Annotated in this window: 53 protein-coding genes and 2 tRNA genes (1 of these 55 running past the window's edge); 42 read left to right on the top strand and 13 right to left on the bottom strand. The window is 34.6% G+C overall.

What is annotated here, in order from left to right:
- From ACMHJ2_RS00275 to ACMHJ2_RS00195, 17 genes are all read left to right on the top strand, one after another.
- On the top strand, positions 1 to 927 hold the 3' portion of the coding sequence (locus ACMHJ2_RS00275) for a beta-ketoacyl-[acyl-carrier-protein] synthase family protein (protein ID WP_413510957.1). The gene continues 270 nt to the left of window position 1, outside the view; the window shows 927 of its 1,197 coding nt (coding positions 271-1,197); the start codon falls outside the window, past its left edge; its stop codon occupies positions 925 to 927.
- 3 nt (positions 928 to 930) lie between these two features.
- Complete coding sequence (locus ACMHJ2_RS00270; protein WP_413510956.1) at positions 931 to 1,917, top strand: beta-ketoacyl synthase N-terminal-like domain-containing protein; 987 nt, start codon at positions 931 to 933, stop codon at positions 1,915 to 1,917.
- On the top strand, positions 1,911 to 2,678 hold the full coding sequence (locus tag ACMHJ2_RS00265; RefSeq protein WP_413510955.1) for a polysaccharide deacetylase family protein: 768 nt from the start codon (positions 1,911 to 1,913) through the stop codon (positions 2,676 to 2,678). Before ACMHJ2_RS00270 ends, ACMHJ2_RS00265 begins: the two co-directional genes overlap by 7 nt.
- On the top strand, positions 2,675 to 3,304 hold the full coding sequence (locus ACMHJ2_RS00260; RefSeq protein WP_413510954.1) for a LolA family protein: 630 nt from the start codon (positions 2,675 to 2,677) through the stop codon (positions 3,302 to 3,304). The genes ACMHJ2_RS00265 and ACMHJ2_RS00260 overlap by 4 nt, the downstream gene beginning before the upstream one ends.
- Positions 3,282 to 3,896: a hypothetical protein gene (locus ACMHJ2_RS00255; protein ID WP_413510953.1), complete on the top strand. Its 615-nt coding sequence runs from the start codon at positions 3,282 to 3,284 to the stop codon at positions 3,894 to 3,896. The genes ACMHJ2_RS00260 and ACMHJ2_RS00255 overlap by 23 nt, the downstream gene beginning before the upstream one ends.
- Positions 3,897 to 3,898: 2 nt before the next feature.
- Positions 3,899 to 4,507 carry an outer membrane beta-barrel protein gene (locus tag ACMHJ2_RS00250; protein ID WP_413510952.1) on the top strand — a complete coding sequence of 203 codons (609 nt, stop codon included), beginning with the start codon at positions 3,899 to 3,901 and terminating at the stop codon, positions 4,505 to 4,507.
- 157 nt (positions 4,508 to 4,664) lie between these two features.
- Positions 4,665 to 5,030: a 3-hydroxyacyl-ACP dehydratase gene (locus ACMHJ2_RS00245; protein WP_413510951.1), complete on the top strand. Its 366-nt coding sequence runs from the start codon at positions 4,665 to 4,667 to the stop codon at positions 5,028 to 5,030.
- Positions 5,031 to 5,036: 6 nt separating this feature from the next.
- Entirely contained in the window at positions 5,037 to 5,519 is a 483-nt protein-coding gene (locus ACMHJ2_RS00240; RefSeq protein ID WP_413510950.1) for a hypothetical protein, read from the top strand.
- An 8-nt stretch (positions 5,520 to 5,527) separates the two neighbouring features.
- Positions 5,528 to 6,718 carry a DUF2062 domain-containing protein gene (locus ACMHJ2_RS00235; RefSeq protein ID WP_413511178.1) on the top strand — a complete coding sequence of 397 codons (1,191 nt, stop codon included), beginning with the start codon at positions 5,528 to 5,530 and terminating at the stop codon, positions 6,716 to 6,718.
- Between the two features lie 2 nt (positions 6,719 to 6,720).
- Entirely contained in the window at positions 6,721 to 10,401 is a 3,681-nt protein-coding gene (locus ACMHJ2_RS00230; protein WP_413510949.1) for a 1-acyl-sn-glycerol-3-phosphate acyltransferase, read from the top strand.
- The gene (locus tag ACMHJ2_RS00225) at positions 10,391 to 11,929 is read left to right on the top strand and encodes a phytoene desaturase family protein (RefSeq protein WP_413510948.1); all 1,539 of its coding nucleotides are present in this window, start codon (positions 10,391 to 10,393) and stop codon (positions 11,927 to 11,929) included. The genes ACMHJ2_RS00230 and ACMHJ2_RS00225 overlap by 11 nt, the downstream gene beginning before the upstream one ends.
- Positions 11,910 to 13,577 carry a C45 family autoproteolytic acyltransferase/hydolase gene (locus tag ACMHJ2_RS00220; RefSeq protein ID WP_413510947.1) on the top strand — a complete coding sequence of 556 codons (1,668 nt, stop codon included), beginning with the start codon at positions 11,910 to 11,912 and terminating at the stop codon, positions 13,575 to 13,577. The genes ACMHJ2_RS00225 and ACMHJ2_RS00220 overlap by 20 nt, the downstream gene beginning before the upstream one ends.
- Entirely contained in the window at positions 13,568 to 14,866 is a 1,299-nt protein-coding gene (locus ACMHJ2_RS00215; protein ID WP_413510946.1) for a phenylacetate--CoA ligase family protein, read from the top strand. The genes ACMHJ2_RS00220 and ACMHJ2_RS00215 overlap by 10 nt, the downstream gene beginning before the upstream one ends.
- Before the next feature lie 100 nt (positions 14,867 to 14,966).
- Positions 14,967 to 16,478, top strand: a complete 1,512-nt coding sequence (gene gltX, locus ACMHJ2_RS00210) for a glutamate--tRNA ligase (protein WP_413510945.1) — start codon at positions 14,967 to 14,969, stop codon at positions 16,476 to 16,478.
- 96 nt (positions 16,479 to 16,574) lie between these two features.
- Positions 16,575 to 17,084 (top strand): hypothetical protein, encoded by a 510-nt coding sequence (locus ACMHJ2_RS00205; RefSeq protein WP_413510944.1) that lies wholly within the window; start codon positions 16,575 to 16,577, stop codon positions 17,082 to 17,084.
- A 79-nt stretch (positions 17,085 to 17,163) separates the two neighbouring features.
- The gene (locus ACMHJ2_RS00200) at positions 17,164 to 17,904 is read left to right on the top strand and encodes a lipocalin family protein (RefSeq protein WP_413510943.1); all 741 of its coding nucleotides are present in this window, start codon (positions 17,164 to 17,166) and stop codon (positions 17,902 to 17,904) included.
- 62 nt (positions 17,905 to 17,966) lie between these two features.
- Positions 17,967 to 18,896 (top strand): SPFH domain-containing protein, encoded by a 930-nt coding sequence (locus ACMHJ2_RS00195; protein ID WP_413510942.1) that lies wholly within the window; start codon positions 17,967 to 17,969, stop codon positions 18,894 to 18,896.
- Between the two features lie 100 nt (positions 18,897 to 18,996).
- On the opposite strand, the gene ACMHJ2_RS00190 is transcribed toward ACMHJ2_RS00195, so the two are convergent.
- The 4 genes from ACMHJ2_RS00190 to ACMHJ2_RS00175 all read right to left on the bottom strand — a co-directional run bounded on the left by ACMHJ2_RS00190 (position 18,997) and on the right by ACMHJ2_RS00175 (position 21,765).
- Positions 18,997 to 19,245: a DUF6327 family protein gene (locus tag ACMHJ2_RS00190; protein ID WP_413510941.1), complete on the bottom strand. Its 249-nt coding sequence runs from the start codon at positions 19,243 to 19,245 to the stop codon at positions 18,997 to 18,999.
- 17 nt (positions 19,246 to 19,262) lie between these two features.
- Complete coding sequence (locus ACMHJ2_RS00185; protein WP_413510940.1) at positions 19,263 to 19,613, bottom strand: hypothetical protein; 351 nt, start codon at positions 19,611 to 19,613, stop codon at positions 19,263 to 19,265.
- Between the two features lie 21 nt (positions 19,614 to 19,634).
- Positions 19,635 to 19,976: a YtxH domain-containing protein gene (locus ACMHJ2_RS00180; RefSeq protein WP_413510939.1), complete on the bottom strand. Its 342-nt coding sequence runs from the start codon at positions 19,974 to 19,976 to the stop codon at positions 19,635 to 19,637.
- Positions 19,977 to 20,082: 106 nt separating this feature from the next.
- Positions 20,083 to 21,765, bottom strand: coding sequence for a glutamine--tRNA ligase/YqeY domain fusion protein (locus ACMHJ2_RS00175; RefSeq protein ID WP_413510938.1), 1,683 nt, complete (start codon positions 21,763 to 21,765; stop codon positions 20,083 to 20,085).
- A gap of 128 nt (positions 21,766 to 21,893) precedes the next feature.
- On the opposite strand from ACMHJ2_RS00175, the gene folB reads away from it, so the two are divergent.
- Both folB and ACMHJ2_RS00165 read left to right on the top strand, forming a co-directional pair.
- Positions 21,894 to 22,250, top strand: coding sequence for a dihydroneopterin aldolase (folB, locus tag ACMHJ2_RS00170; protein ID WP_413510937.1), 357 nt, complete (start codon positions 21,894 to 21,896; stop codon positions 22,248 to 22,250).
- A gap of 87 nt (positions 22,251 to 22,337) precedes the next feature.
- Positions 22,338 to 22,408 (top strand) — tRNA-Cys (locus ACMHJ2_RS00165).
- A 332-nt stretch (positions 22,409 to 22,740) separates the two neighbouring features.
- Here the strand turns inward: ACMHJ2_RS00165 and ACMHJ2_RS00160 are convergent.
- A complete protein-coding gene (locus ACMHJ2_RS00160; RefSeq protein WP_413510936.1) occupies positions 22,741 to 23,691 on the bottom strand; it encodes a hypothetical protein in 951 nt (316 codons plus the stop codon).
- Between the two features lie 1,168 nt (positions 23,692 to 24,859).
- Between ACMHJ2_RS00160 and ACMHJ2_RS00155 the strand changes: the two genes are divergently transcribed.
- Positions 24,860 to 24,934, top strand: a tRNA-Pro gene (locus tag ACMHJ2_RS00155).
- Positions 24,935 to 25,044: 110 nt separating this feature from the next.
- On the opposite strand, the gene ACMHJ2_RS00150 is transcribed toward ACMHJ2_RS00155, so the two are convergent.
- The 3 genes from ACMHJ2_RS00150 to rnr form a co-directional block, all read right to left on the bottom strand.
- Positions 25,045 to 25,731, bottom strand: coding sequence for a LysE family translocator (locus ACMHJ2_RS00150; protein WP_413510935.1), 687 nt, complete (start codon positions 25,729 to 25,731; stop codon positions 25,045 to 25,047).
- A gap of 108 nt (positions 25,732 to 25,839) precedes the next feature.
- A complete protein-coding gene (locus tag ACMHJ2_RS00145) occupies positions 25,840 to 26,508 on the bottom strand; it encodes a head GIN domain-containing protein (protein WP_413510934.1) in 669 nt (222 codons plus the stop codon).
- Between the two features lies 1 nt (position 26,509).
- On the bottom strand, positions 26,510 to 28,687 hold the full coding sequence (gene rnr, locus ACMHJ2_RS00140) for a ribonuclease R (protein WP_413510933.1): 2,178 nt from the start codon (positions 28,685 to 28,687) through the stop codon (positions 26,510 to 26,512).
- Between the two features lie 804 nt (positions 28,688 to 29,491).
- On the opposite strand from rnr, the gene ACMHJ2_RS00135 reads away from it, so the two are divergent.
- Positions 29,492 to 31,105, top strand: coding sequence for an AMP-binding protein (locus ACMHJ2_RS00135; protein WP_413510932.1), 1,614 nt, complete (start codon positions 29,492 to 29,494; stop codon positions 31,103 to 31,105).
- 46 nt (positions 31,106 to 31,151) lie between these two features.
- Entirely contained in the window at positions 31,152 to 31,583 is a 432-nt protein-coding gene (rpiB, locus tag ACMHJ2_RS00130; protein WP_413510931.1) for a ribose 5-phosphate isomerase B, read from the top strand.
- Positions 31,584 to 31,612: 29 nt separating this feature from the next.
- On the opposite strand, the gene ACMHJ2_RS00125 is transcribed toward rpiB, so the two are convergent.
- Complete coding sequence (locus tag ACMHJ2_RS00125; protein ID WP_413510930.1) at positions 31,613 to 32,428, bottom strand: DUF4846 domain-containing protein; 816 nt, start codon at positions 32,426 to 32,428, stop codon at positions 31,613 to 31,615.
- Between the two features lie 183 nt (positions 32,429 to 32,611).
- Here ACMHJ2_RS00125 and ACMHJ2_RS00120 point away from each other — a divergent pair, with 183 nt between their 5' ends.
- The gene (locus tag ACMHJ2_RS00120) at positions 32,612 to 32,995 is read left to right on the top strand and encodes an AAA family ATPase (protein ID WP_413510929.1); all 384 of its coding nucleotides are present in this window, start codon (positions 32,612 to 32,614) and stop codon (positions 32,993 to 32,995) included.
- Between the two features lie 63 nt (positions 32,996 to 33,058).
- Here the strand turns inward: ACMHJ2_RS00120 and ACMHJ2_RS00115 are convergent, their stop codons facing one another.
- The gene (locus ACMHJ2_RS00115) at positions 33,059 to 33,322 is read right to left on the bottom strand and encodes a DUF1294 domain-containing protein (protein WP_413510928.1); all 264 of its coding nucleotides are present in this window, start codon (positions 33,320 to 33,322) and stop codon (positions 33,059 to 33,061) included.
- A gap of 56 nt (positions 33,323 to 33,378) precedes the next feature.
- Between ACMHJ2_RS00115 and ACMHJ2_RS00110 the strand changes: the two genes are divergently transcribed.
- Entirely contained in the window at positions 33,379 to 35,502 is a 2,124-nt protein-coding gene (locus ACMHJ2_RS00110; RefSeq protein WP_413510927.1) for a Tex family protein, read from the top strand.
- 261 nt (positions 35,503 to 35,763) lie between these two features.
- Here ACMHJ2_RS00110 and ACMHJ2_RS00105 read toward each other — a convergent pair whose 3' ends face one another.
- A complete protein-coding gene (locus ACMHJ2_RS00105) occupies positions 35,764 to 35,982 on the bottom strand; it encodes a twin-arginine translocase TatA/TatE family subunit (protein WP_413510926.1) in 219 nt (72 codons plus the stop codon).
- A gap of 193 nt (positions 35,983 to 36,175) precedes the next feature.
- On the opposite strand from ACMHJ2_RS00105, the gene ACMHJ2_RS00100 reads away from it, so the two are divergent.
- The 16 genes from ACMHJ2_RS00100 (at position 36,176) to purD (ending at position 54,955) form a co-directional block, all read left to right on the top strand.
- A complete protein-coding gene (locus tag ACMHJ2_RS00100; protein WP_413510925.1) occupies positions 36,176 to 37,051 on the top strand; it encodes a M23 family metallopeptidase in 876 nt (291 codons plus the stop codon).
- 6 nt (positions 37,052 to 37,057) lie between these two features.
- A complete protein-coding gene (locus ACMHJ2_RS00095; protein WP_413510924.1) occupies positions 37,058 to 38,548 on the top strand; it encodes a GH3 auxin-responsive promoter family protein in 1,491 nt (496 codons plus the stop codon).
- A 22-nt stretch (positions 38,549 to 38,570) separates the two neighbouring features.
- Positions 38,571 to 40,250 carry a DUF6909 family protein gene (locus ACMHJ2_RS00090; RefSeq protein ID WP_413510923.1) on the top strand — a complete coding sequence of 560 codons (1,680 nt, stop codon included), beginning with the start codon at positions 38,571 to 38,573 and terminating at the stop codon, positions 40,248 to 40,250.
- Position 40,251: 1 nt separating this feature from the next.
- The gene (locus ACMHJ2_RS00085) at positions 40,252 to 41,214 is read left to right on the top strand and encodes a hypothetical protein (RefSeq protein ID WP_413510922.1); all 963 of its coding nucleotides are present in this window, start codon (positions 40,252 to 40,254) and stop codon (positions 41,212 to 41,214) included.
- A gap of 3 nt (positions 41,215 to 41,217) precedes the next feature.
- On the top strand, positions 41,218 to 41,766 hold the full coding sequence (gene rfbC / locus ACMHJ2_RS00080; RefSeq protein WP_413510921.1) for a dTDP-4-dehydrorhamnose 3,5-epimerase: 549 nt from the start codon (positions 41,218 to 41,220) through the stop codon (positions 41,764 to 41,766).
- The gene (rfbD, locus tag ACMHJ2_RS00075; protein WP_413510920.1) at positions 41,763 to 42,530 is read left to right on the top strand and encodes a dTDP-4-dehydrorhamnose reductase; all 768 of its coding nucleotides are present in this window, start codon (positions 41,763 to 41,765) and stop codon (positions 42,528 to 42,530) included. Before rfbC ends, rfbD begins: the two co-directional genes overlap by 4 nt.
- 112 nt (positions 42,531 to 42,642) lie before the next feature.
- A complete protein-coding gene (locus ACMHJ2_RS00070; RefSeq protein ID WP_413510919.1) occupies positions 42,643 to 43,884 on the top strand; it encodes a lipopolysaccharide biosynthesis protein in 1,242 nt (413 codons plus the stop codon).
- Positions 43,869 to 45,695 carry an asparagine synthase (glutamine-hydrolyzing) gene (gene asnB / locus ACMHJ2_RS00065; RefSeq protein ID WP_413510918.1) on the top strand — a complete coding sequence of 609 codons (1,827 nt, stop codon included), beginning with the start codon at positions 43,869 to 43,871 and terminating at the stop codon, positions 45,693 to 45,695. The genes ACMHJ2_RS00070 and asnB overlap by 16 nt, the downstream gene beginning before the upstream one ends.
- Positions 45,696 to 45,708: 13 nt before the next feature.
- Entirely contained in the window at positions 45,709 to 46,830 is a 1,122-nt protein-coding gene (locus tag ACMHJ2_RS00060; protein WP_413510917.1) for a glycosyltransferase family 4 protein, read from the top strand.
- A gap of 1 nt (position 46,831) precedes the next feature.
- Positions 46,832 to 48,076 carry an O-antigen ligase family protein gene (locus ACMHJ2_RS00055; protein ID WP_413510916.1) on the top strand — a complete coding sequence of 415 codons (1,245 nt, stop codon included), beginning with the start codon at positions 46,832 to 46,834 and terminating at the stop codon, positions 48,074 to 48,076.
- Complete coding sequence (locus tag ACMHJ2_RS00050) at positions 48,069 to 49,331, top strand: O-antigen ligase family protein (protein ID WP_413510915.1); 1,263 nt, start codon at positions 48,069 to 48,071, stop codon at positions 49,329 to 49,331. The genes ACMHJ2_RS00055 and ACMHJ2_RS00050 overlap by 8 nt, the downstream gene beginning before the upstream one ends.
- The gene (locus ACMHJ2_RS00045) at positions 49,307 to 50,509 is read left to right on the top strand and encodes a hypothetical protein (RefSeq protein ID WP_413510914.1); all 1,203 of its coding nucleotides are present in this window, start codon (positions 49,307 to 49,309) and stop codon (positions 50,507 to 50,509) included. The genes ACMHJ2_RS00050 and ACMHJ2_RS00045 overlap by 25 nt, the downstream gene beginning before the upstream one ends.
- Before the next feature lie 3 nt (positions 50,510 to 50,512).
- Positions 50,513 to 51,256, top strand: a complete 744-nt coding sequence (locus ACMHJ2_RS00040; RefSeq protein WP_413510913.1) for a WecB/TagA/CpsF family glycosyltransferase — start codon at positions 50,513 to 50,515, stop codon at positions 51,254 to 51,256.
- A complete protein-coding gene (locus ACMHJ2_RS00035) occupies positions 51,253 to 52,236 on the top strand; it encodes a UDP-glucuronic acid decarboxylase family protein (RefSeq protein ID WP_413510912.1) in 984 nt (327 codons plus the stop codon). Before ACMHJ2_RS00040 ends, ACMHJ2_RS00035 begins: the two co-directional genes overlap by 4 nt.
- Positions 52,236 to 53,585: an exopolysaccharide biosynthesis polyprenyl glycosylphosphotransferase gene (locus ACMHJ2_RS00030; protein ID WP_413510911.1), complete on the top strand. Its 1,350-nt coding sequence runs from the start codon at positions 52,236 to 52,238 to the stop codon at positions 53,583 to 53,585. Before ACMHJ2_RS00035 ends, ACMHJ2_RS00030 begins: the two co-directional genes overlap by 1 nt.
- Positions 53,586 to 53,683: 98 nt before the next feature.
- Positions 53,684 to 54,955: a phosphoribosylamine--glycine ligase gene (purD, locus tag ACMHJ2_RS00025; RefSeq protein ID WP_413510910.1), complete on the top strand. Its 1,272-nt coding sequence runs from the start codon at positions 53,684 to 53,686 to the stop codon at positions 54,953 to 54,955.
- Positions 54,956 to 54,964: 9 nt separating this feature from the next.
- Here purD and ACMHJ2_RS00020 read toward each other — a convergent pair whose 3' ends face one another.
- Positions 54,965 to 55,195 (bottom strand): DUF6341 family protein, encoded by a 231-nt coding sequence (locus tag ACMHJ2_RS00020; RefSeq protein WP_413510909.1) that lies wholly within the window; start codon positions 55,193 to 55,195, stop codon positions 54,965 to 54,967.
- A gap of 104 nt (positions 55,196 to 55,299) precedes the next feature.
- Here ACMHJ2_RS00020 and ACMHJ2_RS00015 point away from each other — a divergent pair, with 104 nt between their 5' ends.
- Positions 55,300 to 56,238 (top strand): DUF6427 family protein, encoded by a 939-nt coding sequence (locus ACMHJ2_RS00015; RefSeq protein ID WP_413510908.1) that lies wholly within the window; start codon positions 55,300 to 55,302, stop codon positions 56,236 to 56,238.
- On the opposite strand, the gene upp is transcribed toward ACMHJ2_RS00015, so the two are convergent.
- The gene (upp, locus tag ACMHJ2_RS00010) at positions 56,233 to 56,886 is read right to left on the bottom strand and encodes a uracil phosphoribosyltransferase (RefSeq protein WP_413510907.1); all 654 of its coding nucleotides are present in this window, start codon (positions 56,884 to 56,886) and stop codon (positions 56,233 to 56,235) included. The genes ACMHJ2_RS00015 and upp overlap by 6 nt on opposite strands.
- A gap of 59 nt (positions 56,887 to 56,945) precedes the next feature.
- On the opposite strand from upp, the gene ACMHJ2_RS00005 reads away from it, so the two are divergent.
- A complete protein-coding gene (locus ACMHJ2_RS00005; protein ID WP_413510906.1) occupies positions 56,946 to 57,551 on the top strand; it encodes a DUF4254 domain-containing protein in 606 nt (201 codons plus the stop codon).
- Positions 57,552 to 57,671: the final 120 nt, after the last annotated feature.

The following is a 57,671-nucleotide window of genomic DNA, read 5'->3' as shown; positions in this document are numbered from 1 at the left end:
GAAATACAAGATATTAATGCTGTTCGTACAGGATTAATATCTTCTACTTCGGTAGGTGGGATGGATTATATTGAACAATATTACAACGTCTTTCAAACGGATCCTAGTGTCAGAAAATACGTGTCGAGTCAAGAGGCTGGAGATTCAACAGAAAAAATAGCGGATTACCTCGGATTAAAAGGCTATGTTTCAACGATTAGTACCGCATGTTCTTCCGCAGCAAATGCCTTGATTATGGGCTGTCGAATGATTAAAGCAGGAAAACTAGATCGCGTTATTGTGGGGGGAACGGATGCTTTAGCTAAGTTTACAATAAATGGGTTTAATACCCTAATGATTTTATCAGACACAGATAATACTCCTTTTGATCACAATAGAAAAGGACTAAACTTAGGAGAAGCTGCTGCTTATCTTGTATTAGAACGAGAAACGATTGCGATTGCTCGAAACAAAAAGATTCTAGGTGTAGTTACAGGCTATGCCAATGCCAATGATGCCTACCATCAAACGGCTTCCTCTGAACAAGGGGAAGGCGCATTTTTAGCGATGCAAAAGGCATTAGCGATGGCTCAGATGTCCAAAGAGCAGATTGACTATATCAATGCGCATGGAACAGCGACACCCAACAATGATCTTTCTGAAGGAAGAGCGATTCAACGCATTTTTGGCGAAGAAGTTCCCGTGTTTAGTTCAACTAAACCCTTTACGGGGCATACCTTAGCCGCAGCTGGTGCTATAGAAGCCGTTTATAGCATATTGGCTTTACAACATGACGTTGTTTTTGCTAATTTAAACCATAGTACACCTATGGAAGAATTAACGATTGTGCCTCAAAGAACAACCCTGCATAAACCCATTCAAACCGTGATGTCGAATTCCTTTGGATTTGGTGGCAATTGTTCAACCCTTATTTTTGAAAAAGCTTAGGAGATGGAAAAAGTATTTATTAATGGATTAGCGTCGATTTCGATCCAAGAACAAACAAGAAATTTTGATTTCCAAACGCTTAAAAAAATTACACAGGGCGTAAATGAAGCCCATCAACCTTCTTACAAAGAATTGATTGCGCCTGCGATGGTCCGAAGAATGGCAAAAGGAGTTAAAATGGGCATTTATACGGCTCATTTTGCCCTAGAAGAAGCCAATATTAAAGTTCCACAAGCTATTATAACAGGAACAGGATTAGGTTGTTTGGTAGATTCAGAAAAATTCTTAGAATTACTGCTAGAGAATAACGAAAGTTACCTTACCCCTACTTCTTTTATTCAGTCTACACACAATACGGTGGGTGGACAGATTGCCTTGCATTTAGGATGCAAAGGGTATAACTTTACATATGTTCATCAAAATAGTTCTTTCGAATCCGCTTTATTAGACGGGATGTTACAAATTAAAGCCCAAGAAATTGACAATGCTTTAATTGGTGGAATTGATGAAATAGGTGCTACCACCATTAAAAACCTTCAAGCAGCGGAATTAGTTAATACAGCAGAAACCGTCTTCAATACGGGAATCAATACAGGTGAAGGGACTACTTTTTTTGTACTCGATTCTAAGTATTCCGCCCACAGTTATGCAGAAATAGTAGATATTCAAATTAGTAATTCAATAGAGGAAGACAGCCTTACTATCTTTTTAGCACAGCATAATATCTCGGCTAGTGAAGTTGAGGTTTTGTTTCTTGGAAGTTGTGAATTACCCGTAGATCAGCACTATTTTGAGACAATAAAAAATACCCTAACTGACGCACAAATTATAACCTACAAAGACTATGTAGGACACCATCATACTTCTTCATCCTTTGGTCTATTATTGGCCGCAGAATGGATGAGAAAGCAAGAGAAAGTCAATTATATTCTCCTTTACAATCAATTTTCTGGAAAAGATCACAGTTTTATTTTATTGAAGAAATGTTGAGAAAAACAGTTGTTGGAATAACGCTTTTATATCTGCTGATTGTGCTTTATTTTTATATAAATAATAGCCTTTCCTTGATGTGGTTACTTCCAGGAATTATTTTTTTTATAGGAATGTTTACCTGGGGCATTTTTGATATTCGCTTAGGTTTTTTTATCCCTGTTTTTACAAAAAACAAAAATAGAAAGACAAGTACAATTGCCTTGACTTTTGATGATGGACCTACCCTTTTTACCCCTCAGGTTTTGGATTTACTGAAGCAATACCAAGCTCATGCTACTTTTTTTTGCATCGGAAAACAAATAGAACAATATCCCGATATCGCTCAAAGAATACTTGCAGAAGGACATACGTTGGGGAATCACAGTTATTCTCATCCCTCTACCATGGGATTTTTATCTACAGCTCAAGTACGAGAGGAAATTCAAAAATGCGAGGATGTCATTCAACGTGTATTAGGGATTCAAACGCCTTTTTACCGCCCTCCTTTTGGTATCACCAATCCTCATATTGCCAAAGCAATTCAGCAAACCAAACACCGTGTAATTGGTTGGGATAATCGATCGCTTGATACAGTTATATCGAATACAGAGACGCTCTATACTCGCGTGTATAGACGCATCAAAAAACAACCACTTGTCTTGTTTCATGATACAAATGAGAGAACAGTACTCACTTTAGAAAGACTTTTGAAGCAAGTACAGCAAGAGAAGTATAAAATTGTTAATTTAGTTGAATATTTAAATGGAGGAAAAGAATGAAAAAAATAATCTTTACCGCTTTACTACTGGGGTCTACCTTTTTGGGGTTTAGCCAAGAAAAAGCAATGACAAAAGATGAAAAAGAAACGTTTAAAAAGGAAATTGTCACTACAACCAAAGATATAAAAACACTTTCGACTGATTTTGTTCAATACAAAAATATGAGTTTTATGTCGAAAGAGATAGAATCCAAAGGACAAATGCAGTTGGGTATTCCCAACAAATTGCTTTGGAAATACACAGCACCCTTTGCCTATAGTATTTCCTTCTCAGACAATAAAATCACCATTAATGATCAAGGGAAAAAGAATAAAATTGACATTGGAAATAATAAAAAATTTGCCAAAATAAATACACTTATTGTGGGAAGCATCAGTGGAAATATGTTTGATGAAAAAGAATTTACTATCTCTTATTTCAAAGCTAAAAATAGACGTATTGCCAAATTAGTTCCACTTAGTAAAGAAATTTCTCAATATATTAGTGAAATTGTGTTGTATTTTGATGAAGGGCAAAGTACCGTTTCTGAAGTGAAATTAGTTGAACCTTCAGCAGATTATACGCGCATTGTCTTTAGCAATAAAAAAATAAATATAAAGTTAGATGAAGCCGCTTTTACTAATTAGTCTAGTTTCGTTGCTGTTTTTTTCTTGTAAGGGTTATTATGGTCCTATTACAAGTAAAGACGACTATACAAAAGGCTCGTTCACCGTACAAAATAAGTATTTTTCCACCATTGGTGAAGAACATATTTTTCGCGCTAATATTCAAGTATTTAAAAAAGAATTGAGTGGATTGTTAGTCGTTAAGCGAATAGATGAGCAACTGCATCGCATTGTTTTGACCTCCGATTTTGGCAATACCTTATTTGATTTTTCGATTTATAAAACCGACTATAAAACAAATTATGTCATGCCCGATTTGGACAAAAAAATAATCTTAAACTTCTTGGCTAAAGATTTTGGTTACTTAGTTGAAGAAAACTATGCGATGAGTGCCAAGGCAAGGCAAAATAAAGGCACAATCTACTCAGGTACCTACAAAAAAAAGAAAGCGTTTGTCATTGTTGATCAAGACGGTGAAGTAAGAGAAGTAATAGCCGCAAATGCAAGGAAACCGAAAGTAGTGTTTACGTATCCTCAAGAAGAAACCGGAACAGTTGAAATACAACACAAAAATTTTCCTTTAGAAATTCGATTAACACCTTTAACTAAATAATTATGCTTAAAAAATTACTACTTGTTACCTCTCTGATTTTAGGAGTTACAACGGGCTCGTATGCTCAAAAGAAATTCACGCCTGGCGTTAGAGGCGGATTGAGTTTATCAACGCTTACGAATGCTGAAGCGGATTATAAAGCGGGCTTTTATATTGGAATACAATTTCCGATTCACATCGCGAAGTTTTATACTTTACAGCCTGAGATTAATTATACACGCCAAGGGGCTAATAAGGTTAATTTGGACGCGTATTACAACTATACGTGGAACACGAGTCCTGGTCAATTTTCACAAACAGAAGATATAAACTTAGGGTATATTGATATTAATGTGATTAATAAATTTCGTTTTAATAAATTTAATTTACATGCTGGACCTGGATTAGCTATTATGACAGAAGGAAGTAGCAAAACAGATTTTTATGGAGATTTAACCTTGAATCTCGGTGTTGGATATAAAATCACTGAGCAGTTAGAAGTTGAAGCAAGATGGAGACAAGGATTCGTTAGAGTGATAGATAAAGATTATTGGGGTAATAACTATTGGGGAGGCTATGGAGATGAAACCTTTAACTCCAGCTTCCAAATTGGTTTAAACTTTACCTTTTAAAGTATGCATACCTAAACTCTTTTTCAGCAATGGAAGAGAGTTTTTTTATTAGGAAGCTATACTGTTAAAACCATTTACATAGATACGAACGGTTTTTCCATAACTATACGTATTTTTTAATTAGTTTTGTGAAATTAAAAAGGCAATCGGATATTTTATGTTGATTAAGGAATTTTATCGTGTAGTTTCAATTCAAAAGATGGAAACTGATTTTCAAGCAATAATTGAATTGAATAAGGAGCATGCTATTTTTGAGGGACATTTTCCCGATAACCCAGTGATGCCAGGGGTGGGTATGATTCAAATTATAAAAGAACTCGTTGAAACCACAAGTAGCAAAAAGTTGCTCATGCAACAAGTATCGAATGTGAAATTTATGACCTTAATCAACCCACAGGTTCACACTATATTGCAAGTTAACTTTGCTATAGAAGAAAAAGAAGATAGTATAAAAGTAAAGAGTAGTATTCGTTTTCAAGATTCTATTGCTTTAAAAATGAGTAGTGTATATAAACAAAAATAAAAAAAGATGAAGATAGTTCTAGCATTAGTAGTTAGTTGGCTTAGTTTTTTTCAAGTTTCAACTACAGATTTGAGCAAGAGTTTTCAGCAGGCGAGTCAATCTGCCGAACAAGCCGAAGCCTTTTATGAAAAAGTATTGACCATTCAATCAAAAGATGAATCCGCAACGTTATATAAAGGAGCTGCCTTAGTTACGAAAGCGAAATTTGCGAGTAAAATAAGCGAAAAAAAGAGTTTAGTAAAAGAAGGCGCTTTGTTAATTGAAGCAGCGATAGAAAAAGAACCCAATAAGGTGGAGTTTCGCTTGGTTCGCTTGATCATTCAAGAAAATACACCTAAAATTGTAGGCTACTATAAAAATAAAGAAAGTGATAAAAATATGATTGTTGAACACTATAGCAAGCAGCAAACTTCTTTAAAAAACTGGATTAAGTCGTACGCAAACCAATCAAAAACATTTACAGCTGAAGACCGGAATAAACTGCTTTAACAAGCATGATGATGATAGAAAGCTCTGAAAATAATACAGATAAAATAAAGGAATGGGGAATTTGCATTCTAATTCCTACCTACAATAACCACAAAACCTTACAACGTGTTTTAGATGGCGTATTAGCATTTACTTCAGATGTAATTGTTGTAAATGATGGTTCTACAGACCAAACCGCGGCTCTCTTAGAAACGTATAAAGATAAACTAACGCTGCTGCATTTACCTCAAAATAAGGGAAAGGGAAATGCATTGAAAGCTGGATTTGCAAAAGCACATGCTTTGGGATTTTCTTACGCAATTACCATCGACTCCGACGGGCAACATTACCCTTCTGATATACCCGTATTCGTTGATTATTTAGCACAAGCTAAAAATAAAAATATTTTGTTGATTGGTTCAAGAAACATGAATCAAGAGGGCGTTCCCAAAAAAAGTAGTTTTGGCAATAAATTTTCCAATTTCTGGTTTTGGTTCGAAACGGGAATCTCCCTTTCTGATACCCAATCTGGCTATCGGTTGTATCCACTGAAAAAATTAGCTAAAAAGTATTATACCAGAAAATTTGAATTTGAGATAGAAGTAATTGTACGTGCAGCTTGGAATGAAGTTGAGGTAAAAAATGTACCTGTACACGTATTATACGATAAAAGTGAACGTGTATCTCACTTTCGTCCTTTTAAAGATTTTACGCGTATTAGTCTACTAAATACCGTATTAGTCTGTATCACTTTGTTGTATATCATCCCGCGGAATTTCTTTCGCAGTTTTAAAAAAAAAAGCTTTAAAGCCTTTATAAACGAAGATCTTCTTGGAAGTAATGATACCGCATATGTAAAGGCATTATCGATTGGATTAGGAACGTTTATTGGCTTATCTCCCCTTTGGGGATTGCATTCGTTCCTGGCTATTTTCCTAGCCATCACCTTTCGCTTAAACAAAGTATTAGCGTTTGCCTTTTCTAACGTGAGTATCCCTCCCATGATTCCCCTCATCATTTATGCCTCGCTGCAATTAGGTTATTATATTGTGCCTAATGGAAGTCAACACATCGCATTGAGTGAATATAGTTTAACGGCTATATCTGAACATTTGGTACAATATGTTTTAGGTAGTTTCGCATTGGCTATAACCGTTAGTTTTTGCTTGGGTTCAATCAGTTTTTTTTTCATTTCAATCAGTAATAAACAGAAAAAATAAAAATGGCAAATTGGTTTTATAAAATCTATCAATGGGGAGAGAAAAATAGAATTTTATTCTTTTTTTTCATTGTATTATTTATTGGCTGTACTGCTATTGGCGCATGGAAAATTAAGTTTGAAGAAGATATTACTCGCATCTTGCCAAAGAGTGAAAAATCCAACCGAACTGCAAAAGTGTTGGGACAATTGCGCTTTTCAGATAAGATAGCGGTTATCATTGAAAAACACCAAGCAGGTACAACCGATGATATGGTTGAGCTTGCCTCCACGTTTTTAGATACCCTAGCAAACAAAAAAGAATATGTGAAAAATATTCAAGGCAAAATTGAAGAGGAGAATATTAATGAAACAATTGATTTTGTATATGCGCATTTACCCCTGTTTTTAGATGAAAATGACTATAAAGACTTAGATCAGAAAATACAGTTAGATAGTGTTGCACAAACGGTTGAAGGGAATTATAAAACGCTCGTTTCACCAACGAGTTTAGTAGCCAAACAATTCATTCAAAAAGACCCTTTTGGCATCGGATTTATTGCCCTTAAAAAATTGCAGAAGCTCAATATTGGTGATGGATTTCAATTAATTGATGGCTTTTTATTCAATAAAGAGGAAGATAAACTTTTCTTATTTATTGATCCAGTATATGGCGGAAGTGATACAGCTCATAATACCGCTTTCATAGCCTATTTAAACGGAGTAAAAGAAGATTTAAATAGAGAACATACAGACAAAGTAACTCTAGATTATTTTGGAGCTTCGTTTGTTGCTGTTGCCAATGCTACCCAAATTAAAAGTGATATACAAACTACTGTAGTCTATTCTGTAGCCGTTTTAATGCTCTTGTTAATCACTTTTTACAGAAGAATAACAATTCCATTGATCTTGTTTATTCCGACCGTTATAAGCGCCTTATTAGCCTTGTGTGTGTTGTTTTTTATAAGCAATGCTATTTCGGCAATATCGTTGAGTATTGGCGCTATTTTGATTGGAATTACCATTGATTATGCCCTGCATATCATGACCCATTATAAACATTGTAATGATGTCGAGCTCCTCTATCGAGAAATAACAAATCCAATCATGATGAGTGCTTCTACAACAGCTATAGCCTTTTTGTGCTTGGTATTTGTACATTCGGAAGCCTTGAGAGATTTAGGTGTTTTTGCTTCAATTACCGTATTAGGTGCAGGGATTTTTTCTCTTTTGTTGATTCCACATCTGTATAAACCTTCCCAAAAAGAGATGCTCAATCATTCAAATTCTGTTTTGGATCGAATTGCGCGTTTTCCCTTTGATAAGAATAAAACGCTCTTAATCCTATGTGTAGTAATTATAGCCATAAGCTTCGTTACTTTTCAAAAGGTGAAGTTTAATAGCGATTTGTCGTCCTTAAATTATTTTCCAGAGGAATTAAAACAAGCAGAGAAAAAATTGGAATCAACCGTAGATAGCGGTGCTAAATCACTTTATTTAACCTGTTTTGGAGAGGATTTAGAGCAAGTTGTTGAGCAGAATGTCCACTTAGCTAAAAGACTAGAACAAGCGCAGCAAAAAGGCGATATTCTTCATTATAGCTCCTTAGGAGATTTTGTTTTATCGAAGAAACAACAACAAGAAAAAATTGCCCGTTGGGAAGCGTTTTGGCACAAAAAAAACAAAGCTAGTTTTAGTGCAAAACTACTAGAAGAAGGAGCTAAATGGGGCTTCAATGAAAAAGCCTATCAACCCTTTTTTAGTATATTAAACCAACCCTTTGAACCTATAAGCATTGAGGAATATGCAAAATTTAATCCTCAAATTATCGATGAATTTCTAATCGAAAAAGAAGGCCATTATACCCTGAGTACAATCGTAAAACTACCAGAAGAAAATAGACAAGCTTTCCTTGAACAATTTGCCCCTTCGGATCATTTTATTGTCATCGATAGAAAGGAGATGAATGAAACATTCTTGGGTAATATAGTAAGCGATTTCAATGATCTGGTCAATTATTCCTTTTTAGCCGTTTTTCTAATTCTTTGGTTGTGCTTTAAGCGAATAGAATTGACAATCGTTAGTATGATTCCCATTACGATTACGGGGTTTATTACAGCTGGACTTATGGGTTTATTTAATATTGAATTTAATATTTTTAGTACGATTGTCTGTACCATTATCTTTGGACAAGGCGTTGATTTTACTATTTTTATAACCAATGGTTTACAAAAAGAATATACAACCGGTCGAGAAAGTACATCAACCTATAGAGCATCGATTATTTTAGCTGTACTGACCACATTATTAGCCGTAGGAACTTTGGTATTTGCAAAGCATCCAGCATTGAAATCCATTTCCTTAGTATCTATTATTGGAATGAGTGTAGCTGCTCTTAATGCTTTCGTAATCTATCCAAGGATATTTAAAATATGTTTTGTAAACAGACAACAAAAAGGAAACTCACCAATTACTTTGCGCCTTTTATTGCATAGCATGGTGTCTTTTATCTACTTTGGGCTATTTGGTTTTTTGTATTCTTTGTTTTCAAAAGTTTTTTTACTCCTAGCACCAGGCAAAGAAAGAACTAAATTGCGCATCTTCAGTAAAGGAATGCATTGGTATATGACATCTGTATTATATCTAAACCCTTTTGTGCGCAAAAAAGTTAGGAACCCATACGGAGAAACCTTCGAAAAACCCGCCGTTATCATTGCCAATCATACCTCATTCTTAGATTCTTTAGTCATGGGGATGGTCTATCCGAATGTCTCTTACTTAGTTAATGACTGGGTTTATAAATCCCCTGTTTTTGGTAAAGCAATTCAATCCGCAGGTTTTTATCGCGTTTCTGAAGGAGTAGATAATAGTATTGATCACCTCCAGAAAAAAGTAGATTTAGGCTTTTCTTTGATGGTTTTTCCAGAAGGAACTCGATCCCATTCAAATAGCGTCCAACGTTTTCACAAAGGCGCTTTTTTCTTGGCGGAAGCACTGAATTTAGACGTGATTCCCGTTTATATTCACGGTAATTCAGAAACAATCCCTAAAGGGGATTATATCATCTATGATGGACATATAATTGCTACTATTGGCCAGCGAATTAAAAAAGAAGACTTAACTTTTGGACATTCATACTCTGAACGAGCAAAAGCAACGAGTAAGTATTTTAAAGCGGAATTTGAAAAAATTAGAACAGAGTTAGAAGATGTAGACTACTTTAAAAAGAAATTATTTTTAGCGTATTTATATAAATTCCCCTATGTAGTAAAAGAAGTAAAAACAGATTATAAACACAATAGAATCCTATATTTTGAAGTCAATAAGCATTTGGGAATTGATGAAACCATCTTCCATATCGCAGATGATTATGGGCAATTAAATACCTTACTAACTTTAAGACAAAGTAAGCGAAAAATATACGGATATGTAGAAGACATAGAGCGTAGAGATATTGCGAATAACCTGTATATTGTAAAAAGGCGAAAAATTAAGTATGTAGAGGCATTGGAGCCACAAAAAAAGGGAGATACACTCTTAGTCAGTCGCGCTAATTTTAGTTTGACTGAAGCTTGTAAAATGGCATACAATAAAATTGTAGTGGTGAAGAAATTGGAAGTTCTACTTGAAGAGTATGAAGGATTTAGCAAAACGTATGAAGATAACTATGTAGTAGTTTGGAATAAAAATGAGAATGGAAAATAAATATGATGTAGTTATTATTGGAAGTGGAATCGGAGGACTTGCTTCTGCGGTAATTCTTGCCAAAGAAGGGAAGAAAGTCTGCGTATTGGAAAAAAACAACCAATACGGAGGAAATTTACAAACTTTTTCAAGAGACAAATCTATTTTTGATACCGGCGTACACTATATCGGAGGATTAGCAAAAGATCAAAATTTATACAAGTATTTTTCGTTCTTGGGTATCATGGATAAGCTAAAGTTGAAACAATTGGATTTGGAGGGCTATGATTGTATTTCATTTGGAGATGAAATGATTCAATATCCGCATGGCCAAGGCTATGATAACTTTGTTCAGCAATTATTAGTTTATTTTCCAACAGAAGAAGATGCCTTGCGCCAATACGTGAGTAAGATTCAAGCAATATGTGATAGTTTTCCCATGTATAATCTGGAACAAGGTAAAGGATACGATGATCAAATCGTATCCTATAAATTGAGTGACTTTTTGGATGAGATTACAACCAATGAGCGCTTAAAAGCCGTGTTGATGGGCTCTAATTTCTTATACGTAGCTAGTAAAGAAAAAACACCCTTATATGTACATGCTTTAACGGTTAATTCTTACATTCAAAGTGCTTGGCGTTGTATAAATGGCGGAAGCCAGATTAGCAAATTATTGATTGCTGAATTGAAAAAATACAACGGAGAAATTTATAAAAACACAGAAGTTGTCAGTTTCGAATTTGATGGCGAAAAAATTAGTTCTTGTAAAACCAAAGAAGGCAAAGAAATTAGAGGAGAACAATTCATCTCCAATATCAACCTGAAACAAACCATTCGAATGGTGGGAACGCAACATTTTTCTAAGCCATTTGTTAAGCGAATTATGAGTTTAGAAGAAGTTACCTCTGTATTTTCACTCTATATTGTGTTTAAAAAAGACCAATTTCCTTACTATAATAACAATATTTACCATTACAATAGCTTAGAGGATGTTTGGGATACCAATGGAAAATGTAGCGCGAGTTGGCCGAATTTAGTTGTTGCTTCAATGAATGCTAATAGCACAGAACAGCATTATGCCGATAGTATGACGGCAATGACATATATGGATTTTTCTGAAGTTGAACCCTGGGAAGAAACTTACAATGTGTCAACCATAAAAAACATAAAACAACGCAATCAAACCTATGAACAATTTAAGCTTGAGAAAGCAGAATTGCTAATTGAGAAACTAGAAAAAATATACCCAGGAATCCGAAATGCAATTCAAAGCATCTATACCTCAACCCCCCTAACCTACCGCGATTTTATCGGTTCTGAAAAGGGAAATATGTACGGGTTTATTAAAGATGCTAATAGTCCGATGAAAACGTTTATTTCACCCCGATCTAAAATAGGCAATTTGTTTTTTAGTGGTCAAAATGTGAGAATGCACGGTATTATGGGCGTTACTATTGGTGCTTTTGTCACCTGTATGGAAATGATAGACAAAGAAAGTTTAACCCAAAAATTGAATCAGTTTAAAAATGATACAGCGTATACATAGAATTACCTTATTAATTCTACTCGCTGTAGTATTGGCAAATTGTGGAATTAAAAAAGGACTCAAGGATTTCCCACCCCTAGATCAATACGATACAATCGTACCCCAATTAACCTATGATACGGATTCATTAAAAGTAACCACGCAAGCCTATTTATATCAAAATAAGCAAAAACTTTGGGAACTATATGTACAAGGTGATCCCTATCAAATTGGTTTGCAAACAGGCGCTTTAACCCAAAAACTGTATCAACAACAAGAAACTGTTTTTTTTGCTAAAATAGAAGAATTCGTTCCTTCAGCGTTCAAGCAAAGGCTATTAATTAAGATGCTCAAGTTTTACAACAGGCACTTATACCGTTATATTCCAGAAGAATTTAAAACCGAAATTTACGGGCTATCCCAATACGCGACCAATCGCTTTGAATATTTAGGAGATGGCTATCATCGAAACCTTTATTTACATGGAGCACATGATATTGGACATGCTTTTCAAGACTTGGCCTTGGTAGGTTGTTCTTCCCTTGCGGTATGGGGTGAACATACAGAAGATGGCGGTTTACTGATTGGGCGTAATTTTGATTTTTATGCAGGGGATGAATTTGCCGAAAACAAAATTATTGCCTTTGTTAAACCCGATAAGGGGCATGCTTTTATGTCGGTTACTTGGGGTGGAATGACAGGTGTTGTTTCGGGGATGAATCAAGAAGGACTTACCGTAACCTTAAATGCTGGAAAATCGGCCATTCCCTTAAAAGCAAAAACCCCTATTTCTATTGTGGCGCGTGAAATTTTACAATATGCTTCCACCTTGGATGAAGCCATTGCTATTGCAAAAAAGAAAGAAGTTTTTGTTTCAGAATCAATTTTAGTAGGAAGTGCAAAAGATAAAAAAGCAATCCTTATCGAAATAGCACCCAAGAATTTTGGCGTCTATGCTATGCCCAATGTATCTAGTGTTATTTGTTCGAATCACTTTCAAAGTGAAGCCTTTTCAAAGGACAAACGCAATACACGGCAAATTCAAGAAAGTCATTCCCAGTATCGCTGGGATAAAATACAGGAAATCGTAGAGGAAGAACAACAATTGTCTCCACTGAAAATGGCCCAGTTACTCCGAAATACAGAAGGAATACAACACAAAGCCTTGGGCTATGGCAATGAGAAAGCCTTGAATCAACTTTTGGCGCACCACGCTATTATTTTTCAACCCGAAAAGCGCTTAGTTTGGGTATCTTCTAATCCCTATCAACTGGGTGAATTTGTGGCCTATGATCTGAATGCCGTTTTTTCGAATACCTTTGAACAAGTACAAACCTATGCCATAGATAGCCTAACCATTGCCAAAGACCCTTTTATTGATACAAAAGAATATGCCGATTACGAGCAATTTAGAATTGAAAATCGCAGCATTGAACACAAAATAAAAGCAAAAGAAACGATAGAGGCAGATGAAATAAACGCCTATCAACAATTAAATGCAGACTATTGGTTGGTGTATTATCGCACAGGAGAATACTATTACAATCGCAAAGAATATCAAAAAGCCAAACAAGCATTTGAACAGGCTTTGACAAAAGAAGTTACAACTGCAAATGCACGAAAAGAAATAAAGAAATACCTCAAAAAAATAGATAGAAAATGGAACTAAATTCGTCAGTAACGAATCAATCAGTTGATGAGATAAAACATTTTCAGGAGCAGAAACTCCAAGAAGTTTTACGGTATGTAGAACAGTATTCTCCTTTTTACAAGGACGTATTTAAAAAAAATAAGATAGACCTTTCAACGATTCGGAGCTTGGAAGATTTAGCCTTATTGCCTTTAATTACAAAAGATGATTTACAACAGTATAATGAAGATTTCTTTTGCGTAGATAAAACGGAAATCATTGATTATGCAACCACATCGGGCACTTTAGGAGATCCTGTTACCTTTGGATTAACAGATAAAGATTTAGATCGATTAGCGTTTAATGAAGCAACTTCATTTGCTACGGTAGGGGTTCAAAAAGGGGATGTCGTTCAACTGATGACTACGATTGACCGTCGTTTCATGGCGGGATTAGCTTATTTCTTAGGATTGAGAAAGCTGGGAGCAGGTGTAATTCGCGTAGGCGCAGGAATACCTCAACTGCAATGGGATTCTATTCTCAAGTATCAACCCAAATACTTAATTGGTGTTCCTTCTTTTGTATTAAAATTAATCGATTACGCTGAAAAAGTGGGAATTGATTATAAAAATTCTAGCGTTCAAGGCGTAATCTGTATTGGAGAAGCGTTGCGCACGGCCGATTTACAACCTAGTATCTTAGCGAATCGAATTAGAGAGAAATGGCCATTGGAGTTATTTTCAACCTATGCCTCAACCGAAATGGGAGCCGCTTTTACAGAATGCCAATATCATCAAGGCGGACATGTGATTCCGGAATTGATTATTACCGAGCTTGTAGATGATGCAAATCAACCCGTTAAAGATGGGGAATTGGGAGAATTAGTCATCACCACTTTGGAAGTTGAAGGAGTACCCTTGATTCGATTCAAAACGGGCGATATGGTCAGAAAGCATACGACACCTTGTGCTTGTGGAAGAAACACCTATCGATTAGGTCCTGTAGAAGGACGAAAAAAACACATGATTAAATACAAAGGGACGACGTTTTATCCCCCGGCAATTCACGATATTTTAAACGCCTTTAAAGCGATTCAGATGCACGTAGTGGAAGTGCAAACCAATGATATCGGAACAGATGAAATTGTCATTCGAATCGTTAGTGCAGATACATCTACAGACTTCATGAAACACATTAAAGATACTTTTCGCGCTAAATTGAGAGTAACACCTCAGGTTGTGTTCGAGAAAGCAGAAGTATTGCAACCGATTGTGTTCAATGCATTAAGCAGAAAACCGATCACTTTTATTGATAAACGAGTATCATAAAATAAAAAAGAACAGTTTAAATTTTAAAGATCATTTAAAGAATTTACAACTTTATAAAAAGTATAGTTGTAGTATCTTTGTAAAAATATAACGAATCAAAATGGCTAATCAAGTTCGCGTGCGTTTCGCACCTAGTCCAACAGGACCTTTACACATTGGTGGTGTTAGAACAGCATTGTTTAATTATTTATTTGCTAAACAAAATAAAGGTGTTTTTTACCTAAGAATTGAAGACACAGATCAAAATCGATTTGTTCCAGGAGCAGAAGCTTATATTTTGGAAGCCTTGGAATGGTTGGGTATTTCTCCAGACGAAACGATAGGGAAAAATGAAAAGTTTGGCCCTTATAGACAAAGTGAGCGCAAAGAATTATATAAACAATATGCAGACCAGTTAATCGAAACAGGTTGGGCCTATTATGCCTTTGATACGGCAGAAGAATTAGATGAATTGCGCAAACAAACAGAAGAAGCGGGACAAACTTTTATTTATAATCACAGCATTAGAGAGCAACTTAAAACCTCTTTGAAGCTTGATAAGCAAGAAGTACAACAGTTGTTGGATGCGAATGTACCTTATGTTATACGCTTTAAAACTCCAGTAGATGAAACCCTATTTTTAACGGATATGATTCGCGGGGATATTAAGTTTGAAACGAATTTATTAGACGATAAAGTATTGTTTAAAAGTGATGGAATGCCAACGTATCACTTAGCTAATATTGTCGATGACCATTTAATGGAAACCTCCCATGTTATTCGTGGAGAAGAATGGTTGCCTTCTCTCCCCTTGCATGAATTATTATACAAAGCATTTGGCTGGGAAGCCCCAAAATTTGCGCATTTACCTCTAATCCTAAAACCAGTTGGAAATGGTAAATTGTCTAAACGCGATGGAGATAAATTGGGATTCCCTGTATTTCCTTTGGATTGGCAAGACCCAATTTCGGGCGAAAAATCATCCGGATACCGCGAAAAAGGCTTCTATCCAGAAACAGTACTTAACTTTTTGGCCTTATTAGGATGGAATGACGGTACGGATCAAGAAATATTTTCTTTGGAAGAATTGGTTGCAAAATTTGATTTAGGACGCGTTCATAAGGCTGGAGCGAAGTTTGATCCAGAAAAGAACAAATGGTTCAATCAGCACTATTTAAAACAGCAAAAAAATGCTGATTTAGCACAAGCTTTTCAAGCAATCTTACTAGAAAAGGGAATTCAGGCAGAAGATGTCTATGTAGAACAAGTAGTTGCTTTAATTAAAGAGCGTGCAACCTTTGTTTCGGATTTCTTTGAATTGAGTGATTTCTTTTTTCAAGCTCCAAGCGAATATGATCCAAAAGCCTTGAAAAACTGGAAGGATGATACGGCCGAAGTGATGCAACAAGTAGTACAAGTAATTGACAGAATCAATTCTTTTGAGGCTACTACTCTTGAAAAGGAGGTAAAAGATTGGATCAATGAACAAGAAATAGGAATGGGAAAAGTAATGCAACCCTTACGCGTCTGTATCGTAGGTGCACTCAAAGGACCTGATTTATTTCAAATTATTGAGTTAATTGGCAAGGAAGAAACGATAAAGAGAATCAAACAAGCGATTGCAACACTATAAAACAGAAGAGAGCTATTTTGGCTCTCTTTTTTTGTCTTAATAAATTAGCTTATTTTCCTAAAATAAGCTGTAATTTTAAGAATAAATAAAAATAGAATGAAAAGCGTACTACTTATTTTAGGGATGGTTGTTTTTCTATTCGTTTCCTGTGCTAATGACCAAGACAATACAGGAGAACGAGCAGAAAAAGAATGGAATAATTTTATCCAAAAGCATTTGATTGGCGAGTGGAAACCTGAATCGATAACCATTAAACCAGTACTAGGAGCGCCAGTCATTGAAAAATCTTATGCGAGTATGAACGCAACAGAGGATAAGGTTGTGCTGAATATCGATTATACAGGATATTTTAAGACTAGCCTAGATGCGGAGCAACCGAAGACCATCCACTTCAAATGGTATCCTAAACTAGATGAACTTGGCATTATCGGGAATGATGAGGTAGAATTCAAGGGGATTATACTGCATAAATCAGCACAAGAATTAGTAGTAGCCTTACCCTTACAAGACGTTTTACCGTATTTAAAACCGTATATACAAGAATTAAATCATCTGAATGCAGTTGAAATAGAAGCTTTAGTTGTAAATTTTAGATTTGTTAAATAAACACTTTTTTTAGTTAATTTATTTTTAAATAAAGGAGATATTAAGTTGTATCTTTGATTGTTAACTAAAAAAGGAGATTATGAAAAAAATACTTTTAGCTTTTGGGCTAATGACACTTGTACTTACTGGAACTGTTGCTTGTAGTAGTGATGATAATAACAGTGAGCAACACCAACAAACACTTGTATTGGCGTCTACTATTGGAACAACCGTTCCGCTAAACGAAGAAGTTGCCTTTGTCGTTTCTGTAGGTACAGAAGTAATAGAGGGTACTCAAATTTATGTAAACGGAAAACAAGGAAAGAATCCGTTTAAGTTTACGGAAAAAGGAGAGTATAAAGTTATCGCTAAAAAAGGCGGGTACAAGGACAGTAATGAGCTTACAATCACCGTACTTGAATCTATGGTAGCTGATAACCCAATACAAGGTACATGGATTCCAGCTCATGTGAATGTTAGTTTACCTGTAGGCGAGCCGATCAACATGCCTTATCCGAATAAAGAAAACTGCGAGACTGATACCTTAGTATTTGATGATGGATATTCGGTTAAGTTCAATTTCCACGATGCTAGTTGTGCCGTTTCAACAACAGGATCAACTTGGGCATTCGATGCAACAGCAAACGTATTAAATTTTACTTTATTTGATCAAGAAATGAAGGTAAACGTTACCTCACTGACTGCTGATAAATTAGTAATTAAAGCAAAAGGAGATCAATTTGCTGCTTTAATTCCGATTTTAGTTCCAGATTTAGCCAGTAGTTTGCCTCCAGCAATGCTTGCACTAATAGAAGTAGAATTACAATTTAATAGACAATAAAAAAAAACTCCATAAAATGGAGTTTTTTTTGTATTTTAATATATTAATAAATAAATGATATTATGTATTTAATTTTCCTCGTTCCCTTATTAATTATCTTATTTTTAAGCTTCTTTACGGTTAAACAACAATCCTCAGCAATTGTTGAGCGCTTTGGTAAATTCAAGAGTATTAGGCATTCCGGATTACAACTAAAAATACCTATTGTAGATCGAATTTCTGGTATTGTAAATTTAAAAATTCAACAGCTAGATGTGATGATTGAAACCAAAACGAAAGATAACGTTTTCGTTAAGTTGAAAGTTTCGGTTCAATTTAAAGTAATTGCCGATCGGGTGTACGATGCTTTTTATAAGTTAGAATACCCGCATGATCAAATTACCTCCTATGTATTTGACGTTGTACGTGCCGAAGTGCCTAAATTAATTGTGGATGATGTTTTTGAAAGAAAAGACAATATTGCGGTAGCCGTTAAACGCGAATTAAATGAAGCAATGACTACCTATGGATACGATATCATCAATACCCTGATTACCGATATTGATCCAGATATTCAAGTGAAAAATGCAATGAACCGTATTAATGCTGCCGACCGTGAGAAAGTAGCCGCAGAGTATGAAGCCGAAGCAAGTAAAATTCGAATTGTTGCGAAAGCGAGAGCGGAAGCTGAATCCAAGCGTTTACAAGGACAAGGTATTGCCAATCAACGTCGCGAAATCGCACAAGGACTTGTAGAAAGTGTTGATGTGTTAAACAAAGTGGGAATTAATTCACAAGAAGCTTCTGCTTTAATTGTGGTTACTCAACATTATGATACGCTTCAAGCTATCGGAGCAGATTCAAGATCCAACTTAATCTTATTGCCTAATTCTCCTACTGCAGCTAGCGAGATGCTGACCAATATGATCACTTCTTTTGCTGCAAGTAGCAAAGTAACAGAAATGAACGCTACAGCTCATTCTAAGTCTTCTAAAAAAGAAAACAACGATTAAGTAGTTTGGTTACACAATCAAAAAAATAAAGGCTTAAAAGGTCTATAATGCAAAAAAGCGTTGCTAAATAAATAGCAACGCTTTTTTTATGAGTAAATTTTTATTTTGTAAACTTTTTACGAATAAAATATTTAAGGATTGACGTAATGAATAGCGCTTTAATACCTCCAGAGTTTGTCATCAATGAACCAGCAGAGCCCAAGGCATTCCGAATTAAATTTCCAGGAGCCACCTCTTCTTTCAACTGGTCTACAGCTAGATTAATTTTTTGGTAATGGATTTCCTTCTCTATACGCAAGATTTGTAAATCGTGATTAATCTGCTCAAAGGATGAATAACTCTTTCTCATAGTACTAATATTTAAATCTAATCATTGAAAATAGCTTCTGAAAGCTTTTTAATTAAAGGCCTATCAACAAGATATTTTCGACAAGTAAAGACAATAATGCTGATTAATAAATAAAACAATCCAACATAAAGAAAACCAAGAGATTTACTTTCTACTTGTTCACCTATAGCAATGGCTGCAAATAAAGATAGAAATAAAAGGGACAGGAGTAGAAAAACACCGACTGCAAAAACGGTCATAAATATAATCGCTGTTTTTGCGGTAATCTTTAGCCCCCATAAGCGCACGTAGTCAATACTCGTATTGATATACTGCTCGGAATGCTCTTTTATTTCGTTAATATTGTTTTTTAATTCTTGGAATGCCATGCCTAACTTTTTATAAAAGGATTATTTTTTAGTGCTTTCTGCTAATTCTTTTCCTTGTTTTTTTAATTCCGCTAACTTACTTTCTAAAGCGGAGATTACTTCATCTCTTTTTTTACCAGCAGAATTAATAAAATCTTCAATCCCTTCTTCTAAGTTATTCGATTTTCTTTCCACAACATTTCTAACTTGCTTTTTTAAGTCATCAATCTTGTGTGATAGTTCATCTTTTGACTCATCAAACGATCTTCTGATTTTTTTTCTTGTTTTTCTTCCTTCATCAGGAGCAAATAAAATACCAATCCCTACTCCTATTGCTGCTCCAGCTACTAAAGCTGCTAATGTACTTCCTAAACGATCTGACATAATAATTGTTTTTTATGGTTATCTCATAAAGTTAATAAAAAAAGGCGCTTTTACCCGTTAAAATAACGTTAAAAACACCTTTTTTATATTTTATTGCCAATAAATATTAGTTCTGATCTACCTTAGCCCACGTATCTCGTAGCCCTACAGTCTTATTAAAAACTAAATGTTTAGCTGTACTTTCTTTATCTACACAGAAATATCCCATGCGTTGGAATTGAAATTTATCTCCTTCTTTAGCGTCTTGTAAACTTGGTTCTAAATACCCTTTGACAAGCGTTAAAGAATTGGGATTGATAAATTCTAAAAAGTCTACCTCCTTATTTCCATCGGGATTCTCATTGACAAACAAACGGTCATATACGCGAATCTCTGCTTCGATTGCATGTGGAATAGAAACCCAGTGAATGGTTCCTTTTACCTTGCGTTTGCTAGCCTCTGATCCACTTCCACTTTTGCTATCTGGATCATAGCTTACGTGAATTTCTGTAATATGGCCTGCTTCGTCTTTCACGACATGCTCTCCTTTAATGATATAGGCATTTTTAAGACGCACTTCTTTTCCTAAGGTTAAACGGAAAAATTTGCTGTTCGCTTCTTCTTTAAAGTCCTCTCTTTCGATGTATAACTCTTTTGAAAATGGTACCTTGCGGAAAGTCATCACCTCTTCTTCGGGATTATTCTCTGCTTCTAGCCACTCCTCTTGTCCTTCAGGGTAATTGGTAATAACTAGTTTTACAGGATCTAAGACAGCCATAACACGGGGTGTTATTTTATTTAAATCCTCACGGACGCAGAATTCCAATAAAGAAACATCAATTAAATTATCGCGTTTAGCAATTCCTATCGTATCCGCATAATTGATAATCGATGTAGGGGTATATCCTCTTCTTCTCAAACCAGAAATAGTAGACATCCTCGGATCATCCCATCCCGTTACATGACCTTCAGCAACTAATTTGGCTAATTTTCGCTTACTTACTACCGTATGAGATAGGTTTCTACGAGCAAACTCCCGTTGTTTAGGACGGATGTTTCCTTCTTCTACAACCTGATCTAAAAACCAATCATACAACTCTCTATGAGGTAAAAACTCAAGCGTACAGAAAGAATGAGAAATACTTTCTAAATAGTCACTTTCACCATGTGCCCAGTCATACATCGGGTAAATACACCAATCCTTTTGCGTGCGGTGGTGTGCCTTATTAATAATTCGATACATAATCGGATCGCGCATCAACATATTGGTATGAGCCATGTCAATTTTAGCACGTAAAATATGCGTTCCTTCTGCAAATTCACCCTTTTTCATTCGCTCGAATAAATCGAGGTTTTCCGCTACATTTCTATCTCTATAAATACTATTAACTCCTGCGGTAGTTGGTGTACCTTTTTGTTGAGCCATCTCTTCAGACGTTTGACTATCTATATAAGCCTTTCCGTCTTTGATCATTTGAACAGCCCAATCGTACAATTGTTGGAAATAATCAGAAGCGTAAACTTCATTAGTCCATGTATAACCGAGCCACTCTACATCGTATTTGATTGCGTCAACAAATTCCTGCTCTTCTTTTGAGGGATTCGTATCATCAAAACGCAAGTTTACTGGCGCATTGTACTTTAATCCCAATCCAAAGTTTAAACAAATAGAACTCGCATGACCTACGTGTAAATAACCATTAGGTTCAGGCGGAAAACGGAAATGAAGTTTTTCTGTTGGCAAACCATTTTTTAGATCTTCTTCAATGATTTGTTCAATAAAATTTAATGATTTCTCTTTTGTTGACATGGATATAAATATTATAACTACAAAGGTATCAAAAAACTAAACAAGATGTATGTATTTTACCCCTACAAAAAGGATAATCTAACTAAAAATAGTCGTATTTTTAGCTTTTAAACTAAAAGAACGAGTATATGGGTATTATTAGGTTAAACAATATTAGAACCTTTTCTTTTCATGGCTGCATGCCAGAAGAAGCAAAAATAGGATCAGAGTATCGCGTAGATGTTTCAGCTTCTGGAAATTTTAGAGATGCTGCAGCTTCTGATGACTTGGTATATGCCATTGATTATGTGCAATTAAACCAAATTGTCAAAGAAGAAATGGACAAGCGTTCGAAACTATTAGAAACGGTTGTACATCGTATTATTGATCGAATTTTATTAGAAATACACCTAGTTGAAAAAGTAACCGTGGCAGTTTCAAAAATTAACCCTCCAATTGGCGGAGATGTAGAATACGTAACAGTTGAAATGCAAGGAGTTAGGTAGAATTAGGTACTTGAACAATAAAAAACTCACTAAATTGATTTTTAAATTTAAAAAATAGTAGTAAGTTTGCATCCAATTAAAGGATACGGCATCGTGTCCGAGTGGCTAGGAAGCGGTCTGCAAAACCGTCTACAGCGGTTCGAATCCGCTCGATGCCTCAGAAAAAAGGATAGCGAAAGCTATCCTTTTTTTGTTAACCGTAAACTGGTTACAGTTAACAAAGTACCTATTAGATGAAAAAAAAGTGGCCAGAATTTCTTCCGACCACTACTGGTTTTAAACATTCCTTTTTATTTGTAATTAAATAGATTTGATAGGAAAAGCCTACAATTTTTTATTATGTTTTTTTTGAATAATAATAATAAAAATGATAACTATTATGCATGTTATTAGATATTGAAATATACTAGTATTTGATGATAACAAAGAGTTAGTTAAATAGAGAGTCAAACATGCTAACATTATTGCTACAATTATTATACTATATTTCTTAATTATATTTGTATTCATATAAAACTATTTTTTGAGTATCTATTGTAACTGGGAACATAGGTGAAATTTTGTCATTTACAGGTACGGAATACCATGGCCATAATTCTTCTATTAATGCCATAGCAGAATTACCAGCGCTCATTGATCCAATAACTGTTCCGTATGCGACTTGTCCAGCCGCAGGAGCAGCGTTTAACCACCATGCTGTTACCGCTCCGGCTATTGCTCCAGAAACATCTTTTTTTACAACTTCTCCACCCCATCCTCTATTTGGTGGCCAAGCTTTTATTGTTTTATCGTAAGATGATAATGTTTTTTTATTTTCTTTGGTTCTAAATTTGTCTTTGTTGATGTCAATTACTAAATCAATCCATTTTTTATTATTATCATACCAATACACAATTGAGTGTTTAGCTACTGAACTAGCATGATAAAAGTAATATAAATCTTGATTGTTAAACTGCGAGTCGTAGTATAAGTCATTTTCTAACTTATTGATATCTTTAATAGAAGAATTAGATACAGCTTTTTCTAGTAAAGAAAAATACTTGTCTAACTTTAATAAACTTTTTTCAGAATTCTCAGTTATTTCTTTGTTAGTAAATTCGAAATGGTTTAGATCAATAATTTTTACAAAACTAGGGTTGTTAACCAAGTTTAGTAAAAATTTATCGTACTTGTTTTGATTGAAATATGAAGTATAGAAAACATTTTTTTGATTACTAAGGTCTTCTAGGCTCTTAGTTTCTGTTTTGTTGTCAAACCAATAATCATAAATATTGTCTAAGACTTTATTATGTGATTCTCCAACTGTTTTAAAATCAATCGGTGTAAGTCGAATTTCTTTAGAACTCATTGATTTTGATGATTGATCTGATGTGTTTAAATTGTCAGATGAGCATCCAGCAAAAGCAAAAATAGCAAAAGTGCAAGTGATAATTTTTTTCATTTTTTAGGTAAAAATTAAATTAGTAATAACTACTAATTTATAATTTATTATAAATTTTCACAAATTAACTATTAATTAATACTTAATAAATCACAAATTAACTATATAGTATAATTTGTGATTTATTTAAACAAGGAAGTTTAGCGGACGCTTTAATTTATAACAGTTTTTTTACGATTATCATTTTTTATTTGTGATAAAAAAAATGATATACAAAATCCAAGGGTATAATAAATGTTTTTAGCATACAAAAAGAATACAATTTAGAATATTTAAATACTTTAAAATAGTGATTTTAAATTACTTATAAGGATTTAAATAGACCTCATTTCAGTCACTTTTTAAAAACGCAAATAGCTTATTAGTAGTTATTTACGTTTTTTTATTTATTTGAATTGCACTGCGATTGCACTAGTAGAGGTAGTGGATCAAACGCAAAAGTAGAGGATTGTCTAAAATAGCCTCTTTTTTGGATTCACTTTTCCAGTTCGTATATCACCTTGACAAAGGAGAGGTTATATACTATAAATTCATACTACGAATAACAAAGTTGAATAACCGATGCGATGTTGCACTGCAAACTGGACATACGGAGTGTTGGTGTAAAGTTGGTTCTGATAAAGGGGTAAAAAAGAAACAAAACCTACTTGGATTGACCCAAATAAGGGTCAATTTAATTCTCAAGACTGAGAACAAAAGAGCTCGCTGCGCTCAAACACCTTTTGTTCTTGCAGTCTTTTCGACTAATTGGCACTCCTTGATTGGCTAACGTCCGTTTGACACACGCTGTTACAAGAAGAACTTCTTTTTTGTAAACTGCACATCATCAATTTTGAGGAACAAATACGATGCTTCCTGCATCAGCATACAGGACGGCCGCATATGGCTGAAGTAGGAAATAAGTACATCAAGTCTTCATACTTAGCGTGTCACCCATCAGATGTCCTTGGGGGCAAAAAGGCTCACATCCAAGACTTCACGTTTTATCAATTCCTCCCCAACTTTTGGACTTGATCCGCTAACCGTCCATCGTCCATTGTCAACCTCTTCTCTTTTCTGCTTAATTATTAGCCACTTATAGGTAAAGATAAATTTTATGTAAAAAAAGAGTATTGAATCGTTTGTAAATTGATTTTTTACCGTATATTTGCACTCACGATACCGAAATCGGGGTGTAGCGTAGCCCGGTCATCGCGCCTGGTTTGGGACCAGGAGGTCGCAGGTTCGAATCCTGCCACCCCGACTTAACAGAAAGCTCTAACGAAAGTTAGGGCTTTTTTTATGGAAATTAGTCTTAGAAAAACAGGGTATACAAAAAAAGGAATCACAGCGTGATTCCTTTTTTGAATATTTTTAAGTTGTTGTTTTTCTTTCTAATTTAGGCAGAGGGAATTTTAATTCCTTATCCGACGTTGGGATAAAAGCTTTGGCCATAATCACCAAGCCAAAAATCACCAATAAAACACTGCTTATTTTTTTTACTTTTAAAATGTTTTCGGCCGTTAGTTTTTTTCGCAATTGTTTGGCTAATAGTATTTTAAAAACATCAGTTGCAAAATAAGCTGAAATGGCAAATAAAAAGAAAATAAACATTCTTTCCGTATCCATCTCCATTTTAGGACCTAAAGTGATGATGATAGCCAACCAAAACCCCAAGACACCCACATTGATAAAGTTTAAAAGAAAACCTTTGACAAATAGGTTGAGGTATTCTCTCTTTAAATTAGGGGGTTTGATCTGTAGCGTATGAACTTGTACTTTTTTGAGTTTGACAAAGGAAATAATTCCATACGTAAGCATTAATAGGCCCCCAAATATAAATAAAGCAGGTTCATCTTTAATTGAATTAATCAAGCGAAAACTGCTAAAAAAAGCAATAGTAAAGAACAAGGCATCTGCGAGAATTACACCCATATCAAAAGCAAGAGCCGCTCGAATTCCCCTTGTAATACTCGTTTCAATAAGAATAAAAAATACAGGACCAATCATAAAACTTAGGAAGAACCCTAACGTAACACCTGTAATTAAATCATCTATCATTTATCACAATTAAAAATGCCAATATAGGTTGTATATTGGCACTTATGTTAATTACCTAGGGCAAGGTACATTTTTTTATTGCAAAAGAATAAGAAAAATTAAATTCTTTTACTTCTCTTTCTTAATACTTCCACCCATTACAATTTTTTCATTTACTGTTTTTGGGCTTCCGTAGATAATAATTTCTCCACCAGCACGGGTTTTGGCATCCACTAAGTCAGTAGCATTTACTTTGGCACTACCCCCAGCATTTACCGTTACATCCGTTTGCTTACTGATTAATTTTTGATTGTGAACCGTTCCACCAGCATTGGCTAAAATATCTTGCGTTGCCGTTTTTCCCGTTAAACTTACAGTTCCTCCCGTATAGGCTCTTACCGTTAATTTATCGGCGTCTACTTTCAAGTTAATTTCTCCACCTGTTTTGCCACTAACGAATAAAGAGGTCGCCTTTACTAACTCGCTGCTCTCAATCAATGCCCCTTCTTCTGCAATGATTTCTTCTAAAGCCGTATAGTATAGTTTTACCTTGGTATTACTTCCTTGCAAACTATTCGCCGTATTCATTTTAATTTTCAATTTCCCATTTTTGTTCACGAAGTTTACATCTGCTATATTACTTCCAGAAACTTCCATTTTCGTTTCTGTAGCTGGAATTAAGGTAACGGATATTTTATCAAAGACATTGACCTTCTTAAACTCCCCGATTTCTTTGGTTTCTTGTGCAAATCCTATAGCACTGTAAAAAGCGATAAATAATAAAGCGATTTTTTTCATCTTAGCTTAGTTTTTGTATGTAATTAAAGTCTAAATGTTTTTTAACTAAATCGGCATTTTTAACCGAAACAACAACCGTATCTCCTAATTGAAGTGTATTGTTTGTAGCTTGTCCAATCAAAGCATATTGCTTCTCATCATAAACGTAATAGTCCTCTTTGATTTCACGTATGCGAACCATGCCTTCACATTTATTTTCAATGATCTCAACATAAATACCCCATTCTGTAACCCCAGAAATAACTCCAACAAATCCCTTGTCTTTTTGGTCTTGCATGTATTTAACTTGCATGTATTTGATGCTGTCTCGCTCGGCATTAGCTGCTAAGCTCTCCATAGAAGAGCAGTGTTTACACTTCACTTCATACTCTTCTGCATTCACTGAATTGCCGCCGTGTAAGTAGAACTCCAATAAGCGATGTGCCATTACATCAGGGTAACGACGAATCGGTGAAGTAAAGTGCGAATAGTAATCAAAAGCCAACCCATAATGTCCAATATTTTGGGTTGAATAGCTCGCTTTACTCATGCTTCGGATTGCAAGGGTATCTACTAAGTTCTGCTCTTTTTTTCCTTGTACATTCTTCAATAATTCATTTAGTGATTTTGAAATCGTATCTCTTGATTTAAAATTTAAAGAATGACCAAATCTCGAAATTACCGCCTGTAAACTAAATAGTTTATCTTGATCCGGTTCATCGTGAACACGGTATACAAAGGTTTTCTTTTGTTTACCAATAAATTCAGAGACTTTTTGATTGGCTAAAAGCATAAATTCTTCAATCAAGTGATTGGCATCTTTCGATTCTTTAAAGAAAACACCTACAGGTTCACTTTCACTGTTTAAGTTGAATTTTACCTCAACCTTATCAAACGAAATAGCTCCTGCTTGCATTCTTTTTTGACGTAAAATATGGGCCAGTTGATTTAAGGTCAATACCGCATGTGCTACTTCCTCGCTAATTTCTTGAGCCTCTCCCGTAATAGAAATAGATTCAGGAACCCTACGATATTGTGTTTCAATGATATACTGAGCCTCTTCATACGCCATACGTTGATCAGAATGCGTAACCGTTCGGCCAAACCAAGCGTTTACAATCTCTGCTTTAGGATTCAGTTCAAATACAGCAGAAAAGGTGTATTTATCCTCGTGAGGACGCAGTGAACAAGCAAAATTAGACAATACCTCAGGTAACATTGGAACCGTTCGATCCACTAAATATACCGAAGTTGCTCGATGAAAGGCTTCATCATCTAAAATTGTACCTTCTTGCACATAATGAGAAACGTCAGCAATGTGGATACCAATCTCATAATTGCCATTCTCTAAAGTTTGAAAAGACAACGCATCATCGAAGTCTTTCGCATCTTTAGGGTCAATAGTGAAAGTCAGTATTTCACGCATGTCACGGCGTTTCGCTACTTCCTCCTCTTGGATGGAAGTGTCTATTTTATTTGCAAATTCTTCTACTTCTTTCGGAAATTCACTAGGCAATCCATATTCCGCCAAAATAGCGTGGATCTCTGTATTGTGTTCCCCTTGTTTCCCCAGTACTTTAACGACTTTACCAAAAGGGCTATCTGCGCGCTCTGGCCAATCTTCTAAATCCACTAAAACAACATCTCCGGGTTGAGCACCAAAGAATTTGTCTTTGGGAATAAAAATATCCGTGTACATCTTTGCATCTGCAGTTGTAACAAAAGCAAAGTTTTTCTGAATATCAATAACCCCAACAAACTGGGTACGGTGGCGTTCTAAAATCTCAACCACTTCTGCTTCCGGCTTCTTGCCGCTTCGCTTGTTGTAGATGTATGCTTTTACTAAATCGCCATCTAAGGCCTTGTTAAGGTTGTTGGTAGGAATGAAAACATCCTCCTCCAGTTCCTCACTAACCAAATAAGCGGTTTTTTTACTGGTCATATCAATATGGCCTTCTACGTAATTTGCTTTAGGGACAAAGCGATATTTACCCAATTCCACTTCTTCAATCAGTGTTTTGGAAAGTAAAAATTTTAGTTCTTTAATAATTTCATTTCTGCCTTGTGTATCAATTACTTCTAAATGGGCAGCAAGTTGTTTATAGTTGTAAGATTTTGAAGGACTCTGTCCTAAAAATTTTAAAATCTTATTTGAAAAATCAAATTGTTTTTTCTTTTTATGTCTAATTTTTTTTGCCATTTTTTTTGATTTTTTCCTCGTCTTGAGACGATAGAAACTTGTTTAAATGTACGAAATACTCTTTATTCTACTGAACAAAAGTTTATTTTTTGTGTTATTATTGTGAATTACTTGCGCTAAAAAAGTGTGCTAATCTCCACTATATCAAAGTATAGTTTTTCATTTTTTGAGAAAAAGGCAGCAAGAAGAAGAACTCGAAGTCTAAGTATTTTCAATGATTTTCTCTTTGTCTATTGCCTTTGAATGCGCAATTCACGTTCGGAATTAAAGGCAAAAATATTCCTTTTTTTTCATTTTTACCTTGTTTATTTCTTTTTTTATGCTAAAATACCCTAGGGTGCTGTTGAATGAATGAAAAAAAAGCGACTGTTTTTTTAAGCTTTTTGCTGTCTTTTGTAGCCTTTTTACTAGGAATACTCTCCCTCTACCCTCCGTATATACTAGTTGTAGCTAGAGGTTCTTCGACAGTTCTTCGACAGTTCTTCGACAGTTCTTCAACAATACTAGCCTAATGAGCAATTTGTTGAAGCTCTGTTGTGGTAATCTTGAAGGATTCACAAACAGGGTTCAAAGTACAAGTATATAAATAGCGCAAAGGGGCTTGTTGAAATATTTTCTTTAGAAGGCTTGACTCAGGAAGGTCTATTTGAGAGGGATAAAGACTAATTGTAGACCGTTTTTATCTTAGTATACGGCGAATACCAGAAAGTGATAGAAAAGCAAGGTTGTAAATAGTATAAAAGACAAGAAATAGCCGTATTTTTTGTATTTTAGAAAAACCAATCCTAAAAACAAAAACAAACGATGAAAGCAATATCCTACGTGCATGGCGCATCCAGTATTCCCTTATTGGGAGAGACAATTGGTGAAAATTTGAAAAAGATCACCAATTTATACCCTGATAATGAAGCTTTAATTAGTGTGCATCAAAAGTATCGAGCAACCTACCGAGAATTTTATCAGCAAACGCAACAAGTAGCTAAAGCGCTTTTAGGACTAGGTATTGAAAAGGGTGATCGTGTCGGAATTTGGGCACCAAACTGTTACGAATGGGTATTGTTACAATATGCAACCGCGCGAATTGGCATTATTTTGGTGAATTTAAATCCGGCTTATCGCGCTCATGAATTAGAATTTGCAGTGAATCAATCCGAAATAAAAGCGATTGTTTCTGCGGAATCCTATCGAACAAGTGATTATAGGAAAATGATTTCGTTGATACGCGAAGATTGTCCTTCTTTAAAAGAGGTTGTTTTTTTAGGGGAAGAATGGCAGGTATTTTTGGACAAAGCTGTTGAAATAGATACACAGATCGTAGAAGAAATAGAAGCCTCCGTCCAATTTGGTGAAGCAGTTAATATTCAATATACCTCTGGAACAACAGGATTTCCGAAAGGCGTAACCTTAACGCATCACAATATTCTAAACAATGGCTATTTTATTGGAATTCGCCTCAAGTATACACCCCAAGATCGCGTGTGTATACCCGTGCCTTTTTACCATTGTTTTGGTATGGTAATTGGCAATTTGTGCTGTACTTCACATGGAGCGACGATTGTAATTCCAAATGATAGTTTTGATCCTGCAAAAACACTCGAGGTAGTAGAGCGTGAAAAATGTACGTCTTTGTATGGTGTGCCAACGATGTTTATTGCAGAGTTGCAGTTGCCGGATTTTAAAAAGTACAATTTATCTTCTTTGCGCACAGGTGTAATGGCTGGATCTCTATGTCCGGAACACATCATGAAACGAGTGAAAAGTGAAATGAATATGGATGAAGTGAGTATTTGTTATGGTATGACCGAAACCTCTCCGGTATCTACGCAAACTCACATCGGTATTGATATCAAAAAACAAGTGAGTACGGTGGGTACCGTCCAAGATCACTTAGAAATTAAGATTATTGATCCTGAAACAGGCGGTATTGTTCCTCGGGGTGAGGCGGGTGAACTGTGTACAAGAGGGTATTCCGTCATGCTTAAATATTGGAATAACCGCACCTTAACGGCCGAAGTACTCGATGAAAACCGATGGATGCATACGGGCGATTTGGCAACGATGGACGAGGAAGGTTTTATTGCTATTACGGGAAGAATTAAAGATTTAATTATTCGCGGAGGAGAGAATATCTCACCCAAATGGATTGAAGACTTTTTGTATACCCATCCAGAGGTTGCAGATGTACAAGTTATTGGTGTACCCAGTGAAAAATACGGCGAAGAGGTAATGGCTTGGGTGATTCTAAAAGAAGAGAGTACCGCTACAGCAGAAAGCCTGTTTGAATTCTGCGATCAGAAGATTGCCTATTATCGAATTCCCAAATATTGGAAGTTTGTCACTTCTTTCCCCATGACCATTTCTGGCAAAATTAGAAAGGTGGAAATGCGCCAAATTGCTGTAGAAGAATTAGGATTATAAAACCCAAAAGTTTTACCTTTGTCCCCTAACTAAACACAACGAAAAAATGAAAATAGCAATCGGAAATGATCATGCAGGTCCAGCTTATAAAAAGGCAATTGTCGATTTTTTACAAGCCAAAGGATATGAAGTAACCAACTATGGAACAGATAGTTTTGATTCGGTAGATTACCCCGATTTTGGACATCAAGTCGCTACAGCTGTAGAAAATGGAACGGTAGATTTCGGCATTGTTATTTGTGGCAGTGGCAATGGCATTGCCATGAGTGCAAATAAGCACCAAGGCGTGCGTTGTGCGTTGTGTTGGACCAAAGAAATTGCTGAATTGGCGCGTTTACACAACGATGCGAATGTAATGAGTATTCCAGCTAGATTCACCTCGATTGAACAAGCCGTGGCAATGGTAGAAACGTTTTTAAATACCGCTTTTGAAGGTGGAAGACACGCAACAAGAGTGAATAAAATCGCTTGCTCTTAAGCAAAAAATAGTTATACCTATACTGGAGTTTACCAGGTTTTCCAATCTTCTGAAGTAAACCTCCATTCGGGGGTATTAATAGTATGGCTAGTAACGTCATACCAAGGATTATCCCCTTGGGCGTATGGATTTTTTAGTATTTGTAATTCTTGTGCAGGCATATAGCTTTGAGCAAGTAGCACAACTGTATTGCCCGCTTCATTTTGAGCCATATCGACGACAATTACGGCATGTCCATACGGTTTGCCAGATTGCAAGAGAATATCGCCAATTTGTACCTTATCTCTTGATACAGCCTGGAGCTGTTGTTTTAAAGAAGCGGTATTGGCATACATAAAAATATGTTCGAGATAAGCCCAATATTTAGTTTTAGAAAAATCACCTTGAACATAGTCTGTATAAAAACGAGGTTTGCCATCATTAAAAAGAAAGGCAATCTCATCGTATCTTTTTTGTTGGTATAAAAAATCAGCGCGCAAGCGCATGGTTGCATCCGCACATTGATGTAAATCCTTGGTACCAATAGGCAAATCGATTACCGATGAATATACCTGAGGTTTGTTTTTTTCTTTGCCATTATGGTATTTAACTTTTTCACCGTACGCTTTTAAAGGCAAATTCTGCAAGTGATAACCGAATTCTTTGGTCGTATACGTTTTTCTTTTGTATCCTGAGGGGAGATTGTATCGGGTTTGTAGGGTCATTCCAGAAGAATTAATATACGAGTCCGTTAAGGCTTCTTGAGTTGTATTTGTTTCTAAAAAAGAATCAATGAGGGTGAAATTTATTTTTTTATCGCAAGAAAGACTAAGGAAACTGAGGAATAGAAAAACACAATACTTCATTGCAATTTTAGTTGAATTAAAAGACTTGGTTAATGTTTAAAGATATTGAAAAACAAGGAGATGTAATTCTTTATTGCGGGTTAAAATAAAAATTGAGAAAGTGTATTGTATTAGCATGGTCTATGGTGAATACTAAATTTGTGTTTTTATAAGGTCTTTCTAAAAAAGAGTGTACGGGAAATTATGGAAAAACTATCAATTAGAAATTTTGCAGGTATAGAAAAATTAGACTTGGAAATTAAATCTATTACTATACTAATAGGTCTACAAGGTGTTGGAAAAAGTGTAGTTGTAAAGTTGATCTATTTCTTTAAAAATATAGTAGAAAATAGTAAAGAAGGAAGAATCGAGGAATATAATGAGGGTAAAATAAAGGAGGAAATATTTCTTGAGTTTCAACGAATCTTCGATGAGAGTATATGGAAGGAAGAGGTCTCTTTTGTGCTAGAATATTTTAATGAAGAAGTATTAAATTTTTATTTAGAAGGAAAGGGTAATCAGAATTTAGAAATTGAATTTTCTGAAAGATTTAAAAAAATGTTGAAAAAGAGTATGCTTGTGAGTTAGAAGTTGCATCCAAGCAAAGAGAATACCCCTATTAAGATTAAGCGCAAGTTTAGTTTCCTGATTTTATCTTCGAAACAAAGCAAAAAACAAAAGTACCTGTACAAGAAAAACGGCATAAAACATCAGTTTAAAACTCTGTTTTTTGTTTTTGTGATGTAAGTTTCTCATGGCGAACCACCCCCCTACACTACCGCCTAAAAAACAAAGGGTAAGTAGATTTTTTTCTGCTATTCTATTCTTGTTTTTCTGTGCTCTTTCTTTATCAATCTTAAACATAGTAAAAGTGATATAGTTAATGGCAAAGAGGTAAAAGAATAAAAACTTCATGGGATTTATTTATTGACGCAAAGGTAGTATTTTAGCTATTCTTAAAATAATATATTATGACGTTGATTCATTTTATTCAACAAGCGTTAGATGCATCTGTAAAAAGTATTGAAAATACACTAGCCTTGTTAGATGAAGCTTGTACGATTCCGTTTATTGCTCGTTATAGAAAAGATAGAACTGGAAATTTAGATGAAGTTGCTATTGAAAAAATTGCCAAGTACCGCGAGTTATATGTAGGTATTGTCAAACGCAAGGAATCTATTCTAGCTTCTATTGAAGAACAAGGTAAATTAACCGATGAATTGCGTGCTAAAATTGAACAGAGTTTCGATTTGGTTGAAATAGAGGATTTGTATTTACCTTATAAAAAAACGCGAAAAACAAAAGCAGATACCGCTAGAGCTTTAGGATTAGAGCCTTTGGCAAAGATTATCATGGCTCAAAATGCAACTGATATAGAATCCATTGCCAGCAAATATCTAACCGATGAGGTAGCAGATGAAGAAAAGGCCATTCAAGGCGCTTGTGATATTATTGCGGAATGGATCAATGAAAATCTGTATATCCGCAAAGCGTTGAGACGAAAATTTCAACGAGAGGCTGTTGTTACAACCAAAGTTGTAAAAGCAAAAATAGAAGAAGAAGGTGCACAAAAGTTCGAACAATATTTCGAATGGTCTGAACCGTTATATAAAGCGCCAGCCCATCGTGTATTGGCTATTTTACGCGCTGAAAAAGAAGGGTATATTCGAATGAATATCGCCGTTGATAAAGAAGATGCCCTTCAATTTATTGAACAGACGATTGTAAAAAGCAAAGGCGATGCTGCTGCTTACTTGAAAAAAGCCACTGCGGATAGCTATAAGCGCTTATTAGAACCTGCTTTGTCCAATGAAGTTTTAAGCGAAGCGAAGCAAAAAGCAGATGCAAATTCAATTGCCGTTTTTTCCGATAACTTAGCTCAATTACTATTGGGATCTCCTTTGGGAGAAAAACGCATTTTAGCCATTGACCCTGGCTATAAATCTGGCTGTAAGATTGTTTGTTTGGATGAAAATGGCAATCTGTTGTACAACGAAACGATTTATCCGCATCCCCCACAAAAAGATAGCGGTATCGCAATGAAAAAAATACGTTCTATGGTTAATTCCTACCGCATTGAAGCCATTGCGATTGGCAATGGTACCGCATCGCGAGAAACGGAATTTTTCATTAAGAAAATTGCCTTTGATAAACCTTTGCAAGTCTTTGTGGTGAATGAAGCGGGTGCATCGGTTTATTCAGCCTCTAAAATTGCAAGAGAGGAATTCCCCAATTACGATGTTACCGTTAGAGGAGCCGTTTCTATTGGACGAAGATTAGCAGATCCTTTAGCAGAATTAGTAAAGATTGATCCCAAGGCTATTGGCGTAGGGCAATACCAACACGATGTAGATCAAACCCTGTTGAAAAGTGAATTGGATACGGTGGTGATGAAATGCGTGAATAAAGTGGGGATTAATTTAAATACAGCCAGTAAATCTCTGTTGAGTTATGTTTCAGGAATAGGAGAAAAGATGGCTGAAAATATCGTACAATATCGCGCAGAACACGGGGCTTTTACTTCTCGTGCTACGTTAAAGAAAGTACCGCGTTTAGGAGAAAAAGCCTATCAACAAGCCGCTGCGTTTATTCGAATTAAAAATGCAGTAAACCCCCTCGATGATTCTGCAGTACATCCGGAAGCCTATGCAATTGTTGAAAAAATGGCCAAAGATTTAAAATTAACGGTGCATCAGTTAATGGCGAATTCAGAAACGATTCGCAAAATCGACGTAAAGAAATACGAAACAGCCGATATCGGTGCGCTTGCGTTAACGGATATAATCAAAGAGTTAGAAAAACCGGGCTTAGATCCGCGTAGAGCGGCTAAAGTATTTGAATTTGATCCTTCCGTTAAGCAAATAACAGACTTGAAAATAGGTCAGATATTACCAGGAATCGTAAATAATATTACGAATTTTGGTTGCTTTGTAGATGTGGGAATTAAAGAAAGTGGGTTGGTTCACATTTCGCAACTCAAAGAAGGATTCGTTTCAGATGTCAATGAGGTGGTGAAATTACACCAACACGTTCAAGTGAAAGTAGTGGATGTGGATGTAGCCAAAAAACGCATTCAATTATCGATGATTCTGTAATTATATATCAAAACACTTAACTTGGCACACTATTTGATTTCTTTTAAATAAGAAAAAGAAATCTGCTTCGTTGTAAGAAGCTAGTAAATTATGTAGTGTTTTTATTATGTTTTATAAGTGAAGTGCCTGTTAAGCGTTGTTTTAACAGGTACTTTTTTTGTAGTTAACACAGAAGGATAGACTAGAGTTAGCTTGACTTTAAGCCATAAAAAATGCGCTATAATTTCTTATAGCGCATGTTGATATCGAGATTCAAATGAATTATTCCGTTTTAGAGGTGTCTTCTTTCGTTGTTTCTTTCTTAGATGCTTGTTGAGCAGAATCGTCTTTCGTAGCATCCTTGAATTCTTTAATCCCTGTTCCTAGTCCTTTCATCAATTCAGGAATTTTCTTACCACCAAATAACAATAGGATTAAGGCAACGATAATTACAATTTGCCAGGGTCCAGGCATTCCTAAAAAAATATGTAATGAGTTCATATTAATTTGTTTGAAGATTTTAATAAAAACAAATATAGGAAGAAAAACCGATTCCGTTTATTGGTTGCTTGTGTTATTTAACTTTTAGGTCAATAATATTAACATTAGGACGAATTTAATATGTGAATAAAACCAAAAAAGAGCAGAAGTCAATTTTTTTAATGTATATATTTGTGTAGAAAACAAGTAACTTATGTCTAAGAAAGGACTTCAATGGAGGAAGTGGAAAAAAAGACTTCTAGATAAATATAGAATAGTAGTAGTGAATGACCGCACATTTGAAGATGTAAGTTCGTTCAAATTGAACCTCTTAAATGTAGTAGGTGCTACGACTACCATTGTCTTTTTATTGCTTGTTTCCAATGTTCTTTTGTTAGTGTCAACCCCTTTGAAAGAGTATATTCCAGGTTATTCTTCTTCAGAATTGAAGCAAAAATCGATTGATTTGGCTTTGAGAGTCGATTCCTTAGAATCGGAAATTAGAAAAAATGAGCATTATGTGGCCGCGGTCAAACGCGTCTTACTTGGCGATATCGAAGTAACCGCTGCTAGTGTTGATTCTTTAATAAAAACAGGAACCCCCCTAAACGCGATTGAACATACCAAATCAAGTGAAAAAGATTTGGAGCTTCGAGAGTATGTAAGACAAGAGGACAAGTACAACTTGTTGACCAATGCGGAAGCAAGAGTGCGTACGGTGCTTTTTTCACCTATAGAAGGTTCTATTATTCGCAAGTACGATCCTCGATCGATGCACTTTGGCATTGATTTTACAGGACCTAAAAATTCATTAGTAAAATCCGTAGCCAAGGGAACTGTTATTTTTGTTGATTGGACAATTAACGATGGTTATACTGTCATTGTATTACATGAAGAGGGAATTAGTTCTATTTATAAGCATTTATCGTCTCTTACAAAAAATAAATACGAAACGGTTCAAGCGGGGGATGTCTTAGGTTTTTATAACCAAGATGAAACAACAGGAAAGGTGAGTCAACCGTATTTGCATTTTGAGTTGTGGAAGGACAATTACCCATTAGATGCTACGTTATTTATTGATTTAGAATAAACCATTATGTCTATAAAATCCATTGGAGCAAAGCTATTTGCTTCTATTATCCATAAGAAAACCCAAAAATGGGTAAATAATCCAGTTGAAACTCAAGCTAAAGTTTTAGCGCATTTAATTGAACAGGCCAAACATACCGCCTTTGGTAAAGATCATAACTTTGATTCGATTACCAATCACCAAACTTTTGTACAAAGGGTTCCGGTGCGAGATTATGAAGGATTAAAACCGTATGTAGATCGCGTTGTCAAAGGGGAGGAAGATGTACTATGGCTGGGTAAGCCCTTGTATTTTGCTAAAACATCGGGAACAACTTCGGGGGCAAAGTATATTCCCCTAACGAAAGAATCGATGCCGTATCACATTGAAGCGGCTCGAAATGCTATTCTTGCCTATGTTCATGAAACAGGAATTGCTGATTTTGTTGATGGCAAGATGATTTTTCTTCAAGGAAGTCCTATTTTAGAACAAATCAATGGGATAAAATTGGGGCGATTATCAGGCATTGTGGCCCATTATGTTCCTGCCTATTTGCAAAAAAATAGATTGCCAAGTTGGGAAACCAATTGCATTGAAGATTGGGAAACGAAAATTGAGGCCATTGTAGAAGAAACGGTTCACGAAAACATGACCGTTATATCAGGTATTCCAAGTTGGGTACAGATGTATTTTGAGCGATTAAAAGCCAGAGAAGGAAAAGGAGTAGGTGAACTATTTAAGCAGTTTAATTTGTTTATTTATGGAGGCGTTAATTTTGAACCCTATCGCGCTAAATTTGAACAGTTAATCGGTAGAAAAGTACCTTCTATTGAATTATTTCCCGCTTCGGAAGGTTTTTTTGCGTATCAAGATTCACAAACTGAAAAAGGCTTATTATTGCTGTTGAATGCAGGAATCTTTTATGAGTTTATTAAAGCAGAAGAATTTTTTGCGGATAATCCCAAACGATATACCATAGGTGAAGTTGAATTAAACCAAAACTATGTATTAATTATTTCAACCAATGCAGGATTATGGGGTTATAATATTGGAGATACGATTCAATTCGTCAATTTAAAACCGTATCGCATTGTAGTATCGGGACGAATTAAGCATTTTATTTCGGCATTTGGTGAACATGTGATTGGCAAAGAGGTTGAAACAGCATTGCAACAAGCGATGGAAGGCACAGAAGTGCAGGTCAATGAATTTACAGTGGCTCCGCAAATTACACCTGCTGAAGGATTGCCGTTCCATGAATGGTTTATTGAATTTGGACAAGCACCAGCGGATATGGATGCTTTTGCCTTGAAAATTGATAAGGCCCTGCGCAAACAAAATGCGTATTACGAAGATCTGATTGTAGGCAAAGTATTGCGTACACTGGTGATTCAATCTGTACAAAAAGAAGGCTTCCATGCCTACATGAAAAGTATTGGAAAGTTAGGAGGTCAAAATAAATTACCGCGATTGAGCAATGACCGCTCGATTGTGGATCAATTAAAAATAAATGAATAGTAAAGAAATAAAAATGAGGACTATGGGAGAGATAAAAAATATTTCAAGAACAAGAGCACAAGTCTCTTCAGCAGCAATTGAGCGCATTTATATTACAATGCGTCATTTGTTTAATAGAGGATTCTATAAACCCATGGGCGTATCTGGAGATACCTTACGTGAAGCTCTATTAGAACTGCGACCAGAGATTTATGGTACGATTGCAGAAGAGAAAGTAGAATTAGATGGATTACTATATGTTATTGAGCGTTTACCTATCGGTATTGAGGAGTGTAGATATATAAATCTAACCTCTGATGAAGGGTATTCTTTCTCACATTTTCAAGCAATTGTCCCGCCAAAACGCAGAAGAAATTGCTATCGCATTGACGAGGAGCAAATGAATATTGAAATTACAAGAGGAAGGTCAGATATCTATGATGTATTAACGCATTTGACTTTTATTTTCATCGAATCACACAAAATCAAAAATAGAGTTTTGATTGATGAAGATGGAAGAGTAACCCGTGATTGGAAAAAAATTGAAAGTGCAGCACAGCAAACAGAAGCTTTAGAATTACAAGAAAAAGAGGTAATTATGTCTCATTTGGCTAATGTTTTAGGACGATCATTTGCTGAAGTTTTGGCGGTCTATGAGAAATTTGCAATTGCAGAAAATCCAGATCGCTTTTTAGATGTTATCTATTGGCTTGGTAAACTAGCCATAGAAGAAGACGTAGACAATAATAAGCGAACAATCACATTTAGTCCTTTATTACGCGAGCGTTTAGGACACCATATTTACGGAGAGGTTTGGTCCGATCGCATCAAAGAAGCTTTGGTTGAAAAAGGACTTTTAGAGCGCCCTATTCACGTTATCAGTGCAAATATGCACAGTGTGATGAATTCTATCTTTGCCCCAGCGGTAAGTAAAGGTGAAATAGAAGCGACGGAAGAGATAGAGGTTTATGAAGAGTTGAGTAAACCTGAAAATAAACCTTTGCGAAATCTAGTGAGAGAACGCGCGGAGAAAGAGGGGATGATCTTCTTGCCAGGTGATTCAGGAACGAATATTGACGTGCAAATTTTTGATACCGCTCTAATCAATTTTGAACAAACGAATTTTAAAGACGTGCATTTCGAAAGCGAACCTCCCGTTATTATTGTGATGGATTATGCTTTTGGAGAACAAGCCTATGAAACGATAGATGAGTTGTTGAAACCCTTTAAAAAACAGATTCGATTAAATGTTGAATCCGTTTCTATCATGGGGAAAGCGGGGATTTTAGAAGGCGGAAAAGGAGACATTATGATTCCATTTGCCCATATTAATGAAGGAACAGGAGATAATTATCCTTTTGATAATGAATTGACGGTGGAGATGTTTGATAATCAGGGTATTCCTGTAGTTGGAGGAACAATGGTTACCGTATTGGGAACGTCTCTGCAAAATAAGGACTTATTGAAGTTCTTCCACGATTCAACTTGGGGCGTAATTGGATTGGAAATGGAAGGAGCCCATTACCAAAAAGCGATTCAATCTGCTTCAAAAATTCGAAAAAGCATTAATCCTGAGGTAAAAGTGAGATATGCGTATTATGCCTCTGATAATCCTTTAGAAACAGGAAGTACATTAGCTTCTGGAGGATTAGGCACAACGGGGGTAAAACCAACATATTTGATTACAATTAAAATATTGGAGCAAATTTTTAATAGTAAATAGCATGGAAAAACCAGAGAAGCAACAAAATAGCGAATTTGATGAAGCAAATTTATTGGATATAAGAAAGGCTACCGTATCACTTTTGGATGCTATGGGCTTTTTTGCTTTTAAAACGATGCAGTATTTCGCAAAAAAATGGGTGTATATCGTATTGGGCTTGGTTGTAGGACTAGGCATGGGCTACATGAAATACAGTGCACATCAAAAGAGGTCACAAGTGCCTGAATTTGATGCAAGTAATGAAGTGGAATACAGTATTTTAGTTGCTCCCCAATACAATAGTATTGATTATTTGGATCAATTAGTTCAAACTAAATTCAGAGATAAGCTGAACTATACCCAAATTAAAACGGCGAAACTAGTAGGGATTGACGATGTTTTTGCTTTTGTAAGTCAAGATAGCTTATATGCGAAAGTTTTTGAAGTTTTGGCTTCTAAGGCAACGACTATGGATGAAGCGATAAACTTTTATACGCTGAGTAAAAACTATCCGTATCAGTTACTGACAATACAAGCGACTAGTCCTTTCGAAATTGAAAAATTTGTAAGCGATTTACAAAATCACTTCAATCAACAGACGTATTTTGCTGCGCGAAAACAACTAAATATAAAAAATCTAATCGCAGAGAAAGATAGGTTAGAAGAAGAACTAAATGCAATTACCGTTTACGCTTCTCTGTTACAAAATAAGGCTCAAAAAGGAGCTGCGGAGCAAGCACAATATTTGGAGGTATTGAATAAAAAGAAAATGACGATTGCACAATTAGCGCAGATCGAACGCGTACAATTAGAAGAAAAACAAGTTTTGTTTGTTCTAGATTATATAGAGAAAACAGAACAATTGATGGATGATGGTAGCTCTATAGGAAAGCAAATAGCGAAGGATGGGGTGAAATTTGTACTTTTGTTCTTAGCGATAGGAATGTTAATCGATTTTGTAAGATATTATAAAAAGAGGGCATAAGGGATGAAGGTTGAGTCGACTAAATTTAAAGATTGTTTTATTTTACGGCCTCAAGTATTTACGGATCAAAGAGGGTATTTTTTTGAGAGTTTTAACCAAATAGATTTTGAAGAAAAAACAGGATTAAAAGTCAATTTTGTACAAGATAATCAGTCTTATTCTCAAAGGGGAACTTTAAGAGGCTTGCACTTTCAAAAAGGAGCCGCTCAGCAAGCAAAATTAGTGCGTGTAATTCAAGGAGAGATACTCGATGTAATTGTTGATTTAAGAAGAGATTCACCCACGTATGGGCAGCATTTGACCTTGTTGTTAGATGATGTAGAACACAAGCAGTTGTTTATTCCTAAAGGATTTGCGCATGGTTTTTTAGTGCTTAGTAAAACGGCAGTTTTTGCTTATAAATGCGATAATTATTACGCAAAAGAAACGGAGAGTGGGATTAGATATAACGATCCTGCCTTAGCAATTCAATGGCCAAGCTTAGAACAGGATTATATTATTGCTGAAAAAGATTTAGTATTGCCTCAATTTAATGCCTTAGACCCCTTATGATTCAAGTTCTTATAACCGGTGCACATGGGCAAATGGGCCAAGCAATGCAGTCCATTGCTGCTCAGTATATTGCTGTTGATTTTGTTTTTTTAACAAGAAAGATGTTAGATGTGTCAAATATTGAGAATTGCAGGTCTATTTTTAAGAAATTAAATCCGGATTTTTGTGTTAATTTTGCGGCGTATACGAATGTAGAAAGGGCAGAAGATGAAAAAGAGTTGGCGTATCACATAAATGCAGAGGGATGTAAAAACTTAGCGGAAGTATGTCTGGAATTTAATACTACCTTCGTTCATTTATCTACGGATTTTGTCTTTGATGGAGAAAAAACAGAACCCTATGTGCCAACGGATTTACCTAATCCTATTAATGTGTATGGGGCGTCGAAACTAAAGGGAGAACAATATATTCAAGAATTATTAGTTAAGTATTACATTGTGCGAACTTCCTGGATATATTCAGCATTTGGTCACAATTTTGAAAATACAATGTTGAATTTAGCAAAATCAAAATCGGAGATTAATGTGGTAAACGATCAGATAGGATGCCCGACCGATGCAGTAGACATTTGTCATTTTATACTGGCTTTGATTCAAACCCATAAATTTGGATTGTATCACTATAGAGGTGATTTAATTTGCAGTTGGTATGATTTTGCCGTATCCATTTTTAATAAAAATAAGATAGAAATAAAGGTAAACCCAATCTCAACAGCGGAATATCCAACAAAAGCAAGGAGACCAAAGTATAGTGTTTTAGGATAGAGCAATACCGATAGTAGAGAAAGCATTAAATAAATTAAAGTAGTCTTTATACAAGATATTAGGGTAGGATACCATTTCATTTAAATATAAGTAAGAAAAATAGGGTTGATTAATGAATAAAGAGTTTATAAAAAATATAATTATAAACAACCTGTCATTAGGGTTACAGTTTGGTTCGCGTTGGTTATTAAATATTGTCTTGTTATCTACATTGGGAATAATTCCTTTCGGAACCTTTTCCTTTATTTATTCTTTTGCCAATATTTTAGTTTCAATTTTACCTTTTGGAAGTCAATTTTACTTGATTAAGGAGGCGAGTGTAAATAAAGATAACAGCAGAGAACTCCAATCCTCAATGCTTCTACTATTGCTTTTATCTTTGGGAGTATTACTGCTAATTTTCCTTGCCGATTTGTTGCAAGTCAATAGTTATGGTTATCTAATGTATTTAGGTTGTACGCTAGGGATTGTATTTAGTATTAATAACATCCTTTTTTCTTATTTAAAAGGCATTGGAAAATTTGGTTTTGAACTGAAAATTAATATTGTTTTCTCTGTTTTGATTTTTGGATTGATTGGTTATTTAATCTATGGAGATGGACTGGAAATCGACACTATTTTTTATCTAATCATAACTTTTAATCTTATAACCACCGCTATTATACTGTCTTTGACAAAGGGAATTTCTTTATTGGCCGGAATAACTAGTTTATTTACAACAAAAGAATTGAATTCCGTTTGGAAAGAGAGACAATATTTCGGACTACAAGACATTGTTACAGCCTCTTTTGTGCAAGGTGGAATGCTGCTGTTGCCCTTGTTTGTTAGTGATGAAATATATGGGATATACAGAGGGTTATTGTTAATTGTAGCTCCTTTTGCCTTACTGAATTTAGCCTTTTCTCAAGTATTGTTAAACCAAATAAAGAATGTTTCCTTGCGTGAAAAAGAAAAGTTATTTCATTCCTTGCAAAAGATAGCTATTCCTGGTTTAGTTGTAATTTTACTAGGGATGTATTGGTTTAGAGAAGTTATTTTATTTAAAATAGCTAAATTAGAGCTAACAGACACGTTGAATAAGGCTTATATAGGGGTATTAGCGATCATTTTATTTAGCTTTGTTTACTCAGGCTATGAGATGTTGTTTGTGGCTTTAAACAAACAAAAAAAGCGTTTTATTATTATGGTTATAGGGGCAATAGTAAATCTAACAGCAATATTGACATTATTGCCAAAATATGGTATAATGGGTGCTATTGGAACAAATGTAATCTCAACGTTTGTTGTATTTATTTTAGTCTTGTTTATTGGAGAAAAGCAGTTAAAAAAGAATAAGTTATGTGTGGAATCTTAGGAAGTGTTAATTTGTCATTTGATGAAAAAATTTTAAATACGATATATCATAGAGGTCCTGATAGTGGGGCTATAGAAGATTTCACACTAGGAGAGCACAAGGTTTATTTGGGACATAGACGTCTTGCTATTGTTGAGTTAACGGAAGCGGGATATCAACCAATGACGACAGATGAACAGGATTTTGTTCTTGTATTCAATGGTGAAATTTATAATCATTTAGAACTAAGACAGAAACTTGTGGAAGTTGATTTTAAAGGAAATTCTGATACAGAAACCATCCTTTACTATTTAGCTAAATTTGGTATTGAGGCAGTAAAGGACTTTAATGGTATTTTTAGTTTATGTCTGTTAGATAAGAAAAATCAAAAGATATACTTGGTTCGTGATCCATTTGGAGTAAAACCCCTTTATTATTTTTTAAATGAATCAAATCAATTGTTTTTTGCTTCAGAGATTCGACCTTTGCGAGAATACAAGAAGGGGCTTGAAATCAATAAAGAACATGTCGCAGAATTGCTTAAGCTTAGATACAATCCTGCACCAGATACCATTTATAAAGATATTCTAAAATTGCGTCCTGGGCATATCTTAGCCTACGATTTGAACAAAAAAGAAAATAACGTAGGTATTACTTCCTATATAAGTAAAGTTGAAATAACGACTAATTACAGTTTCAATAAGGCCGTTGATAAATATGGTCAATTGTTTGAAGAGGCTGTAAAAAGACAGCTGATGTCTGATGTCGAAATTGGTTCATTGTTAAGTGGTGGAATTGATTCTGCTTTAGTGACGTATTTCGCTCAGCAGCATTCTAAAAAGAAGATTAAGACTTACACCGTTGGTTTTGAGGAAAATGAGTTTTCAAATGAACTGGAAGATGCTCAGCAGTCAGCAGATTTTCTGAAAACAGAGCATCAAAGTATTGTTATCTCCTCCTCAAATTTCAAGAAAATATTTGAAGAAACTTGTAAAATTGTCGAAGAGCCTTTGGGAACGACGTCTATTTTACCTATGTATTACTTGAATGAAGCCGTAAGTAAAGATTTGAAAGTAGTTTTAACTGGGCAAGGAGCAGATGAACCTCTTGGAGGATATGCACGTTACAAGGGAGAAATTATGGCCAATAAATACCCGTCTTTCCTTTTCGATTTAATGCGACCAATTGCTAAACTTTCAAAAAAAGAAAAATGGATTCGAGCCACACAATCGTTGTCTATAGCAGATCCAATAAAACGTTGGGAAAATATCTATTCTTTATTTACGGATAAAGAAATTAAGAATTTAATAAACTGTGCGGATACAAAGAGCTATGAAAGGATAGCTTACTATTATAATTTACTTAATTGTAAGGAGAAAAGAGGTGTAGAAGGAATGATGGCTGTTGATTTGAGAATGAATTTAGCCGATGACCTACTGATGTATACCGATAAAGTTTCCATGAATTTCACCATAGAGACAAGAGTTCCCATGCTCGATATGGAGTTGGTTCGATTTTTAGAGTCTTTGCCTTATGAGTATAAAATAGGCAAGGGTGAAACTAAAAGAATACACAAAACATTCGCCAAGGACATCTTGCCTCAAGAAATCATAAATAGACCCAAAAAAGGATTTCTATCTCCTACAGAAAAATGGTTTAGAGAAGATTTAGGCGATTATTATATAAATCTCTTAAGTAATAGTGATAAAAATGTTTATTTTGAACTATTCGATAGAAAAGCAGTTTTACAAGTTTTTAAAGAACATAAAGCAGGCTATAATAGAGAGAAGCAAATTTTTACTCTTTTATCTCTTTATTATTTGATTAAATAAAGGATTAGTACATATGAAGTTAGCAATTATTACATCGAGATACCCAAAAGAAAATCAACCATATAACCATATGTTTGTACATGTTCGAGCCCTGTACTTTCAATCTCAAGGAGTAGATGTAACAATTTTAGTTCCCGCAAAAAATAAAAACCAATATACCTATCAAGGTATACAAGTGATTGAAAATTTAGCAAAGGAAATTAAAATTGACTTGGCGCACTATGATCTTTTATATCTGCATTTGCTAAATCAATACCCTACGAAAGATGGTGGGTTTTCGATTTATAATGAAATTGGAAAAAGAAAGTATAAAACAGCCCTTTATTTACATGGATCGGATGTTTTGGTTTATCCAGATTATCTATATGATTTTAAATGGTCATTAAAAGGAATTGCTAAATATTTATATATTAATAGTTGGAATCATTACCTGATGAGTCGTTTTTTAAACAAGATTAGTTTATTTAATACGTATGTGATGCTGACACCTTCTCAATGGATGAAAAATCATACGGAGAAAATTTTTAAGCGGACCTTCCAAAATTTTTATGCCATTCCAAATGGAATTGATACCCAGTTATTTGATGTGCCTTTTACGTATGAAAATAGATTTAAATTAATTACGATTCGACCACTGAATGACCCAAAGTATGGTGTAGATATGTCTATTGAGTTAATGCGTTTCTTACCTGATACTTTTACATTAGATATCTATGGCAAAGGTTTTCTAAAGACAGAATATGAAAACTTGATTAAGCATTATAAACTTGAAAAGAGAGTTAAACTAATTGATGATTTTATAGAAAGAAATGAATTGCCAATGCTGTTTGCTAACTATGGGATGTTTTTAGCTTTTTCTCGCTTTGATTCTCAAGGTGTTATTATGTGTGAAGCGATGGCTTCTCGATTGCTGACAATCAGTAATTTTAATTCGGCAATCCCTGAGTTTATTCGAGCTAATCAAACAGGACTAGTAAACGATAACATGGAAGAGCTAGCGAAGGATATTGGTCGTATTTCTCAAGATAAACAATTGCTAGAAAAACTTGTAGAGAATGGCAGAATCAGTATGGAACAAATTAATTGGTACAAGCAAGGTGAAAAAGAATTAGAAGTATTACGTAAGTTAGTATAAATTGGATAAATTTAAAATTAGAATACAAGATGTAGATTTGGTAATTTGGGTTTTATTGATCCCCTTGCTAATCGTGGATTCAATTAACGGAATCTTTTATGAGAACAATATATCTATCCCATTTTCAATAAGTCAAATTTATAAGCTGGGAATCGTTGCTCTTTTTTTTATTCGCTTATTAAAAACACCAGAATATATTCTATTTATCTTGTTGCTTTTAGGCTTGATGATTGTCCCTTCTATCCTGCAATGGGCTAAGGAGACAATTACTTTTAATATTGTCATACAAGATTTGATTTTTTCCTTTAAGTACCTGACTGTTTTAATTTCTTTTTTTTATTTTAAAGAGGTTTTAGCAACTGTAAATAAATCGCAGATACCAAAATATTTCGTTTGGATTAAACTGTCTTATTTTATACTAGCAATTAGTTTGAGTTTGAAATTAATAGGTATAGGTTATCCTATGTATACCACAGGTAATATTGGTTCAAGGGGGTTCTTTATTGCAGGAAATGAAATATCTGCCTTGTTACTCATTCTTTCGGGGCTAATAGCCTATTACTATTGGGTAGTCAATAGAAATATACGGCTGTTTATAGGTTATGGATTAACCAGTTTTCTTTTGGGCCTTTTGATTAGTTCAAAAACGGGAATTTTGGGAATTGTATTGGTATATATGCTAATTGTATTAGGAACAACTAAATTTAATTTTAAAGATAAAAGAGTTTTTAAAAGCTTGGTATATACCCTTGTAGTAGTTATGGTTTTTGCCATTGGAATTAGTTTATTCATCCAAAATTCTGCAATCATGACGCGTTATGCCCATTTTTGGGATAAAATGGATTTTATCACTTTCATTCTTTCTAGTAGAAATATCTATTTAGCAGAAATGATTCCTATCTTCGAAAATAGTTATTCAAGCCTTGAAAGGCTGGTAGGTATTGGTAATTTTAGGTTTGAAGAATTGGCCAACCAAAAAATAGAAATTGATATCCTAGATATTTTATTTACCTACGGTTATTTAGGAATACTCCTATTTGGTGGTTTGCTGGCGTTGTATTTTTTCAGTATTCTGAAAGTAATAAAACAGCGTTCTGTGTTTGTTTATGCAAAGTTGAGTTTCATCCTCTTTACCGTTCTTTTTTTATTATCTTGCCTTTCAGGTCATATCTTTAATTCTGGAATTGCAGGAGTTTTTATAGGTTTTGTTTTGTCTTTAGCATATTATAAGAAAATAGATGGATAGAAAACTTGTTTTATATGCTGCAGCTCTTTTTGGAGCTGTAACACCAATTTATACAAAGTTTGGAAATGTTGCCTTAGCACTTTTTAGTGTCACGTTGGTACTATATGCTATTAAAAATGGGAAAAGACCTTCGGTAAACTTAAAAACGAGTTCTAAATTTATTTTTGGAACAACGACGATTATTATTGTGTGGTTGGGTTTAGGGTTGCTATATACAGACTATGTGAGTAAAGGTATTCGATTGTTTGGGAATTATTTTTCCTATCTGTTAGTTCCACTCTTATTTTTATTTGCTTCCTATGACATCCTTTTGGCAATTAAAGAAAAAGCTACTAAGTTTTTTGTTTATGGTAGTGCAGTTAGTAGCACTGTTTTATTAAGCTATAACTTTTATAAATATTTTCTTGAAAATGGAGCTTTTATCATAGAAGAAGACTTGTTCGGTTATTATTACACATATCATGAATTTACAGCTCTTTTAAAGTTTCACCCTACGCTACTAGGAGTGTATTATTTATTTGCGTTGGTCATTCTTAATGAGTCTAAGGGGTGGTTTAATACCTATAGTAAGCTTGGAATCAATTTGGTAGTGATGATAGGTATTTTGTTCCTCAATTCTCGAGTAGTTTACCTACTTATAGCCATATATGGAATCTATTATTTTATTCAAAGGGGAAAAATACTTTATGATGCAAAAAAAGGTATATTACTAGGTTTGGTAGTGCTATTGATATCGCTGTTAACTACGGGTATTATTTTAATTAAGGATACCTATATTTATGAACGTATGACGAATCAATTGATTTGGGATTTAAAAGATAATAAGGGAACACTTTACGATGATCAACACAAAAATGATAGTAGAATGTCGCGTTGGGAAGCTATATACCAATATGCAATGAAAAAACCACTGATAGGGTATGGTTCAGGAAGTGACGATGCGGTAGTATTACAAGCCTATAGAGAAGATAATTTAATGCATGCGTTAGAATATGAATATGGCCCTCATAATCAGTATTTATCTTTCTTACTTGCTTATGGTTTGTTGGGATTGGGGTGTTTTATTTTCTATCTATTTTATCAATTTCGATTGGCGCTATTGGATAGAAATGTAATTTATTTTTATCTGATTTTATCTATTGCAATCTCTTGCGTATTTGATTCTGTTCTCTATCTCAATACTACCATTATCTTTTTTGCGTTTTTTGGAAATCTATTTACTTTTTTAAGTTGGAAAAACAAAACGAAAGACTAGTTGTTATAGGCAGTGTTTTTTTGGTGGTGCAATTAATTTTGGATTTCACCGGAGCTAGAATAATAGAAGAGCATTGGGCGCCTACTTATTACCTCGTAGCCAAAGGTATTAAAATTGCATTTTTGTTGTTTATGATTTTTATTTTAGCCCAAAGGAAGAAATATTTACCTCTTTATGGTGTTTTTGGTTTAGGAATTATGGTTCTTATGGGCCAATGGAGTTTATATGGATCTTGGCGTGCTATTTCTTGGATTGCTTGTATTCGGGAATGGATGTTGTATAGCGCAGGAATAGTGATGGCTTTCTTTTTTCAATCTTTGTACGCACAGTCTAGTCAACGGCAGTTACAGTATAGCTTAAGGTTTTTAATCTATGTAATTTTAGTTATCTGCTTTTTTGTTTATCTTGGTTTTTTCTTTGATATTCCTCTTTTCAAAACCTATTTTGAAGGGGACAGATTCGGTTATATAGGGATTTTGCACAAATCAATCACAGCTACCTATTTTTTTATTGGAAGTATTGCCTTAAGTTATTATTATACATATAGACTACCGTTTTTCCCCAAATGGATTTTCTATATTTTATTGGTTTGTTCCTTTTTAGTTGGAACAAAGGGGATTTACTTGTTTAATGGATTGTTTTTTATGTATTTATTTTTGTACCACCAATTATATAAAAAAAAGGCCTTTTACGGAGGTGTGTTTTTTCTTTTTTTCTTGATTTTAGTATTAAAAAATCGAATTATTGAAACCTTACGCACCACCTATGAATTATTTCATACCATTTATTCGGAATATGGATTAATCACGAGTTTGTTGAGCTTTAGAGATCAAATGCTGATTGAAAAAACGCTTAGGTATAAAGAAAGATGGGGGATTACAAATTATTTTTTTGGTGGAAAAATACAAGAACTAGGGTTGTTTGAAATGAGTATAGTTGATTTATATTCTTTTGTTGGCTGTCTTGGTACGATTTATGTATTTTATTTATACTATAAAGGAGTGGGTGTAAAACCAAGGAATAGTAGGACAAAACAATATATCTTTTTTTGTTATTTGAATATTTTAATAATTAGTATTTTTGCAGGGCAGTTATTTGTTAATTTTTCATCCATATTTTTCATTCTTTGGGTTTTATTTTTAATAAATAATGATGAAATAGTAAAAAAAACAGACTAATCAGTGAAAGAAACACAACACCTTTTTGATATAGATATTGCTAATTTAACGATGTCTGAGACGATTGCAATTATCAATGAATCCATTGATAATAAACAACCTATATTGCATATTGTTGTCAATGCAGCGAAGTTGGTTAATATGCAAAAAGATGCGGAATTGAAAGAAAGTATTTTGAATGCGGATCTGGTAAATGTGGATGGGATGGCAGTTGTATGGGCATCTAAAATAATTGGAAAACCATTGAAAGAAAGAGTTGCCGGGATTGATCTTTTTGATAATTTGGTCAAAAATGCGAGTGAAAGAAAGGAGAAAATATACCTCTTAGGTGCCAAAGAAGAGGTCGTAACTGAAGTGGCAAGAATTTATTCCACTAAATATGGAGCTGAAATCATCGGAGGTTACCGAAATGGATATTTCGAAACAACGGAAGAAAATGAAATCGTAAAAGAAATTGTACAGAGTCAATCCACGTATCTTTTTGTTGCCATGAGTTCTCCTAAAAAAGAGATTTTTTTATCTACATATAAAGAGTCCTTGCGTGATTTGGGCTTTATTATGGGTGTAGGAGGTAGTTTTGATGTACTATCTGGTAAAGTTAAAAGAGCACCTATGTGGGTTCAAAAAATGGGAATGGAATGGTTCTATCGTTTTTTACAAGAGCCTAAGCGCATGTGGAAAAGAAGTTTTGTCGATAATGGCAAGTTCCTAGGTTTAATCGCAAAAGAAGTAATACAAAAAAAATGAAACGTATTTTAATAACTGGAGCAGCAGGTTTTTTAGGTTCTCACCTGTGTGATCGTTTCCTCGCAGAAGGATTTCATGTAATAGGCATGGATAATTTGATTACAGGCGATCTGAAAAATATTGAACATCTGTTTTCAATGGCTCATTTTGAGTTTTATCATCACGATGTTACCAAGTTTGTACATGTTCCGGGATCCTTGGATTATATTCTTCATTTTGCTTCGCCAGCAAGCCCTATCGATTATTTAAAAATACCCATTCAAACCTTAAAAGTAGGGTCTTTAGGGACCCATAATCTCTTGGGATTAGCGCGAGAAAAAAAAGCGCGTATTTTGATTGCATCCACTTCAGAAGTATACGGGGATCCATTAGTTCACCCCCAAACAGAAGAGTATTATGGCAATGTGAATAGTATTGGGCCAAGAGGCGTTTACGATGAGGCAAAGCGCTTTCAGGAGTCAATTACGATGGCTTATCATACTTTTCATGGCTTAGAAACGAGAATCGTTCGTATTTTTAATACCTATGGGCCTCGCATGCGATTAAATGACGGAAGAGTGATTCCCGCCTTTATTGGGCAGGCTTTGCGTGGGGAAGATTTGACCGTTTTTGGCGATGGAAACCAAACGCGATCTTTTTGTTATGTCGAGGATCAGGTGGAGGGAATCTATCGTTTATTGCTTTCAGATTATCACTTACCTGTTAATATTGGAAATCCAGATGAAATCACAATTTTGGATTTTGCTAAAGAAATTATTTGCTTGACGAATAGTAATCAAAAAATAATTTACGAAGATTTGCCAATAAATGATCCTTTACAGCGTTGTCCTGATATAACAAAGGCTAAAAATATTTTAGGATGGAGCCCTAAGATTGACAGAGCGGAAGGGATGAAACGGACATTGGACTATTTCAAAGCTTTTACAGCCGCTGATTTAGCCAAAGAAGAACATAAAGATTTTTCAAACTACATTTATTAATGAGTAAAAAAGCAGGAAGGTATTCTTATTTACTACGTCCATTAACTACGTGTGTTGATTTAATTGCAATTAACGTATTAGCTCAGGTGTGGTTTTCCACATTTACTGAGAAGCATTTCTTGTTTCATGTAGTCTTGTCTATCGGCTGGTTAGTTGCCGCTGGATTAAGTGATTATTATGAGGTGTATAGACATACAAAAACAGTTAAAGTCGCTGAGAAGGTATTCAAACAGTTTGTTTTTCAGTTTATATTGGTTGCTTCCTATAACGGACTTTTTGATCGATTTGCAGAGGTAGAAGATTTGGTCGGCTACGGCATTTCTATTTTTACCATTATCTGTACGATTAAGTTTTCTATTTTCTTTTTACTTAAGTATATTCGAAAGTTTCTAGGAGGGAATTTTAGAAATATCGTCTTGCTAGGTAGTGGCAAAGAAATTAGTGATTTAAAAAAGGTACTTATAAAAAGAACAGATTTAGGATACCGAATCAACAACCATTTTCTGAATTTAGAAGATGAAAGTTTAGAAGGTTTAAAACAATATTTGTCTCAATATGAGGTAGATGAGATTTTTATTCAGTTTTCTCTCACACAAGAAAAGAATTTTTCAGCCATATTGGAATTTGCAGATAATAGTATGATTACGGTGCATTACATTCCTACGCAAAAAGATATATTAAACAATAACCTGACGATTGATTATTACGATTTAATCCCTGTTGTACCAAGACGAGTGATTCCTTTAGATAAACCGTACAACAAATTATTAAAAAGACTCTTTGATTTGATTGTTTCCTTTTTTGTTATTGTATTAATTTTATCTTGGTTAGTCCCTTTAATTGCATTTCTCATCAAAAGAGAATCCAAGGGACCGGTGTTTTTTAAGCAGAAACGAACCGGATTGAATGATGAAGAGTTTTGGTGCTATAAATTTAGATCCATGCGTATTAATGACGACTGCGATGCTCAACAAGCTACTCGAAATGATCAGCGTATAACGAAGATTGGGGCATTTTTGCGTAAATCTAGTTTGGATGAATTTCCACAGTTTCTCAATGTGTTTTTAGGAAATATGTCGATTGTTGGACCCCGTCCCCATATGGTCGTGCATACTAAAATGTACTCCAAACGCGTGAGTCGATTTATGTTGAGACATCTAGTGAAACCTGGAATTACTGGAATGGCACAAACACATGGATATAGAGGAGAAATCGAAAATGATAGAGATATAATTAACCGCTTTAAATATGATCTCTTTTATCTTGAAAATTGGTCTATCCTCTTGGATTTAAAGATCGTTTATCTTACGGTATACAATGTTTTTAAAGGAGAAGAAAAGGCCTATTAAGTTCTTTTTATGAAGTTATCCTTCTTATTCTTAGGAACTTTTTCTTTATTCATTTTTTTATAATTATTTTTGAGCCTTAATAACAAACAACACACATAATGAAAATTTTATTATTAGGTTCAGGCGGGCGTGAACATGCTTTAACTTGGAAAATGCTACAAAGCCCACAATGTGAAGCTGTGTTTGTTGCTCCTGGAAATGCAGGGACAGCTCATATTGCCCAAAATATAGCAATCAATCCCAATGATTTTGAGGCTGTAAAACAAACAGTTTTAACGCATCAAATTGATATGGTTGTGGTTGGACCAGAAGATCCTTTAGTAAAAGGAATTGTTGATTTTTTTAAACAAGATGAAACAATCCAACATATTCCTGTGATTGGGCCGTCAAAAAAAGCAGCTCAATTGGAAGGCAGCAAGGATTTTGCGAAAGAGTTTTTAATTAAACATGGGATTCCTACAGCAGCGTATCAAAGTTTTACCAAAGATACAGTTTCAGAAGGTAAGAAGTTCCTAGAAACTTTACAAGCTCCTTATGTTTTGAAAGCAGACGGATTAGCTGCGGGTAAAGGCGTAGTGATTTTAGAGGATTTAGAGCAAGCAAAAACCGAACTAGAAGATATGTTGGTTGATGCTAAATTTGGTGATGCCAGTTCAAAAGTAGTTATTGAAGAGTTTTTATTAGGAATTGAATTAAGCTGTTTTGTATTAACAGACGGCAAATCATATAAATTATTACCTACAGCAAAAGATTACAAACGAATTGGTGAAGGAGATAAAGGACTTAATACAGGTGGTATGGGAGCTGTTTCTCCAGTGCCTTTCGCTACAGAAGAATTCTTGAAAAAAATAGAAGATCGTATTGTAATTCCAACCGTAGAAGGAATTAAAAAGGATCAATTGGATTATAAGGGATTTATTTTTATCGGAATCATTAAAGTTGGAGATGATCCTTTTGTAATTGAATACAATGTTCGTATGGGCGATCCTGAAACGGAAGTGGTTATGCCAAGAGTAAAATCAGATTTAGTCGAATTGTTTCAAGCGATAGCGAAAGAAGAATTGGATACAAAATCGATAGTGCTTGATCCGAGAAGTGCAACAACGGTTATGCTTGTATCGGGTGGATATCCAGAGGAATATGAAAAAGGAAAAGTAATTACAGGAATAGAAAAAGTTGAGGATTCAATCGTTTTCCATGCTGGAACTACCATACAAAATAATGAAGTTGTTACTAATGGCGGGCGTGTACTAGCCGTTACTTCTTACGGGAATTCGTACAATGAGGCACTAAAAAAATCTTATCAAAATATAGATAAACTAAATTTCGATAAGATTTATTACCGTAAAGATATAGGTTTCGATCTTTAAGATAGTGAATTACTTTAGAAATGAGTGGGCTGTTGTATCTTGCTCATCTTCACTGCTTGACTTAAATAATTGTAATTTTTTTAACCAAAATACAAAAAAGAAGCAAGTAGTTAGGATGAAAAACCAAGTAATGATGTTTGCAGTCCACCAGTTCGTAAGTTCTAGTTTTGCAAATAAATCCATAGGAATGAAAAGTACCTTTTCAAACAAGAATCCTAAACCATTAAAAAATGAAGTCATTTTCCTTTATTTTTAAATTAGATAATAGTATTTGAATCCTATATATTTAGTATACCTAATATACCTAAGAAACAAATCGTACTACAAAAATATAAAATATATACATGTTAGCAAGTATTTTTAGTAAAACTAGACCTATTAACTATATCATGCTTACGCTTTTAATCGTAATAGGCTATAGTTTATTCATTGGATTAGCATCTAGCATTGAATGGACCCTATTTGAAATAGTGAAACGCGTAAGCGTTTTACTACTGCTATTGCTCATGATGTATTTATCACAATTTATTGTTTCGAGAAATAGATTAGTAGATGATACGGCTTATGTACCACTAATTTTTACGAGTTTTTTATTCTTATTTCCTACTTCTTTTGAAAATGTAAGGGTGATTATCGCCAGTTATTTCATCTTATTGGCGCTTCGTCGAATTTTTTCTTTACACTCTTTGAAACAATCGAAAGAAAAACTATTAGATGCTTCTCTTTGGATATGTATTGCTAGTTTATTTCACTTTTGGAGTATTCTATATTTTGCTCTCTTATTTTATGCGATTGCTTTTTTTGGCGCTAAAGACTATAGAAATTGGATTATTCCGATTATTGCCTTCTTAGGAGCCTCTATTTTTTTGAGTCTTTATCTATTAATTCAAGAAGAATCTTTTCTGGTATGGTGGGCGGATAGAGTTCAGACTAGTTTTGATTTTATGTATTTTGATAACGTATTTCAAAATATTGCCTTAGCCGTTTTTGTATCTATTGCTCTTCTATATTCAGTTTCTCAGGCATTAGCCATAAAAACCAAACCTTATAATATGCAAAACACCTACAAGAAAATTATACTTTCATTTCTTATAGGCGCTTGTATTTATGTTATCTCTTCTGAGAAATCAAATGGACTATTGCTATTTACTTTCTTTCCATTAGCTATTTTAGGAGCTAATTATATTGAAAGTATTCCCCAAAAATGGAGAAAAGAAGCCAATGCGTATAGCATTTTTTTTATTGGTTTATTCTTCTATCTCGTACAATTAATCATCTTATAGTTTTTGTCCATAAGCTAAATCACCAGCATCTCCTAAACCTGGAACGATATAATTGTGATCATCCAGTTTTTCATCGAGTGTAGCAACCCATAGATGAACAGAATCTGGTAGATTTTCTTCCAAAAATTGAATGCCTTCTGGAGCAGCAATCACCACAGCGATATGCAGTTCTTTGGGTTGTTCTTCATTCATTAATTTATGAATCACAGCTACTAAAGATTGGCCTGTAGCTAACATTGGGTCAATGAGTATTAAGATTTTATCTTGGAAGGAGGGTGCAGCTTGGTATTCAACCAAAATTTGACTTGCCTCTCCGTGTTTACCATGACGACGATAGGCAGAAACAAAACCATTTTCTGCATCATCAAAAAAATTCATAAAACCAGTGTGTAAGGCTAAGCCCGCACGTAAAATAGAACAAAGTACAACATTGTCTTCAATACAAGTTGTGTGTTTGATTCCCAAAGGAGTTTGAACAGTTACAGCTTTGTAAGGTAATTTTTTACTCAGCTCATAAGCCATTATCTCTCCAATGCGTTCAATGTTTTTTCTAAAACGCATGCTGTCTTTTTGAATGTTAACCTCGCGAAGCTGAGCTAAAAAATGATTTAAAATGCTGTTTTCCTCAGAAATATAGTGAATTTTCATAACGGTATAATTAGTACCATAAAAGTATTAAAACTATATTTGTAAATAAAATTATTCATATGTTTTCAGCAGTAGCATTTCCAATATTCGAAGAGAGTATTCGTGATTATCATAAATATGACAATGTAGATCAGCCTATAAACAACCCGTATCCAAAAGAGGATATCAAACATTTATTGTATCTGAAAAATTGGATTGATACGGTTCAATGGCATTTTGAAGATATTATTCGCGATCCACAAATTGATCCTGTAGCAGCTTTAACTTTGAAAAGAAGAATCGATGCATCGAATCAAGAGAGAACAGATATGGTAGAATATATCGATAGTTATTTTTTGACGCAATATAAAGATGTACAAGTAAAACCAGGAGCTAAAATCAATTCAGAAAGTCCTGCTTGGGCAATTGATCGCTATTCGATCTTAGCCTTGAAGATTTATCACATGCGCGAAGAAGCAACAAGACCTGAGGCAACACAAGACCACAGAGATAAATGTCAAGTAAAATTGGATGTTTTGTTGGAACAAAAACAAGACTTGTCTACAGCTATTGACGATTTATTAAACGACATTGCACAGGGAGATAAATACATGAAAGTGTATAAACAAATGAAAATGTATAATGATGAAGAGTTAAACCCCGTGTTATACCAAAACAAAAAATAAACTTCAACTAGAAGGAAAACCCTTATAAAAAGCCCCAAAAGTATTTGACTTTTGGGGCTTTTTTTGTACTAAAATTGCCGTGTAATTTACACGAAGTACTAGTTAAAAGGACTTCATAAT

It is taken from the genome of Myroides odoratus (genome assembly GCF_965118575.1).
Taxonomy (GTDB): Bacteria; Bacteroidota; Bacteroidia; order Flavobacteriales; family Flavobacteriaceae; genus Flavobacterium; species Flavobacterium odoratum_B.
This window is presented reverse-complemented; position numbering and strand designations above follow the sequence as displayed.

What these genes read in the sequence shown, in the direction of transcription:
- ACMHJ2_RS00270 (WP_413510956.1), top strand. Translation starts at nt 931, where the DNA reads ATGGAAAAAGTATTTATTAATGGATTAGCGTCGATTTCGATCCAAGAA.
- ACMHJ2_RS00265 (WP_413510955.1), top strand. Translation starts at nt 1,911, where the DNA reads ATGTTGAGAAAAACAGTTGTTGGAATAACGCTTTTATATCTGCTGATT.
- ACMHJ2_RS00260 (WP_413510954.1), top strand. Translation starts at nt 2,675, where the DNA reads ATGAAAAAAATAATCTTTACCGCTTTACTACTGGGGTCTACCTTTTTG.
- ACMHJ2_RS00255 (WP_413510953.1), top strand. Translation starts at nt 3,282, where the DNA reads ATGAAGCCGCTTTTACTAATTAGTCTAGTTTCGTTGCTGTTTTTTTCT.
- ACMHJ2_RS00250 (WP_413510952.1), top strand. Translation starts at nt 3,899, where the DNA reads ATGCTTAAAAAATTACTACTTGTTACCTCTCTGATTTTAGGAGTTACA.
- ACMHJ2_RS00245 (WP_413510951.1), top strand. Translation starts at nt 4,665, where the DNA reads ATGTTGATTAAGGAATTTTATCGTGTAGTTTCAATTCAAAAGATGGAA.
- ACMHJ2_RS00240 (WP_413510950.1), top strand. Translation starts at nt 5,037, where the DNA reads ATGAAGATAGTTCTAGCATTAGTAGTTAGTTGGCTTAGTTTTTTTCAA.
- ACMHJ2_RS00235 (WP_413511178.1), top strand. Translation starts at nt 5,528, where the DNA reads ATGATGATAGAAAGCTCTGAAAATAATACAGATAAAATAAAGGAATGG.
- ACMHJ2_RS00230 (WP_413510949.1), top strand. Translation starts at nt 6,721, where the DNA reads ATGGCAAATTGGTTTTATAAAATCTATCAATGGGGAGAGAAAAATAGA.
- ACMHJ2_RS00225 (WP_413510948.1), top strand. Translation starts at nt 10,391, where the DNA reads ATGGAAAATAAATATGATGTAGTTATTATTGGAAGTGGAATCGGAGGA.
- ACMHJ2_RS00220 (WP_413510947.1), top strand. Translation starts at nt 11,910, where the DNA reads ATGATACAGCGTATACATAGAATTACCTTATTAATTCTACTCGCTGTA.
- ACMHJ2_RS00215 (WP_413510946.1), top strand. Translation starts at nt 13,568, where the DNA reads ATGGAACTAAATTCGTCAGTAACGAATCAATCAGTTGATGAGATAAAA.
- gltX (WP_413510945.1), top strand. Translation starts at nt 14,967, where the DNA reads ATGGCTAATCAAGTTCGCGTGCGTTTCGCACCTAGTCCAACAGGACCT.
- ACMHJ2_RS00205 (WP_413510944.1), top strand. Translation starts at nt 16,575, where the DNA reads ATGAAAAGCGTACTACTTATTTTAGGGATGGTTGTTTTTCTATTCGTT.
- ACMHJ2_RS00200 (WP_413510943.1), top strand. Translation starts at nt 17,164, where the DNA reads ATGAAAAAAATACTTTTAGCTTTTGGGCTAATGACACTTGTACTTACT.
- ACMHJ2_RS00195 (WP_413510942.1), top strand. Translation starts at nt 17,967, where the DNA reads ATGTATTTAATTTTCCTCGTTCCCTTATTAATTATCTTATTTTTAAGC.
- ACMHJ2_RS00190 (WP_413510941.1), bottom strand. Translation starts at nt 19,245, where the DNA reads ATGAGAAAGAGTTATTCATCCTTTGAGCAGATTAATCACGATTTACAA.
- ACMHJ2_RS00185 (WP_413510940.1), bottom strand. Translation starts at nt 19,613, where the DNA reads ATGGCATTCCAAGAATTAAAAAACAATATTAACGAAATAAAAGAGCAT.
- ACMHJ2_RS00180 (WP_413510939.1), bottom strand. Translation starts at nt 19,976, where the DNA reads ATGTCAGATCGTTTAGGAAGTACATTAGCAGCTTTAGTAGCTGGAGCA.
- ACMHJ2_RS00175 (WP_413510938.1), bottom strand. Translation starts at nt 21,765, where the DNA reads ATGTCAACAAAAGAGAAATCATTAAATTTTATTGAACAAATCATTGAA.
- folB (WP_413510937.1), top strand. Translation starts at nt 21,894, where the DNA reads ATGGGTATTATTAGGTTAAACAATATTAGAACCTTTTCTTTTCATGGC.
- ACMHJ2_RS00160 (WP_413510936.1), bottom strand. Translation starts at nt 23,691, where the DNA reads ATGAAAAAAATTATCACTTGCACTTTTGCTATTTTTGCTTTTGCTGGA.
- ACMHJ2_RS00150 (WP_413510935.1), bottom strand. Translation starts at nt 25,731, where the DNA reads ATGATAGATGATTTAATTACAGGTGTTACGTTAGGGTTCTTCCTAAGT.
- ACMHJ2_RS00145 (WP_413510934.1), bottom strand. Translation starts at nt 26,508, where the DNA reads ATGAAAAAAATCGCTTTATTATTTATCGCTTTTTACAGTGCTATAGGA.
- rnr (WP_413510933.1), bottom strand. Translation starts at nt 28,687, where the DNA reads ATGGCAAAAAAAATTAGACATAAAAAGAAAAAACAATTTGATTTTTCA.
- ACMHJ2_RS00135 (WP_413510932.1), top strand. Translation starts at nt 29,492, where the DNA reads ATGAAAGCAATATCCTACGTGCATGGCGCATCCAGTATTCCCTTATTG.
- rpiB (WP_413510931.1), top strand. Translation starts at nt 31,152, where the DNA reads ATGAAAATAGCAATCGGAAATGATCATGCAGGTCCAGCTTATAAAAAG.
- ACMHJ2_RS00125 (WP_413510930.1), bottom strand. Translation starts at nt 32,428, where the DNA reads ATGAAGTATTGTGTTTTTCTATTCCTCAGTTTCCTTAGTCTTTCTTGC.
- ACMHJ2_RS00120 (WP_413510929.1), top strand. Translation starts at nt 32,612, where the DNA reads ATGGAAAAACTATCAATTAGAAATTTTGCAGGTATAGAAAAATTAGAC.
- ACMHJ2_RS00115 (WP_413510928.1), bottom strand. Translation starts at nt 33,322, where the DNA reads ATGAAGTTTTTATTCTTTTACCTCTTTGCCATTAACTATATCACTTTT.
- ACMHJ2_RS00110 (WP_413510927.1), top strand. Translation starts at nt 33,379, where the DNA reads ATGACGTTGATTCATTTTATTCAACAAGCGTTAGATGCATCTGTAAAA.
- ACMHJ2_RS00105 (WP_413510926.1), bottom strand. Translation starts at nt 35,982, where the DNA reads ATGAACTCATTACATATTTTTTTAGGAATGCCTGGACCCTGGCAAATT.
- ACMHJ2_RS00100 (WP_413510925.1), top strand. Translation starts at nt 36,176, where the DNA reads ATGTCTAAGAAAGGACTTCAATGGAGGAAGTGGAAAAAAAGACTTCTA.
- ACMHJ2_RS00095 (WP_413510924.1), top strand. Translation starts at nt 37,058, where the DNA reads ATGTCTATAAAATCCATTGGAGCAAAGCTATTTGCTTCTATTATCCAT.
- ACMHJ2_RS00090 (WP_413510923.1), top strand. Translation starts at nt 38,571, where the DNA reads ATGGGAGAGATAAAAAATATTTCAAGAACAAGAGCACAAGTCTCTTCA.
- ACMHJ2_RS00085 (WP_413510922.1), top strand. Translation starts at nt 40,252, where the DNA reads ATGGAAAAACCAGAGAAGCAACAAAATAGCGAATTTGATGAAGCAAAT.
- rfbC (WP_413510921.1), top strand. Translation starts at nt 41,218, where the DNA reads ATGAAGGTTGAGTCGACTAAATTTAAAGATTGTTTTATTTTACGGCCT.
- rfbD (WP_413510920.1), top strand. Translation starts at nt 41,763, where the DNA reads ATGATTCAAGTTCTTATAACCGGTGCACATGGGCAAATGGGCCAAGCA.
- ACMHJ2_RS00070 (WP_413510919.1), top strand. Translation starts at nt 42,643, where the DNA reads ATGAATAAAGAGTTTATAAAAAATATAATTATAAACAACCTGTCATTA.
- asnB (WP_413510918.1), top strand. Translation starts at nt 43,869, where the DNA reads ATGTGTGGAATCTTAGGAAGTGTTAATTTGTCATTTGATGAAAAAATT.
- ACMHJ2_RS00060 (WP_413510917.1), top strand. Translation starts at nt 45,709, where the DNA reads ATGAAGTTAGCAATTATTACATCGAGATACCCAAAAGAAAATCAACCA.
- ACMHJ2_RS00050 (WP_413510915.1), top strand. Translation starts at nt 48,069, where the DNA reads ATGGATAGAAAACTTGTTTTATATGCTGCAGCTCTTTTTGGAGCTGTA.
- ACMHJ2_RS00035 (WP_413510912.1), top strand. Translation starts at nt 51,253, where the DNA reads ATGAAACGTATTTTAATAACTGGAGCAGCAGGTTTTTTAGGTTCTCAC.
- ACMHJ2_RS00030 (WP_413510911.1), top strand. Translation starts at nt 52,236, where the DNA reads ATGAGTAAAAAAGCAGGAAGGTATTCTTATTTACTACGTCCATTAACT.
- purD (WP_413510910.1), top strand. Translation starts at nt 53,684, where the DNA reads ATGAAAATTTTATTATTAGGTTCAGGCGGGCGTGAACATGCTTTAACT.
- ACMHJ2_RS00020 (WP_413510909.1), bottom strand. Translation starts at nt 55,195, where the DNA reads ATGACTTCATTTTTTAATGGTTTAGGATTCTTGTTTGAAAAGGTACTT.
- ACMHJ2_RS00015 (WP_413510908.1), top strand. Translation starts at nt 55,300, where the DNA reads ATGTTAGCAAGTATTTTTAGTAAAACTAGACCTATTAACTATATCATG.
- upp (WP_413510907.1), bottom strand. Translation starts at nt 56,886, where the DNA reads ATGAAAATTCACTATATTTCTGAGGAAAACAGCATTTTAAATCATTTT.
- ACMHJ2_RS00005 (WP_413510906.1), top strand. Translation starts at nt 56,946, where the DNA reads ATGTTTTCAGCAGTAGCATTTCCAATATTCGAAGAGAGTATTCGTGAT.